Genomic DNA, 57,671 nt, shown 5'->3' on the forward strand with positions numbered 1-57,671 from the left:
GATTTTCGGTGATAATTTAACGGTTCTTACACCGTATTCATCGTCCTCCGAAAGGCGTAAGCGGACTCCATGCAGTGTTTTCTCCAGTATGACAACATCGCCGGGGTAAATCTTGTGCGGATTCTTTACCTGCGCGCGATTGAGTCCCCAGATTTCCGGCCAGCGCCAAGGATCTTTCAAAAACCGGGAAGCAATTCCCCATAGCGTATCGCCCGGCACGACCACATGATGATCGGGCGTGTCACTACGCAATTCGATCTCTTGAGCCTTTATTGACGTGACGGAAAGCAGGCCCAGAAATAAAATCATAGTTATAATAAGCTTTCGCATGGATGATCTCACAGGCAGTGATAACGCATACAGAATGATTGGTTAATGATACGGTCTAAATGCGAAATTGGGTTTGTTAAACTACACATTTTTTTCATGGCTATTCTAAAAATACTACAATATCCGGATGAAAGGCTACATACTGTAGCGATTCCCGTAGCACAAGTCACGGATGAAATCCGTTCGCTGATAAAAGATATGACTGAAACGATGTACGCTGCGCCCGGTATCGGGTTGGCCGCTACTCAAGTGGATGTGCACGAGCGCATTATTGTGATCGATACATCGGAAACTCGCGATGAATTGCTCGTATTGATCAATCCGGAAATTATCGCCAGTAACGGCCTATCGGACTATGAGGAAGGTTGCTTGTCAGTACCCGGCATCTATGGGAAAGTGCGGCGCGCCGAATCTGTGACTGTGAAAGCGCTGAATGCGCAAGGCGAATCCTTTGTTCTGGATGCCGATGGATTATTGGCAGTATGTATTCAACACGAGATGGATCACTTGGCGGGAAAAGTGTTTGTGGAATACTGGTCAAAGCTCAAGCAAACGCGCACGTTGGCTAAATTAAAGAAAAAACAGCGCAGCACCATGTAGCGGGTGCATGTTGGCATAAAATAAAGCTGTGCGCTGCATCCGGATCTTCTGAGTCACTAATCCGATTCATTGGTACGATTGAATCCCGTCACCCCAATTAACAAGTAATCGATGCGCTAGCATGAAAATCATATTTGCTGGAACCCCTGTCTTTGCCGCGACGGCGCTGGATGCGCTGATTCACGCAGGGTATGAGATTGTCATGGTGTTGACCCAGCCGGACCGCCCTGCGGGCAGAGGAATGAAAGCTGCCGCCAGCGCCGTTAAATTGCTGGCCGAACAACATCATCTGGCATTATTGCAACCCTTGACCCTGAAAACTGATGGCATACAACAGCAATTGCAGGCACTGCACGCGGATGTGATGGTTGTGGCGGCGTATGGATTGATTTTGCCGCAGGCGGTACTCGATATTCCCCGTCTGGGATGCTTGAATATTCATGCTTCGCTATTGCCGCGCTGGCGGGGTGCCGCGCCGATTCAACGCGCCATTCTGGCGGGTGATCGCGAGACCGGTATCACCATCATGCAGATGGATGCCGGATTGGATACGGGTGATATTTTGTTAATGCACAATGTGGAGATTACGCCGGACGATACTACGCAATCGCTGCACGATAAATTAAGTGTGTGCGGCGCGCGAAGCATCGTTGAGGCGCTGACGCTGCTGCCTCAGGAAAAACTGGCTCCCGTGCTGCAAGACGAGACGCAAGCCTGCTACGCCGCCAAGATAACCAAAGCCGAAGCGGAAATTGATTGGCGGCACAGCGCGCAGCAGCTAGACCGGATGGTGCGGACATTTAATCCCAATCCCGGCGCCTATGCGCATTTCCGGGATATGGCGCTGAAGATCTGGCAAGCTGAAGCGCTAGACGGAAATGCAGGAAAGCCGGGAGAAATTGTTGCGGTGGATCGTTCCGGTATCACGGTTGCCTGCGGTTCGGGTTTGTTACGGATAGCCATGGTGCAGAAACCTGGCGGCAAGAAAATGAGCGCGGCGGATTTTCTGGCTGGCAACCCGATAGAACCTGGCGAGTGTTTTATGACTGCGCATCATCCTGCTGCTGCATCGCATGATTAAGGCGCAGCTGGCGGCAGCTTCCGCAATCGGTAAAGTGTTGACGGGATCAAGCCTGACCGGCGTGCTGCAGGATGTCTGGCGCGCCGATCCCATGTTATCGAAACAACAAAAGGGCGCCATTCAGGATTTAAGTTATGGCGTCCTGCGTTTTTACGGCCAATTACAGGCGATTCTCGCGTTGTTACTGAAAAAACCGTTACGCGATAAAAGTTTGCAGCAGTTGCTGCTCGTGAGCTTGTATCAATTGCAGTACAGTAAAGCATCTCCGCACACAGTGGTGGATCAAGCCGTATCTGCATCGCGCGCCTTGGCGCATGGTCAAGGAATGCAAGGGTTGGTGAATGCCGTTTTGCGCAATTTTATCCGGCAACGTGAGCGCTTGTTGCAGCAAGCGGCCGCCCATGAGGACGGACTTTACTCGTATCCGCAGTGGTGGATTGACAAGTTGCGGCAGCAATATCCGGAAAAATTTCACACAATACTGCAAGCCGGCAACAAACGTCCTCCAATGACGTTACGGGTGAATCAACGCAAAATTAGCGTGGCCGCTTATCGTGATTTATTGACGGAAAAAGCGATGCAAACGGAATTACTCTGGTCCGGCGCGTTGCAACTGAGTCAGCCGGTCGCGGTGGAGCATCTGCCTGGTTTTAGCGCCGGGCTGGTGACTGTGCAAGATGCCGGAGCGCAGCTTGCCGCGCCATTCCTGGATGTGCATGATGGCATGCGGGTATTGGATGCGTGCGCGGCCCCGGGAGGGAAAAGCACGCATGTGCTGGAATTGGCCGATGTAGCATTGACGATACTGGATAATGAAGCGGCAAGATTGGCCCAGGTGCAGCAGAATTTGCAGCGCTTGGATATGACGGCAGAAAAGGTGGTGTGCGGCGATGCGTCGGATCCCGCTGCCTGGTGGGATGGCCGTTGCTATGACCGTATTCTGGCGGATGTGCCTTGTTCGGCATCCGGAGTGGTTTGCCGGCATCCGGATATCAAATGGTTGCGGCGTGAAAGCGATCTGATCAAATTTGCAGAAATTCAACAAGCAATTTTGCATGCCTTGTGGAAAATTTTGAGCAAGGGTGGTAAGTTGCTGTATGTGACTTGCTCAGTTTTTGCCGAAGAAAATACCATGCAGATTGAAAAATTCCTTAACCATCACCCCGATGCAAGCTTACTACCGCTTTCCGCAGCGGCAATGGCGGATGGACAACTGTTACCTGATATTCGACATGATGGCTTCTTCTATAACTTACTGCAAAAAGCCTGATCCGCAAGTGCGCCGAATAAAGCTACCCTTCCTTAATCTTTTATTTTTGCTACTGATTTTGTTATCGGTAATGTCCGTTGTGAAGGCGGAAGGTATCCAGATAAAATCCGTCAGTCTGGCGGCGACCGAGCAAGGCTATACCATCAGCATGGATTCCGAGATTACGCTGAACGAGACGTTGGAACAGACGCTTGAGAAAGGTATCGTGCTGTATTTCGTCACCAAATTCGGCTTGCTGGATACGCGCTGGTATAAGCTCAATGAAGAGGTGGCGCGCAGTAAGTTCGTGGTCGGTCTGCGCTATTATGCGCTAACACGGCAATATCACCTCAACCATCCGGTGTTTTCACAAAGTTATTCTTCATTAAAGGAAGCATTGCAGGCATTGGGGCGGATACACGATCTTCCGTTGACGGTTAAAACTGAATTAAAGCCAGACGCCGATTATGTGGCGTCGCTGCGAATCTGGCTCGATCTGACACGGATGCCAAAACCGTTCCAAGTTGAAGCATTGGGTTCTAGCCAATGGAATTTGAGTTCGGATAAGATGGAATGGCATATGAAGCTGCCAACACCCGGGGAACCGGTACAGATTAAAGGTCATTGATGAAATACGTGCTCATCGTGGGTGCCGGTGTGGGGGCTGTGATGCTCTTTCTGCTGGCTACCGCGGGCGCCAATACCGAGTTTTTTGAACGGAAGTACCGCTTATTGCTTGGCATCAATATCGCCTTTGTGATCTTTCTCATGGCGATCCTGGGATTTCTGCTGTGGCGGTTCAGACGCCGCCTCAAATCGGGTGTTTTCGGATCCCGGCTGGCGTTACGGTTGATGCTGGTTTTTTCCATGATGGCGACACTTCCCGGTGCTTTGGTGTATGCCGTGTCCGTTCAGTTTCTTGAGAAGAGTATCGAATCCTGGTTTGACGTTAAAGTGGATCGCGCCCTGGAAGGCGGCTTGAACCTGGGACATACCATGCTGGATAATCTGCTGGAAGAATTGCAGCGTAAAGCGCAGGCGACGGCGTTAATATTGTCCGATCCTGCAAATCCGCCTTTATTAGTGCTGAATGAATTACTGCTGCAATCGCAAGTGGAAGAAGCGACCTTGTTTAACCAGGATGGCAAAGTCATCGCTTTTTCCAGCGAGAGTAATCTGGCGTTATTTCCTGGGATGCCGAATGCCGTCGTGATGCGCTATATCCGGATGCAGAAAGCGTATGGCGCGATTGAGTCGATTACCGATAAGGGCTTGTATCTGCGCGTAGTCGCTCCGGTTAATGTGCTGAGTTTGAAAGAGGATATCCGGATGCTGCAATTGCTGCAGCCGGTTCCGCTGCAATTGGCAAAAGACGCCGAACGGGTCCAGGCTGGTTATCAGGATTACCAGGAGCTTTCTTTGTCGCGCCACGGATTGACCCGGCTGTATAGCGTTACCTTGACGCTGGCTTTGTTGTTATCGTTATTTTCAGCATTGGCGACGGCTTCTTTGCTCAGTGAGAAACTGAGCGCTCCGCTCGGCATGCTGGCGGAAGGCACGCGAGCGATTGCGCAGGGTGACTACAGCCGCAGGCACCTGGTGCAAAGTCGTGACGAATTGGGTGTGTTGACGGAGTCCTTCAATTTGATGACGCAACAATTGGAGGAAGCGCGCGCAGCGGCGCTGCATAATCAGCAGGCGGTCGAGAGCGCGCGTGCGCACTTGGAAAGTATCCTGGCGAATTTGTCATCGGGCGTGCTGGTATTCGACGATCAATTGGTATTATCCAAGGCCAATCGCAGTGCCGAGCAGATCCTGCAAATACCGCTGATCAGCTTGGACGGTTCGATTATCGAAGGCTGCGTGAGCAATGAACCGCAACTGGATACCTTGATTGCCGAGATCAGGGCGGGATTTAATTCCGCGGAAACCGGCGTTTGGCAGCGCCAATTGACGCGTTCGGAAGATGGCCGTAATCAGGTTTTATTGCTCAGAGGAACGCGCTTGCCCAAGATATCGGGCGGTGGTGGCGTGGTGGTTTTTGATGACATCACCAATCTATTGCAAGTGCAGCGCGCGGTTGCCTGGGGCGAAGTTGCACGCCGGCTGGCGCATGAAATTAAAAATCCGCTGACACCGATTCAACTATCCGCCGAGCGCGTGCAGCACAAATTAATCAATAAGCTCAATGAAGAAGACGCCAAGATACTGCGGCGTTCAACTGAAACCATTGTCAATCAGGTGGAAGCCCTGAAGCGGATGGTGAATGAATTTAATCAGTATGCGCGCGTACCGGAGATGCAATTGCACCAACTGGATTTTAACCGGCTGGTGCGCGAGGTATTGTCGCTTTACGAAACCGCGAATATGGCGGCTGAGAATAGTAAGCATGTGCTAATCCAGCAGCTATTGGCGGATGATTTGCCGCTGATCAAGGGCGATTCGGCGCAATTGCGCCAGGTGCTGCATAATTTGCTGCAAAATGCGCAAGACGCGCTGATTGATACGCCGCAACCCGTGATCGAGGTGAAAACCGAAAAAGTGCATGGCGGGGTGCAACTCAGTGTGCGTGATAACGGTTGCGGTTTTTCGGATGAGATCAGAGCCCGGGTTTTTGAGCCTTATGTCACCACCAAGGCCAAGGGAACCGGATTGGGATTGCCGATTGTGAAGAAAATTGTTGAAGAGCATGAAGGGATTATCCATATCGAAAATATTAAACCGCAGGGCGCGCAAATTTCAATTATCCTGCCAGCGGTGGAGAAAAGCGCATCCGCCAACGATAACCGGCTGGCAGTGCATTAGGGACAACCGGTGATAACAGCAAAGAGGAATGAAATCTTTCCTGGCAAGATATCCGTCAATCAAAAAACTTGGAATTCATAGATGACCGTGAAATTTGACAGTTGTGGTTAAGCTGATTAGATTTCAGTAGTGGAGAAACACTCAATGATAACGAACAATACAATACTGGTTGTTGATGACGAAATTGGCATCCGCGAGCTGCTGTCTGAAATTTTGCGGGATGAAGGATATCGCGTGGCGTTGGCCGAGAATGCCGAGCAAGCGAGGATCTGGCGCGCGCAGACGCGCCCCGATCTGGTGCTGCTGGATATCTGGATGCCCGATACGGATGGTATTACGCTCTTGAAAGAGTGGGCCAGCAATGGCTTGCTGACGATGCCGGTGATCATGATGTCCGGGCATGGCACGATTGATACGGCGGTGGAGGCAACCCGCATTGGCGCATTCGGTTATCTGGAAAAGCCGATACCGTTGCAGAAGTTGTTGAGCACGGTCAGCAAGGCTTTGCGCGGGGCGCAAAACAAGCAGCAATCAGCGCTGTCACTGGCCAGTCTGGGTAAAGGCGCTTTGATTCTTGATCTGAGAAAAAGGCTGGAACAAGTGGTGAACTTGAAAACACCCGTGTTGCTGATGGGTGAACCGGGCGCGGGTGCGGAAATTTGCGCGCGTTTTATGCATCGTCCGGGCACGCCATGGGTGGAACCCGAGACGTTGACGGGATTGGCTGAATCACCGTTGGATTTGCTGGAGCTTGCGCGTGACGGGCTGTTGTTTCTCAAGGATGTCGGCGAAATCAGTAAACTGGCGCAAAAAGGCTTGCTGTTATTGCTGAGTAAGCTGGAGAAGTATAACGTCCGGCTGGTTTGCGCCACATCGCAACCGTTGGCGGAGTTGACCGCGCAGGGCACTTACCATCCCAAGCTGTACGAAATATTGAGCAGTCTCAGTATCGGCATTCCGGCATTGCGGGCGCACCGGGAGGACATTCCCGAGCTGGCCGGTCAAATCTTGTCGCGTTTCGTTGAATCGGGAGAAGCTTCGTCCACGTTACAGTTCAGTACCGCAGCGTTAAATTGCCTGCGCAATTACGATTGGCCCGGCAACTTGACGCAGTTAACCGGTGTCGTGCATTCGCTGGCACTGACTTGCACGTCCGATGAGATTTCGGTCGAAGCTGTGCAGCAGGCGATGGTTTTCCCGGAATCGGCCTCGTCATCAGTTTCGCCGGAGATTCCACTCGATCTTTCCCTGCGCGAAGCGCGCGATTTGTTTGAAAAAACTTACTTCGAAAGATTAATCGACCAAGAAAATGGCAACATGACGCGAGTCGCGGAACGCGCTGGATTGGAGCGCACACACCTGTACCGCAAAATAAAATTATTGGGAATTAAATTGCGGGGGAACTGATTTTTTAAAGAAATTCCGCTGCTACCGGATTGGTTTTAGGCGCAAAAAATGAAGGTCTCTAGTTGTCCTATCCTCTATCTTAGGGGATAATATCGCATTAATTTATTTACCGATACGATGTGTTCCTATTCAATTAGCGCACAGTTCGATCTTTTTTATTCGTTTAAAATATTAGGGAGTTAGTGTTAATGGGGACATTCAAGGATTTTGACGCGCCGGTGTTTAAGGATTTAACCAGCGCAATACGTGCATTGGCGATGGATGCAGTGCAAAAAGCCAATTCCGGTCACCCCGGTATGCCGATGGGAATGGCGGAAATCGCTGAAGTGCTGTGGATTCATCATCTGCGTCATAATCCTGGTAATCCGGGGTGGGTTGATCGTGACCGGTTTATTCTTTCCAACGGGCATGGATCGATGCTGATTTATGCTTTATTGCATCTGACGGGTTACGATCTGCCGATGGAAGAGATTAAGAAATTCCGGCAATTTCATTCCAAGACACCCGGTCATCCGGAATATGGTTACACACCGGGTGTGGAAACCACAACCGGCCCATTAGGCCAGGGCATTACCAACGCTGTGGGCATGGCGCTGGCGGAAAAAATACTCGCCGCAGAATTTAACCGCCCCGGTTACAACATTGTCGATCACCATACCTACGTTTTCCTGGGGGATGGCTGTCTGATGGAAGGTATTTCGCATGAAGCTTGTTCTTTGGCGGGTACTTTAGGTTTAGGAAAACTGATTTGTTTCTACGATGATAACGGTATTTCCATCGATGGTCATGTGGAAGGCTGGTTTACCGATGACACGCCGAAACGGTTTGAGTCCTATGGCTGGCACGTAGTGCCTAACGTCAACGGGCACGACCCGGTGGCCATAGAGGCCGCGATTGAAGCTGCGAAAAAGGTCAATGATAAACCAACCATGATTTGCTGCAAAACGGTTATCGGGCTGGGATCACCCAATATGGCCAATACCCACTCGGTACACGGTGCCGCATTGGGTGATGCTGAAATCGCGGCTGCTCGTCCGCACATTGGCTGGCATCATCCGCCTTTTGAAATCCCTCAGGAAGTTTATAGCGCCTGGGACGCAAGAGCGAAAGGACAGGCGCTGGAAACCGAATGGAACCAGAAATTTGCTGAATACGCGGAAAAGTATCCGGCTGAAGCAGCCGAATTCAATCGCCGCACCGCTGGTGAGTTGCCTGCGAACTGGCGCAGTCATGTCGACGGCGTTATCAATCAAGTTAACGCAAAAGCGGAAACCATTGCTAGCCGTAAAGCTTCGCAAAATGCAATCGAAGGTTTGGCACCAGTTCTGCCCGAATTACTCGGCGGTTCTGCCGACTTGGCTGGCTCCAATCTGACCTTGTGGTCAGGCTCAAAAGGGATCAGCAAACAAAACGGCGGTAACTACGTGTACTACGGTGTGCGCGAATTTGGCATGAGCGCCATGATGAATGGCTTGTCGTTGCATGGCGGCTTGATTCCTTACGGTGCTACTTTCCTGATGTTCTCAGAATATGCGCGTAATGCATTGCGCATGGCCGCACTGATGAAGATTCGCAATATTTTCGTCTTTACGCATGATTCCATCGGTCTGGGTGAAGATGGTCCGACGCACCAGCCGGTAGAACAAACCGCAACCTTGCGTTTAATCCCTAACATGGATGTATGGCGTCCTTGCGATACGGTAGAGTCGACCGTGTCATGGGCGCGCGCCATCGAACGCAAAAACGGTCCGTCGACATTAATATTCAGCCGTCAGAATCTGCCATTCCAGAAACGCGATGCCGCTACCATTCAGCTGATCGATAAAGGCGGTTATATATTATCCGAGGCCGGTAATGGCAAGCCACAAGCGATTTTGATTGCGACAGGCTCCGAAGTGGGGTTGGCCATGAGTGCGCAAAAAGCGCTGGCCGAAGAAGGCGTTCATGTGCGTGTAGTTTCCATGCCGTGCACGAATGTATTCGATCGCCAGGAACCATCCTATAAGGACAGTGTCTTGCTGAAGGGTGTTAAGCGCGTAGCGGTGGAAGCTGGCGTAACTGATTTCTGGCGTAAGTATGTTGGACTGGACGGCGCGGTAGTCGGCATGGACACTTTTGGTGAATCAGCGCCTGCGGATGTGTTATTCAAGCATTTTGGCTTTACCGTCGAGAACGTTGTTAAAACAGTCAAAGGCATTCTCTGATCCAATTTATGATTAAAGCAGCCGGATGATAAATTGCATTCATCCGGAAGCAACAAGTTTCTTATTCAAGGAGTTTTAGTATGACAATTAAGGTTGGTATTAATGGGTTTGGTCGTATCGGGCGTATGGTTTTCCGCTCAGCTGTGCAGAATTTTTCGGATATCGAAATCGTTGCCATCAACGATTTGCTAGAGCCGGATTATCTGGCTTATATGTTAAAGCATGACTCAGTGCATGGCCGCTTCCATGGTGATGTTTCCATCGAGGGCAATACCCTGGTGGTAAATGGCAAAAAAATCCGCTTAACTGCGGTTAAAGATCCGGCCGAGCTGAAATGGAATGAAGTGGGCGCCGAAGTCGTCATCGAGTCAACAGGTCTCTTTCTGACGAAAGAAACCTGTGAAAAACATTTAGCGGCTGGCGCCAAGAAAGTCATCATGTCTGCACCTTCCAAAGACGATACACCGATGTTTGTGTATGGCGTGAATGACAAATCCTACAAAGGCGAAAGCATCATTTCCAATGCTTCTTGCACCACCAACTGTCTGGCTCCGATCGCCAAAGTATTGAACGACAAATGGGGGATCAAGCGTGGTCTGATGACTACCGTGCATGCCGCAACCGCAACGCAAAAAACCGTGGATGGTCCATCCAATAAAGATTGGCGTGGTGGCCGCGGTATTCTCGAAAATATTATTCCTTCTTCAACTGGTGCTGCCAAAGCAGTGGGCGTTGTGATTCCGCAACTGAACAAAAAACTGACCGGCATGGCTTTCCGTGTTCCGACATCGGACGTATCGGTAGTTGATTTGACCTGCGAGCTGGAAAAAGAAGCGACCTACGACGAAATTTGCAAAGCGATGAAAGAAGCTTCCGAAGGTTCCATGAAAGGCGTGCTCGGATATACCGATCAAAAAGTGGTATCCACCGACTTCCGTGGTGAAAGCTGCACCTCTATTTTCGACGCCGAAGCAGGTATGGCGTTGGATAAGAGCTTTGTCAAAGTGGTTGCGTGGTACGACAATGAATGGGGTTATTCCACCAAAGTACTGGAGATGGTGCGTACTGTCGCCAAGTAGTTTTGTATGCTCAGATAGGCAATCAAAATAGGATGTCTTGATTGCTATCTGATTTAAATAGTTAATTTATTAAGACATAAAGGGTAGCGCTGCTATCCTTTATATTTTGTTAAAGACATTTCTGGAGCTTACTGTGTCCGTTATTAAACTAGTTGACCTTGACCTTAAAGGTAAACGTGTATTTATTCGCGCTGATCTGAATGTCCCTGTAAAAGATGGAAAAGTGACCTCGGATGCACGCATTACCGCCTCGATGGCGACCATTAATCACTGCATCAAACAAGGCGCGAAAGTGATGGTGACTTCTCACTTGGGCCGCCCTGAAGAAGGCGTGTGGACTGAAGAGAATTCTCTGAAACCGGTGGCTGATAATATTGCCAGCCGTTTGGGAAAACCGGTGCGTTTAATCAAGGACTGGGTTGATGGCGGATTTGATGTTGCGGCTGGAGAATTAGTCGTACTGGAGAACTGCCGCATCAATAAAGGCGAAAAGAAAAACGTCGAGGAGACCGCACAAAAATACGCAAAACTATGCGATGTCTTTGTCATGGACGCATTCGGCACCGCGCACCGCGCGGAAGCCTCTACCCACGGCATCGCTAAATATGCCCCCGTGGCTTGCGCCGGTATTCTGCTGACAGAAGAATTGGATGCGCTGACCAAAGCGCTGTTGAGTCCAGCGCGTCCGATGGTGGCGATTGTCGGCGGCTCGAAGGTTTCCACCAAGCTGACCGTGCTCGAATCGCTGTCCGAGAAAGTAGATCAACTGGTGGTCGGCGGTGGTATTGCCAATACCTTCTTGAAAGCAACCGGCAAAAATGTCGGCAAATCACTGTGCGAAGATGATCTGGTTCCAACAGCCAAGGCCTTGATGGATAAAATGGCGAAACGCAATGCCTCGATCCCGATTGCGGTCGACGTGGTGACCGGTAAAAAATTTGATGCCAATGAGCCTGCGGTATTGAAAGATGCCGGTGCTGTAGCTGACGATGACATGATTTTTGATATCGGCCCTAAAAGCGCGCAAGAATTGGTGGATATCATTATGAAAGCCGGTACGGTGGTGTGGAACGGCCCGGTCGGTGTGTTTGAGTTTGATCAATTTGGCGCCGGAACCGAAAAAATCGCGCGTGCGATTGCGGAAACGAAAGCTTTCACGTTAGCAGGCGGCGGTGATACCATTGCAGCTATTCAAAAGTATGATATCTACGACAAAGTTTCCTATATTTCAACCGCAGGCGGGGCATTCCTGGAGTTTCTGGAAGGTAAAAAACTCCCGGCAGTAGAAATATTGGAGATGCGTGCCAAATAATCAACCAGAAAAATCATGATTCGAAGAACAAAAATTGTAGCGACCCTGGGTCCCGCCTGTAACAATCCAAAAATCTTGGATCGTTTAATCCGGGCCGGTGTTGATGTTGTTCGGATCAATTTTTCGCACGGTACGCGCGAACAGCATATCGAATTCGCCGAGATGACACGGTCGCTGGCGCGGGCTGCTGGTCTTACGGTCGGCGTACTGGCCGATCTGCAAGGGCCGAAAATACGCGTCGGTAGATTCGAGCACGGTAAGATCAGGCTCGAAGTCGGCGATCAATTCATTCTGGATGCTAATTGTGAATTAGGCAATCAGGAAAGAGTCGGTCTGGATTATAAGGAATTGCCGAACGATCTGGAAACCGGCGCTACGCTGATGCTGGACGATGGCCGGATTGTACTCGGTGTATCGCATGTGAAAGGTCATCAGGTATTCTGCGTGGTCGAGCAGGGCGGAATACTGTCCAATAATAAAGGTATTAACCGTAAAGGTGGCGGACTTGGTGCGCCAGCGCTGACCAGCAAGGATCTGGAAGACATCAAAACAGCAGCCGAACTGGGCGCGGATTACTTAGCCGTATCGTTTGTCCGCTCAGGCGACGATATCCGCCAAGCGCGCGCATTGTTTCAAGAGGCAGGCGGCAGAGGCATGATCATGGCCAAGATCGAACGCTCCGAGGCTATTCTTGCTTTGGACGATATTCTCGAAGCCTCGGATGCCATTATGGTGGCGCGCGGTGATCTGGCGGTTGAAGTCGGCGATGCCGCCGTTCCGGCGCTGCAAAAAAGAATGATCCGCTCCGCGCGCGCCAACAATAAAACCGTGGTAACCGCCACGCAAATGATGGAATCGATGATTACCAATCCGATTCCAACACGGGCGGAAGTATCGGATGTGGCCAACGCAGTGCTGGATGGCACCGATGCAGTCATGCTGTCGGCGGAATCCGCCGCCGGAGAATATCCGGTGGAAGCGGTCGAAGCGATGGCCAGAGTTTGCTTGGAAGCGGAAAAGGAATACTTGGTCAACACCGACCGGCGGATGCAGAATATCAATCCGGCGACTATCGAAGAAGCCATTGCCCGAGCCACCATGTACACTGCCAGCGGCTTACAGATTCGCGCCATCGCCGCACTGACACAAAGCGGTGTGACCGCGTTGTTGATGTCGCGCAGAAGCTCCAAAGTACCTATTTTTGCGTTGAGCCCCAACGAGGAAACGCGCAGAAGGGTGACGTTGTTCAGAGGTGTATATCCGGTGGAATTCGGCGCAGGATTGAACGATCCGGAAGAAATTCTGAATCTGGCCGAACAGGAATTACTCAATCGCGGTGTGGTACGCAGCGGTGATATCATGGTGATGACGATCGGCGAACCGGTGGGTAAAACCGGTGGCACCAATACGATGAAGATCATCAGAGTCGGCGAATGGAAAACAAGACAAGGTATTGATGCGAAATAAGCTGTCTGCGGATGCGAATCCGGCATTGGCGCAGCGCGAACGGCAGTGGAAAGAATCAAAAGGTATTCATTAAGAATATGCTTATACTGGTATACAATTTTATTAAGATAATCAATAAGGAGATCTAGATGGCACTCGTATCATTAAGACAACTACTCGATCACGCGGCGGAAAACGGTTACGGCCTGCCCGCTTTCAACGTCAACAACCTGGAACAGATCCAGGCGATCATGCAAGCAGCGGATGAATGCAACAGCCCGGTCATCATGCAAGGTTCCGCCGGTGCGAGAAAATATGCCGGTGAAGCATTTTTACGTCATTTGATTGAAGCAGCTGTTGAATCCTATCCGCATATCCCGATTGTGATGCACCAGGATCACGGTGCTTCTCCTTCTGTTTGTGTCAATGCGATTCGTAGCGGTTTCTCAAGCGTCATGATGGACGGTTCATTGCAAGCAGATGCCAAAACACCGTCTTCGTACGAATACAACGTTAATGTTACGGCCGATGTCGTTAACATCGCACACTCTGTTGGCGTATCGGTAGAAGGCGAACTGGGTTGCCTGGGATCTCTGGAATCCGGTATGGGTGAAGCCGAAGACGGTCACGGCGCGGAAGGCGTGTTATCGCACGATCAACTGTTGACCGATCCGGAAGAAGCCGCCGATTTTGTCCGTAAAACCGGTGTGGATGCACTGGCAATCGCTATCGGAACCTCGCATGGCGCGTACAAATTCACTCGCAAACCCACCGGCGATATCCTGGCGATCCAACGCATCAAGGAAATCCATGCACGTATCCCCAACACGCATTTGGTCATGCACGGCTCCAGCTCGGTACCGCAAGAATGGCTGGAAATCATCCGCCAATTCGGCGGCGACATCAAAGAAACCTACGGTGTTCCGGTCGAAGAAATTCAACAAGGGATCAAGTATGGCGTGCGTAAAGTCAACATCGACACGGATATCCGCTTAGCGATGACCGGCGCGATCCGCCGCAGCCTGGAAAAAGACAAAAGCAATTTCGATCCGCGCAAATTCCTGAAAGAAGCGACTGCCGCTGCTAAAGATATTTGTAAAGCACGCTTCGAAGCCTTCGGCTGCGCCGGACAAGCCGGAAAAATCAAACCGATTTCTCTGGAAAGCATGGCGAACCGCTATGCTAAAGGCGAATTGAACGCGGTTATTAAGTAAGTCAAATTACATTGGTATCTAATAAACCTATGATTGATGGTGCCTTTGCAGTATCAGTCATAGGAAGTTCTCAATCTGAGAGTTTCGATAGTGCTCCAACATTTATTCGAGTTAGTGAAAAATTAGATTGTGATGTGCTTAGCAGATATAACTCAAACTGAGATCAACACGGTTACGATGATTGTAGGGATTGTAACTGCGATAGTCGCGATTCTGCAGTATGGTCATACGAAGCGTAGTGAATTCCGAAAGCGTTTCTGGGAAGAGCAGCTGGAAATCTATAAGCGAACATGTGTGGCAGCAGCAGGTATTGCTACAGCAAGCAGTATTGCGTTAGTCAAGAAAGAATGTGAGGAATTCTGGCGACTGTATTGGGGTGAGCCTTCAATCTTAGAAAGTAAAGGTGTGAAAGATGCAATGGTAGATTTTGGTAAACAGTTGTACTTAGTCGAAGCTGAACAGGCTCATCCAAAATCTCTTGAAGACTTATCGTATCAACTTGCTCGTGCATGTAGAATTTCATTAGAAAGAACATGGGCTCCTGTTGATATTGACGATCTTCCCTTGAAAAAATAGGCCGTCATCTCATTATAGAGAAGTCAGCGTCCTCAGATTTCGACTTCAACTAGAAAACTGATGAGCGAAATACTGCAATTTTGATTGTGTTTCCAAAATCAAAATTAGTTTTTGGGAGGTACATACCCCGCTGCCTGTTCCGCCCCTTCCCCAAAAAAATGCGCTTCCATTTGTTCCGCCAGATATTTCCGTGCTTTGGCGTCTGATAGATTCAAACGGTTTTCGTTGACCAGCGTGGTTTGGTGTTTGATCCACTGGCTCCAGGCTTCCTTGGAAACATTCTCAAAAATTCTTTTGCCCAGTTCGCCGGGGTAAGTTTGAAAATCCAGGCCTTCGGCTTCGCGGCCTAGTTTGATGCATTTCACCATTCTTGCCATGTCGTATCCTTGCTCCAAGTCAGTAAAAGAGTATTGGAAATTCTCTGAACCACATATCGCGGCTGGTGCTGAGCTTGCCGGAGGACATGATCTGAATTTCCCGTTGAGGAAAGACCGGCATTATGAAACGTTCGTTTCACTGAGTAAACAGCCGAAGTGTATTTTCTATGGAAAAATTATAAGTGTTTGATTAACACTTTCGAGCGGCGCTGGTAGTTATATAAATTCTGTTTAGTTTTCGGTAATTCGGCTGGGGTAGCCTGGCTGAAGCCGTGTTCGATGAACCAATGCGTGGCATGCGTGGTGAGTACGAACAGTTTGTGGATGCCTTGCGCGATGGTTTTGTTTTCGATGTGCTTGAGCAAGCGTTCGCCGTGTCCCTGATCGCGGTAATCCGGGTGAATCGCCAGACAGGCGAGTTCGCACGCGTGTTCTTCGGGGAAGGGATACAGCGCGGCGCAGCCAAGGATGATGCCGTCGTGCTCGAATACGGTAAACCGGTCGATTTCGATTTCCAGCAATTCACGCCCGCGTCTGACCAGAATGCCTTCGGCTTCGAGCGGTTCGATCAGTTGCAAGATGCCACCGACATCGTCGATGCGCGCTTTGCGCAGCGCTTGCAGTGTTTCTTGCGAAATCATGCAGCCGATGCCATCGTGCGTAAACAGTTCCTGGACGATGGCGCCGTCGATATGCCGGCTGACCAGATGCGCACGCGTCACGCCCAATTCACAGGCTTTGGTCGCGTATTGCAGCGATGATCGGATCGCATCCGGTATCGGCGCTGCGGTTGCCGGTGTTTTGTTTTCCAGCAGCAATTTGCTTTCCGGCAAGGTGAGTTCACGCGGCAATACTGAGGTATCCGCGCTATCCAACAGAAGAATCAGTTTCTCGGCGTGAAGTGCGATGGCGGTTTCGGTCGCCACATTTTCCATCGTCAAGTTAAAAATCTCGCCGGTGGGCGAGTATCCCAGCGGCGAAATCAGCACTACATCGCCTTGCTCCAGACGCGAATGAATCGCCGGAGCATTGATTTTTCGTACTTTCCCGGTATGCATCAGGTCGATGCCCTGAATGACGCCATAAGGGCAGGCGGTGACAAAGTTCCCGCTGGTCACGCGGATGGCGGCATTGGCCATCGGCGAATTGGGCAAGCCCATCGACAACAATGCGGCGATCTCGTGGTGCACGCGCCCGACCGATTCCTTGACGCACTGTAACGCGGCGGGGTCGGTGACGCGCATGCCCATCACGGTTTGTGTTTCCAGTTGCGACTCATCCAGGCGCAGTTGAATTTGCGGACGCGCGCCATGCACCAGTACCAGCCGGACACCGAGGCTGGCGAGCAGATTGACGTCGTGAATAAAATCGACAAAGGCGGCGTTCGTGACCATTTCGCCGCTAAAACCGATGACGAAGGTTTTTCCCCTGAACGCGTTGATATAGGGAGCAACCGAGCGGAACCAGGCGACAAATTCAGCAGGTGTGTTCATGGTCTGTGAAGATAGCGGATTTTTGTTCATGCGATCGGTTAAAAATCACCCCACAAGGTTTGTAATGCGGCAATAGCCGTCAAAGCCGCGCTTTCGGTGCGCAAGATGCGTTTTCCCAAACGCAGCGGGACGAAGCCGGTGTGTAAAACAGCTGCTTCTTCTTCCGGCGTAAACCCGCCTTCCGGTCCGATCACGAGCGCCAGATTGGCATCGGCAGGTGGTTTGGCAATCTCTTTCAAACTTTGCGTGGCTGTCGTGGATAACATAAAGCAACCATCACGAGGCGATCGGTCAGTTTTCTTCCGGCTCAGCCATTCCGGCAGCGAGATCAACGGCAATACTTGCGGTACGTAATTTCTGCCGCATTGCTCGCACGCGGAAATGACGATTTTTTGCCAGTGTTGCTGGCGTTTGCCGGCGCGCTCGCCGGACAAGTGCACGATACTGCGTGCCGTGGTCACGGGTTGAATGCGCGTCACACCCAGTTCCACCGCTTTTTGTATGATCCAATCCATCTTTTCATTGACGCAGACGGCTTGGGCCAGCTCAATCGACAGCGGAGATTCGCGCTCCATCGCGTGATAGGCGTCGATCCGGACGGCCGTGCTGGATTTGGTGATGCTGGTGATGTGTGCGGAGAATTCACCGCCCTGTCCATTGAACAACGTGACTGCATCGCTCTCTTTCAGCCGCAATACCCGCGCGGCATGGTGTTTGTTCCCGGCCGATAATTCGATAACCGTTCCGGCAATGATTTCTTCGGGATGGTAGAAGCGCGCATGCATGATGGGGGCTGACCGGGGTAAGTAGCAATTCGATAAATGGACTCATGATAATATAGCACGTTATTTATCCGGCATTCATTGTCTGACCGCTGTTTCAATGGGTGAGCGCGGCAGGCTGGAGAAGCGGTTTTCAAGATTATTATCGATAGTAGGAGAAAAGAATATGGCAAGTTTGGAAACACCGGTTTGTGATTTTGGCTGGAAAGCGGTTGATTTTGATTTGCTGGGCGTCGACGGCAAACGCTATAACCTGGCTTCCGCAAAAGGGGAAAACGGCCTGCTGGTGATGTTTATCTGCAATCATTGCCCGTATGTGAAAGCAGTGCAGGATCGCATCATTCGCGATGTGAATGAATTGAAATCGCACGGCATCAATGCCATTGCGATCATGTCCAATGACCCGGCCGATTACCCGGAAGATTCATTTGAAAACATGGCGCTGGTGGCGAAACAATTAAATTATCCTTTCCCGTATGTGTGGGATGAAACACAGGAAATAGCCAAACGCTATGGCGCGGTGTGCACACCGGATTTCTTCGGTTTCAACAGCAAACTGGAATTGCAGTATCGCGGCCGCTTGGACGCATCGCGCAAAGAAGCCGCGCCCGCCGATGTGCGCCGGGATTTGTTCGAGGGTATGTTGCAAGTCGCCAAAACCGGCCGCGGCCCGGTGGAACAAATCCCCAGCATCGGTTGTTCGATCAAGTGGCGGTCGGAGTAAACGTGCTAGAAGAAGTGATCACGGCGGTAAAAGAAGTCGCGCAGCAAGTCATCATGCCGCGCTACCTGCAAGTCGACCGTCAGATTAAAGCGGACGGCAGTTTTTTTACCGAAGCGGATGTCGCGGCACAGAATGCGCTGTTGGAAAAGCTGCAAAAAATTCATCCAGCCGCCGCGATGGGCGAGGAAATGACAAAACAGGAGCAGGAAGCGCAGTGGATCAAGGGGCAATCCGGGTTGTGGAGCATCGACCCGATCGATGGCACGTCTAACTTTCTCAATGGGTTACCGTACTTCGCCATTTCAGTGGCGTTCATGGAGCAAGGCAAGAGTGTGCTGGGCGTGATCTACAATCCGGTAACGGATGAGATGTTTTATGCCACCAAAGGCGGCGGTGCTTTTTTGAATGGTATTGCGTTGCCGCTGAAGACGTATACGCCGGCATTATCGGGTGCCATGGCCAATGTCGATTTAAAACGGCTGGATCGGAAATTCGCGGCCAGAGTGGCTGCTTATCCACCGTTTGCCTCGCAGCGCAACTTCGGTGCGTGCGCGCTGGAATGGTGCTATACCGCCGCCGGTTATTTTGATTTATATCTGCACGGCGGACAGAAGCCGTGGGATTACGGCGCGGGTTCATTGATTCTCGCAGAAGCGGGCGGACATATGTGCGGCTTCGAACAGGATGACTACTGGGCGGGATCGCCGTGGACGCGATCCGTGATAGCGGCACTGGATCCCGGGCTATTTGCGCAATGGCGTGACTGGGTGCGCGAGAACCGGAAAGAGTAGGTTGTTCAAGTGAAAATTATCATTCTGGGCGCGGGTCAAGTCGGTTCGTCGGTCGCTGAGAGCTTGGTCAGTGAAGCCAACGACATTACCATGGTCGATATCGATTCCAAGCGTTTGGCGTTATTGCAGGATCGCTTGGATTTGCGTACGGTTGTTGGCAACGCGTCGCATCCATCGGTGTTGGTGAATGCCGGGGCGCATGATGCAGATATGGTGCTGGCCGTAACAGAGCACGATGAGACCAATCTAGTGGCGTGTAAGCTTGCCGCCACACTGTTTAACACACCGACTAAAATTGCCCGGATCCGCTCCACGGAGTATTTGACGCATCCGGAAATTTTTTCAACGGAAAACTTCTGCGTCGATTTTGCCATTTCACCCGAACAGATTCTGACTGAATATATTGAGAAACTCGTTGAGTTTCCCGAAGCCTTGCAGGTGCTCGATTTCGCATCGGGAAAAGTAAGCTTGGTGGCGGTGCGCGCGTTAAAAGGCGGTTCGCTGGTCGGACAGGAATTACAGCAATTGCGCAAGCATGTGCCCAATGTGGATACGCGCGTGGCGGCTATTTTCCGTCAAGACCGGCCGATCATTCCGGAAGGCGACACCATCATCGAAGCGGAAGATGAGGTATTTTTCATTGCCGCAACCGAAGACATTCGCACCATCATGCGGGAATTGCGCAAAATGGACAGGCCGGTCAAACATGTGATGATCGCTGGTGGCGGAAAAATCGGCAGGCGTCTGGCCATGACGCTGGAAAAAGATTATCAGGTCAGGATCATAGAACGCAATTACCAAGCTTGTGAGCGTTTGGCGGGTGAATTGAGCAATGCGCTGGTGCTGCACGGCGATGCAACGGATGAAACCTTGCTGGAGAGTGAGAGCATTGCCGAGATGGATTTGTTTTGCGCGCTGACGAATGACGAAGAGAACAACATTATGGCGGCGCTGCTGGCGAAACGGATGGGGGCGCATAAAGTGATTGCGCTGATCAATCGCCGCGCTTACGTGGATCTGGTGCAAGGCAGTCGTATTGATATCGCGATCTCGCCAGCGCAAGTGACGATCGGCTCATTGCTGGCTTATGTCCGGCACGGCGATGTTGCTGCTGTGCACAGCTTGAGGCGCGGTGCGGCGGAGGCACTGGAGCTGGTCGCGCATGGCGATGCCAGATCGTCCAATGTGGTCGGACGCAAGATTGATGAAATCAAGCTGCCAAAAGGCGCGACCATTGGCGCAATAGTGCGTGGTTTGCCGAGAACCGAAGGGTTATTCGGCGAGAGTTTGAGTTCCGCAGAGCTGGAAAAGAATTTAGCTGAGTCCAGTCACTCAATACGCGTCATCATTGCGCATCACGATACGGTCATCGAATCGGAAGATCATGTGATTCTATTTGTGGTCAACCGGAAAATGATTCGCGAAGTGGAAAAACTGTTTCAGGTTAACGTTGGTTTTCTGTAGCACATCATTCCATGAATCGGTTGCTTACGGTTGTTAATGTGCTGGGTAAGATGGTGCTGGTATTCGGGCTGACCATGCTGATTCCATTCGGTTTGGCGCTATGGATCGATGACGGTGCGCGTTTTGTTTTTGGCGAGTCTATTCTGATTACCCTCGGTAGCGGTTTAGTCATGTGGCTCGCGACACGCCGCTATCAACGTGAATTGCAGACGCGCGATGGCTTTTTGCTGGTGGTCATGGTGTGGTCCGGGTTACCGGCTTTTGCCATGCTGCCATTACTGCTGTATTTGCCCGAACTCAATCTCAGCATGGCTTATTTTGAAGCTGTTTCGGGCTTAACCGCTACCGGTGGTACGGTATTGTCGGGGTTGGATGCGTTGCCGCCGTCCATCAACCTATGGCGTGGCGAAATTGTGTGGCTTGGCGGTATGGGTCTGATTGTGCTCGCGGTAGCGATCTTACCATTGCTGGGCGTCGGCGGACGGCAATTGCTGAATGCTGAAATACCGGGGCCCATGAAAGAAAACAAACTGACGCCGCGTATCGCTGAAACAGCTAAAGGGTTGTGGTCGATCTACGCGAGTCTGACCTTGGCGTGTGTTTTTGCTTACAAGTGGGCAGGCATGGATTGGTTTGATGCGGTCATGCACGCTTTCACAACTTTGGGATTAGGCGGTTTTTCATCGCATGACGCAAGTTATGCTTACTGGGATTCTCCGCTCATTGAATCGGTTGCAATTGTCTTTATGCTGATTGCCGGAATAAATTTTGCGACCCATTTTCTGGCTTGGCGGGCAAAAAGCTTAACGCCTTATCGCTATGATTCCGAAGTGAGCTGGTATGTCATGATCCTTTTTCTCAGTTGCGCCGGATTGGCATTGTATCTTTGGTTAACCGGCGTTTACTCCGAGCCGCTGATAGCCTTGCGTTATGCCGCTTTCAATATCGTATCCGTTGCCACGACGACCGGCTACAGTAATACCGATTATAACCTGTGGCCGATATTCGTTCCTCTCTGGATGTTATTTTTATCCGGATTTTGCACTTCTTCAGGCTCCACTGGCGGTGGCATTAAGATGATACGGGCCCGTATTCTGTATCAGCAGGTTTATCGTGAAATTATTACGATTATGCATCCCAATGCGGTAATGCCCGCGAAACTTGGGAGAAGTGTGCTGGCAAGCCGGGTCATTCTTGCAGTCTTGGTATTTCTGTTTGTTTATACGGCGAGTATCGTGCTGATGATGCTGATGCTCACATTGAGCGGATTGGATGTCATTACAGCTTTTTCGGCCGCGGTGGCTTGCATCAATAATCTAGGGCCGGGGCTTGGGGAAATTGGACCGGCAACCACTTATGCATCGCTAACGGATTTTCAGACATGGATATGTAGCTTTGCCATGTTGCTGGGTAGATTGGAATTTTTTACCGTGCTCGCTATATTTACGCCTGCATTCTGGAGGAAATAAAATCCAGAATGGTACAAGCTTAGTTTATGCCAAATTTTCGTAAGGAGTATGGGTGGATAATGCCGGTGTATTGAAGGGTATTAAAGTCATGGTGATCGATGACAGTAACACGATTCGGAAAAGTGCCGAAATTTTTCTAAGACCATTTGGTTGTGAAGTCATATTGGCAGAAGATGGTTTCGATGCGATGTCTAAGATTGTTGAGAATCAGCCTGATATTATTTTTGTGGATATCACAATGCCGCGCCTGGATGGTTATCAAGCGTGTAAGTTAATAAAAAATAATCCAATTTATCAGTCTACGCCAGTGATTATGTTATCCAGCAAGGATGGATTATTTGATAAAGCGCGGGGCAGAATGGCAGGATCGAACGATTATCTGACTAAACCATTTACCGCAGAGGGTTTATTGAGCATAATACGCAGCTATACTTTGCAGCAAAATTAAGTAACCTAATTTGGCGAATGAGAATGCCATTCTAATCTTCCATTGAGTTTAGTAAGGAGAGTGGGATTTATTTTTAATATGCTTGAGGAGTGTTTTCTTAGTATTTGTATACGAAGTAGAATCGGGTAAGTTTTGAGTAAAAATCCCTAAATTAGAGTAGGGGATTTTATGACAAATGACTTGACTTTGAGGGGTAAGGTCGACTAGCCTGAGAGGTGTGGTTAAATTAAGGGTAGAAAATAGGTTAATTTAACTGCCGAGATAAAAGCAGTACTAATTAATTAGTATTAGAAGTAGAAGAGTAAAAGAACGAGAAGTAGTTTTGATTAACAGTTAGGAGGTAGAAACATGGCAACAACTTACGGCACGTCAAGTGCATCAAGCGCAAGCTATGACATGTCACTGTGGTACGACTCGAAGTACTACAAACTGGGCATGTTAACAATGCTGTTGGTAGCGATATTCTGGATCTGGTACCAAAGAACGTTTGCATACTCACACGGTATGGACTCGATGGAACCGGAATTTGACAAAGTATGGATGGGCCTGTGGCGCGTACACATGACCCTGATGCCTTTGTTTGCGTTAGTAACCTGGGGTTGGATCCTGAAAACCCGTGACACCAAAGAACAACTGGACAACTTAGACACCAAGCTGGAAATCAAACGTTATTTCTACTGGATGATGTGGCTGGGCGTGTATCTGTTTGGTGTTTACTGGGGCGGCAGCTTCTTCACCGAACAAGACGCATCCTGGCACCAAGTGATTATTCGTGACACCAGTTTCACCCCAAGTCACGTAGTCGTGTTCTACGGTTCATTCCCAATGTACATCGTGTGTGGCGTAGCATCATACCTGTACGCGATGACCCGTCTGCCACTGTACAGCCGCGGCACATCGTTCCCATTGGTCATGGCAATTGCTGGCCCATTGATGATTCTGCCAAACGTAGGTTTGAACGAATGGGGTCACGCATTCTGGTTCATGGAAGAACTGTTCAGCGCGCCACTGCACTGGGGCTTTGTGATTCTGGGCTGGGCAGGTTTATTCTCGGGTGGTATTGCAGCACAAATCATCACCCGTTACTCGAACCTGACTGATGTAACCTGGAACGGCTCAAGCAGAGACATTCTGAACAACCGTATCGTTCCTTAATTCTGAATGCAGCACATCCTTCCCGCCTGTGATACGGGCGGAAGGATAAGAAGACTTAAGTTACTATGCAGTAATGAAAACGAGCAATAAGCAGACGACAAAAAGAAGCAAGGGAATCGTCAAGTTTTCATAATTTAATATCACACGAAATGAAGAAGGGAGGGTCTAGTGAGTAGAACAGACGAAATTTTAGCAGCGGCCAAGATGGTGCCGGAAGCGGTCAAGATGTCCAGATACATAGATGCGGTATATTTTCCGATTCTGTGTATATTGCTGGTAGGAACCTATCACATGCACTTCATGCTGTTAGCAGGAGACTGGGATTTCTGGTTGGATTGGAAAGACCGTCAATGGTGGCCTGTAGTAACACCGATTGTAGGTATCATGTACTGTGCAGCACTGATGTATTACCTGTGGGTAAACTATCGCCTGCCATTTGGCGCGACACTCTGTATCGTATGCCTGTTAGTAGGTGAATGGCTGACCCGTTACTGGGGCTTCTACTGGTGGTCACACTATCCGATCAACTTTGTACTGCCATCGACCATGATTCCAGGTGCATTGATGATGGATACAATCATGTTGCTGACCGGTAATTGGCTGATCACAGCACTGTTAGGCGGCGGCTTCTTTGGATTATTCTTCTACCCAGGCAACTGGCCGATATTTGGCCCAACCCACTTACCAGTGGTTGTAGAAGGCGTACTGTTATCAGTAGCTGACTACACAGGTTTCCTGTACGTACGTACCGGTACACCTGAATATGTTCGCCTGATTGAGCAAGGCTCACTGCGCACCTTTGGTGGACACACCACAGTGATTGCAGCGTTCTTCGCAGCGTTCGTATCCATGCTGATGTTCTGCGTATGGTGGTACTTTGGCAAACTGTACTGCACCGCTTTCTACTATGTTAAAGGAGAAAGAGGACGCATCTCAATGAAGAACGACGTAACCGCGTTTGGTGAAAAAGGCTTTGCACAGGGGATTAGATAATGAATATAAGAAGCATATTTAAACTGGGCGTATTAGGCCTGTATGGAGCAGCGATTGGAGCGGCATCGCTGGCGATGACGCTGACGTTAGATGTTAAGACAGCAGCGGCACACGGTGAACGCTCACAAGAACCGTTCCTGCGTATGCGTAGTATTCAATGGTACGACTTGAAATGGCAACCGAAAGTCACCAAAGTCAACGACATTGCGACGATGACTGGTAACTTTCACTTAGCTGAAGACTGGCCACGTGCGGTAGGTAAACCAACCCGCGCCTTCTTTAACGTAGGTAGCCCAAGCCCGGTGTTTGTACGTTTAAGCACCAAACTGAACGGCGAACCAACGTTTATTTCAGGTCCTCTGGAAATTGGCCGTGACTATGCATTTGAAGTCAGACTGAAAGCCCGTATTCCAGGACGTCACCACATGCACGCGATGGTAAACATCAAAGATGCAGGTCCTATTGCAGGTCCAGCCTCATGGATGAACATCTCCGGCAGCTGGGATGACTTTACCAACCCAGTAACCACACTGACTGGTAAAACCATCGACCTGGAAACATTCAACTTCAGCAACGGTATATTCTGGCACATCGTATGGTTAGGCTTAGGCTGCTTCTGGATTGGCTACTTTGTAGCGAAACCGATGTTCCTGCCACGTAGCCGCGTATTGCTGGCGTATGGTGACGAACTGTTAACCTCCCCAACGGACAGAAAAGTAGGTCTGGCAGTTGCAATACTGACCTGCGCGATTGTTTGGGGCGGCTATCGTTACACCGAAAGCGTACACCCATACACAGTACCGATCCAAGCTGGCGAATCGAAAGTAGCACCGTTACCGATTGCACCGAACCCAGTTGCAATCAAAGTAACACATGCTAACTACGACGTACCTGGCCGTGCACTGCGTGTAACGATGGAAATCACCAACAACGGTGACACAGCGGTTAACATTGGTGAATTCACGACAGCGGGCGTACGCTTTGTGAACGAACTGGGCCGCAAACACCTGGATCCTGACTATCCAAGAGAACTGGTAGCAACCGGCTTATCGATGGATGATGACAGAGGCGTTCAACCTGGAGAAACCCGTGAAGTTAAGATGGAAGCCAAAGATGCGTTGTGGGAAGTGCAACGTTTGATGGCTCTGTTGGGTGACCCTGAAAGCCGTTTTGGCGGATTGTTGATGACCTGGGATGAAGCAGGCAATCGTTATATCAACAGTATTGCTGGCGCGGTAATTCCAGTCTTTACCAAACTGTAAGAGAAGTTAAGTATCAACACCGGTACACCACTGTCGAAAGACAGCCGGTGTACCGGTTTTTTTTATCGGTAGAGAAAAGAGTAAAAATTTAGGGTATTAAAAGAATGCGGACAAAAGAATTGGCAAAATTAGAGGCGCTCATCCAAGAGGAGGATTTGTCGTGGTCAGGCAAATAGCACAAACGGGGACAGCAGTCTTTACACTTGTTATGGCACTGTATGCCGGCACAGCTGGTGCACATGGTAAAGTAGCGATGGAAGAAGACAACTGCATGCGCCGGATCGGCGAGAACATGATTCACCTCAGTACTTATCAGCCACAAGTAAACGAAGAAGGACATTACTGCACGGAAATACCCAAAGCGGGCAATGCCATACTCGTGATAGATTTAGTAGACCCTGCACTGCGTGAGATGCCGATAGGCGTAAAGGTTATGAAAGGCAGCAAAGCTGGCGAAGGGGACACGGTCACCAACCTGCACGCGGCGATGTATCAGGACGGCGTGATCAGCACGCAAAGCCCCCTCGAACAAGGGAAATATCTGGTATTGATTACTGCCGAAGGCGTACCGCCACTAAACTATGAATATCATTTACGGGTGGAAATGATCAACTATGCCGAAGTATTCAGAGCCACCATAGGACCGGCAGTCGGCCTATTGCTGACCACAATACTTGGGTATAAACTCATCCGGTCAAGACGTTTCAGAGACTGGCTGGCAACGCGCCGGGCCAACAAGAACTGAACAATCTGATAGCAAACAGAGCATATTAGAGACTAACCATTTATAGACACAGGAAATCCAAACGATGTCAGCAAGACTCATAGAAATGAAACAAGCATTATTCGCGGTTATACTTGCAACAGGTATGATATTTACCTCACAAGCACAAGCGCACGGTGGTTTGGCACTGGCTGAAGACATGTGCGTATTGACGGTAGGACCGTACCGGATGCACTTTACCGGCTATCAACCCTTATCGCAGGAAGAAGAATTCTGTGAAGACATACCGGAAACAGGCAAGACCGTGATCGCACTGGACTATATCCAGGAAGAGTTACGGCCGCTGAAGACAGAAGTGCGGATTATTCGTGACACGGGATCGGAAGCGAATCTGGACGAGATCACAGTATTCCACTTACCACCGAAGGTATACCCATCGGCATCGATTACGGTAGATCACACCTTTCCGGAGAAAGGCAAGTTTGTAGGGCTGGTGACGGTGACGGGTGGAGCGCAGGACTATGTATCACGCTTTCCGTTCTCGGTAGGTGAAGGCCGTCCGACCCCGAAAGCAGCGATTATTGCACCGGTTGTGCTGGTCCTCGCTGTTGCCGCTTTCTTCTTCTTGCGCAAGCGTAAACCGCAAGCTGCTTGATAAGACACAGCAAGTCAAAAAACAAAAAAAGCACAACAGGAAATTTCCTATTGTGCTTTTTTTTTATTTGGAAATTAGAAATGCACGCTTTCTGATCAACGGGTAATACTAGTTGACTCATCCATGCGATTGTAAAACCTTATACAACCGCGCCATCATTTTCTAAAGGTTTCTTCTCAATCTTAACCAGATCTTCGCGTTTGACGCCTAGAAGCATGATGATTGAGCTGCCGACCATAATCGACGAATAAATTCCGAACCAAATACCGATGGTTAATGCCAGCGCAAAGTAGTGAAGCACTTCACCGCCGAATAAAAGCATCGCGATGACGACCATCTGTGTGCTTCCATGGGTAATGACTGTGCGTGACATCGTTTGTGTAATGGCGCTATCGATGACTTCGGTAATGGATGCTTTGCGATATTTACGGAAATTCTCGCGAATTCGATCGAAAATAACGACCGACTCATTAACGGAGTAACCCAATATGGCCAAAATGGCGGCGAGTACCGTGAGCGAAAATTCCCATTGGAAAAAAGCAAAGCAGCCAACGATGATAACAACGTCATGCAAGTTGGCAATAATACCCGATACGCCAAATTTCCACTCGAACCGCACTGCCAAGTAAGCAACGATACCCAGCGAAACAAATAGCAAGGCGAGCGCACCGTTTTCCAGCAATTCTGCTCCAACTTGCGGACCAACGAATTCCATCCGCTTCATTTCGACCGAAGAATCCGACTGTTTCAATGCATCCATAACGGTTTCCGACAATTGCGCACTGGAAACATCAGGTTTAATTGGTAAGCGAATCAGAACCTCACGAGAGGTGCCGAAATTTTGCACACTGGCGTCAGACATACCGAGATCGGTGAGTACGCTTCTGACTTTTTCGAGATCAGCAGCTTGATTGTAACTGACTTCCAGTACTGTTCCGCCTGTGAAATCTACACCGAGATTGAGTCCTTTTGTGGCAATAAAGAAAATAGATAGAGCAAATGTCACAATTGAAATGACAGCCCCGACCCGTCTCCATCGCATAAAGGGAATGTTACGATTAAATCTAAAAAATTCCATGGCTTACTTCCTTATAAATCCGATAAATCAGCTTTTGGGTTGCTTGGTATCAGATGATTTTCGCTTGTTTTTAGCCTTACCCGGCTTTCTTTCGCTCGATTCAGCTTGAACATCAAGATCAGCTTCTTGGATAACTTCAGCTTTAGCCTCAGGCTGTTCTGTAATTCTTTTCTGAGTATCGATCGATTCTTCGCCTGCTTTGTCACGAACTAATGCAGTTCTATGAGTGGCCTGATTTTGCTCCGGTATCCAGATTTTCCCAATCGGAACATGATCAAGTCTGCGACGGCTTCCATAGATCAGATTGACTATGCCTCTTGTCACAAAAGTGGCGGTAAATACGGAAGTCATAATGCCTAAGCAAAGTACTACCGCAAATCCTTTCACCGGACCTGAACCGAAAGCAAACAACGCAATACCGGCAATGAGGGTGGTAACATTGGAGTCCACAATTGTACCGAAGGCTCGCTCGAATCCTGCATGAATAGCCATTTGCGGAGAACTGCCGGCGCGCAATTCATCCCTAATCCGTTCATTGATCAGCACGTTGGCATCAATCGCCATACCGACCGTCAGGGCCAGTGCGGCCATCCCCGGCAGTGTCAATGTAGCCTGCATGATGGATAATAAACCGACCAGCAGCAATAGATTCATGGCCAGTGCAATGACCGAAATCATGCCGAACGCCGTGTAGTAGATGGCAACGAAAATAGCGACGCCCAAGAAGCCATATAAGGTCGAGTTGTAGCCGCGGGCAATATTCTCCGCGCCCAAGCTCGGTCCTACTGTGCGCTCTTCAATGATATCCATCGGTGCTGCCAAAGCGCCAGCGCGCAGTAATAACGCAACATCGCGCGCTTCCCTGCTGGTCATGCGCCCGCTGATCTGCACGCGCCCGCCGCCGATTTCTTCCCGAATGACCGGCGCGGTTATGACTTCCGCCTTATTTTTCTCAATCAGCAGAATGGCCATTCTTTTGCCAACATTATCCCGTGTCAATTGTTTGAAAATGCGCGATCCGCCATTGTCTAAATTGAGGTGTACTGCGGGCTGATTGTCTTTATCAAAGCCAGGTTGCGCATCGGTGATATGTTCACCCGTCAACAATACTTGTTTTTTAACGAGTAATGGACTTCCCCCCCGTTCTTCATACAGCTCGGTACCCGCTGGTACTTTACCCCGCAATGCGGCATCGAGATCGTGCTCATCATCTACCATGCGAACTTCCAAGGTGGCTGTCCGTCCCAGAATATCTTTTGCTTTGGCGGTATCTTGCACCCCCGGCAATTGCACAATGACACGATCTGTTCCGGCTTTCTGGATGATGGGTTCAGCAACGCCCAGCTCGTTAACGCGATTACGCAGGGTTGTGATGTTCTGCAACACCGCCGACTCTTGCATGCGTGCGAGCGCCTCGGGTTTAATCGTAGCGACGAGATGATAGCGGTTATCGGCATTCTCTTCCTTGAAACCAAGGTCGGGGTAATTCGACTTTAACTCAGCTTCCGCTTTGGTGCGTGATTCAGCATCGCGAAATTTCAAAGTCAGTTTCTTGGCTTGTTTTTCCAGACCGGCATAGGAAATTTTTTGTTCGCGTAATTTGCCGCGAATATCAGCGCTGTAACGATCCAGTGATTTTTCAAGCGCGCCTTCCATATCGACGGCCAGCATGAAATGCACGCCGCCGCGCAGATCCAGTCCCAAATACATCGGCAATGCGCCGAGATCGGTCAGCCACCGGGGAGAATTGGGCAGTAAGTTCAGCGCAGTGATATAGTCATTACCCAAAGCCGATTCCAGCAAATCTTTTGCTTTGATTTGGGTCTCGGTATCGGCGAAACGTACTTTAATGCTTCCTTCTTCAAGGAGCACTCCATCCGTTCCAAGGTTGGCTTGTTTTAATGCGTCTTCAACGCGTTGTAACAAGGCGGTATCAGTGCTTGCGGACGTCCGTAAAGGGGAGATCTGTACTGCGGGCGATTCGCCGTAAAAATTCGGCAATGTGTACAGCAAGCCGAGTAGCAGTGAAACCGCAATAATCAAGTATTGCCAAAGTGCGTAGCGGTTCATGGGTGTCAGTTAAGTATTAATTAATGATAAAAGGTAAGAAAGACATGTGACGGCAAGCAATTCAATAACGATTCGTTCCGCCACGGCACGCGTGGTTATTTCTTTTCAACATTTGCAGCATCAGTAGCGTTGCTCTCCGTGGTTTCGGCGGCACTGTTTTCCGAAGCGGTTGTTGTTTTGGTTGTTTTGGATTTTTGAGCTTTTCCTTTCGGCTCGATACTCTTCAGTGTTCCTTTGGGCAATAGGGTTTGCACCGAAGATTTAAGCGCGGTGACTTCGATAGCCGGTGCTATTTCGATAATCACATAAGCTTCGCTGACATTCAGCACCTGACCGAGAATACCGCCGTTGGTAATGACTTCATCGCCTCTCTGCAATCCTTCCACCATCTGTTTTTGCTCTTTGGCGCGTTTAGCTTGCGGGCGGATCAGCAGAAAATAAAACAGCACCAGTATCCCAAACATCGGTAACAGGCTTAACAAGTCCGAGTTGTCTTGCGTTGACGCAGCAGCTTGTGCAAATGCATCATTAATCAGCATAAAATTCTCCCTTTCTGAAAAAAGGTACATATTAGCATGATGACCGCTTATGCCAGAAATTCTTGTGCATATTCTTCAAATTGTTGGTTTTCGATTGCACTGCGGATTTCTTGCATCAGTTGCTGGTAATAATACAAGTTGTGCACGGTATTCAGATGCGCCCCCAGCATTTCGTTGATGCGTTGCAAATGATGGAGATAAGCGCGGCTGAAATGCTGGCAGGTGTAGCAACCGCAGTGCTCGTCCGGAGGCGATGTATCCAGCCGGTAGCGGCTGTTACGCAATTTAATAATGCCGTGACGCGTATACAGCCAGCCATTGCGGGCATTTCGCGTTGGCAGTACGCAATCGAACATATCAATACCGTGCGCCACGGCATGCACTATATCCGCCGGTGTGCCGACACCCATCAAATAACGCGGTTGATCAGCGGGTAGGAGCGGTGCGGTATGTTTGAGGATGCGCTGCATGTCAGCTTTGGGCTCGCCGACGGATAATCCGCCGATCGCATAACCGTCAAAACCGATGCGATATAAACCAGCAAACGATTGATCGCGCAGATGTTCGTACATGCCACCTTGCACGATGCCGAACAATGCATTCGGATTGCCATGATGCGCCTGTTTGGAGCGTTCCGCCCAGCGCAGACTGAGTTCCATCGAGAGTTGAGTGGTCGATTCATCGGCTGGATACGGAGTGCACTCATCAAAGATCATCACAATATCGGAATTGAGCGTGCGTTGAATCCGCATCGATTCCTCCGGTGACAGAAAACAGTTGTCACCGTTGACCGGCGATTTGAAATGCACGCCTTGCTCGGTGATTTTACGCAAATCGCCCAGGCTATATACTTGGAACCCGCCGGAATCGGTGAGTATCGGGCCGCGCCAGCCCATGAAATCATGCAATCCGCCATGCGCTTCGATTACTTCCAATCCGGGGCGCAGCCATAAATGAAACGTGTTGCCCAGAATGATTTGCGCGTTTGTCGCTTGCAGTGCGGCGGGTGGCATGCTTTTGACCGCGCCATAAGTACCTACCGGCATGAAAACCGGTGTTTCGACCGTGCCGTGCGCCAAGGTCAAGGTGCCGCGGCGGGCTGCCTTGTCGGTGGAATGTAACTGAAATTTCATGATTTTCTCTCAATCAGCATGGCATCTCCATAGCTAAAAAAACGGTAGCGCTCAGTTACGGCATGCCGATAAGCAAGCCGGATGTTTTCTATGCCGGCGAAAGCCGAGACCAGCATCAGCAGTGTTGAGCAGGGCAAATGAAAGTTGGTCAATAATCGCTCGACTACTTGAAAGCGATAGCCCGGCGTAATAAAAATCCGCGTATCGCCATACCCTGCGATCAATTGGCCATTCTGAGACGATGCACAGGATTCCAGCGCTCGTAGCGATGTCGTGCCGACGGCAAGAATGCGCCTTCCCGATAGCCGGGCTTGCCGGATCGCATCCACGGTGGCCTGCGGGATATGATAGGTTTCGTTGTGCATGGTGTGATCGGCAATATTTTCAACCCGCACCGGCTGAAATGTTCCGGCACCGACATGCAAAGTGACGTAGGCAATGGTGATGCCCATCGCCCGTAATCGATCTATCATACCGGCGTCGAAATGCAGTCCTGCGGTCGGTGCTGCAACAGCTCCTGCATTTCTTGCGTAAACTGTCTGATAACGTGCTTCGTCCGCGGCGGTCGCCGGGCGGGCGATATAGGGAGGCAACGGCAATTGGCCGTAGCATTCCAGCAATTCCGCTGTCGTTTTTTCATGCTCAAAGCGCAAGGTATAAAATTCCTGCTCACGCGCGATCACGGTTGCCGGTATCGCATCCGCCAGCAATAAGGTTGAATCCGGTTTGGGTGCATGGCTGGCGCGGATGGCTGCCAGAACATGGCGATCATCGAGTATTCGCTCCACCATGACTTCTACCTTGCCACCACTATTTTTTTTTCCGTACAAGCGCGCTTTAATCACTTGGGTATCATTAAACACCATGACATCTCCGGCGCGCAGGAAACTGGGTAAATTCGAAAATAACGCGTCCTGCCACTGATTATTATTGCTATCCAAATAGAGCAAACGGCTGCCGGTGCGCTGCTCGGCGGGAAACTGTGCGATCAATTCGGCGGGCAGATAAAAGTCAAAATCTTGCGTCTTCATGCCGCCTATTATACCGGCGCAGCATGTTTTCCGCCCATGCGGCTTGCTGTACTCCGGCTTTTCAGTAATAATTGCGCCTGCTGTTTATTCAAAACAAGCAAATTGTTTGGCCGAGATGGCGGAATTGGTAGACGCACGGGACTCAAAATCCCGCGATGGTGACATCATGGGGGTTCGATTCCCCCTCTCGGCACCAATAGCAGCATTCAGGTAGTTTCAGATCGTATCAAATCCCTTGTAATCACTAAGAATTTAAGAAATTGATCGTATCAAGAGATAGCATGACATCTTTTGACATACCGACAATTTAACGGTATTTTTGACGGTACTTTTGATACCGTCAAGTGAGATACCGTCAAATGCTTACCGATATTTCAATACGTCAAGCAAAGGCTAAAGATAAGCCCTTCAAAATGGGTGATAGCGGTGGATTGTATTTATTAGTCAAATCGATAGGTAAATACTGGCGCATGGATTACCGCTATGCCGGGAAACGTAAAACATTGGCGATAGGCGTATATCCTACTGTGTCGCTCGTTGATGCCAGAAAGAAACGGGATGAAGCGAAAGATCAACTTGCCAAAGATATTGATCCGGCAATAACAAAAGCCATCAATAAACAGATTGTGCGCACCGCAGCAGAAAATACTTTCAAAGCTGTAGCGCTGGAATGGCACGCGAAAACCAGCAAAACATGGGCGGAATCGACGGCCAACAATATCAAGCGGTATCTGGAAAAAGATATTTTTCCGTGGCTGGGGAATCGTGCAATTAAAGATATTGGCGCACCTGATTTACTGGCAGTATTACGTAAGATAGAAAGCCGTGGCGCGCATGAGAAAGCGCAGCGTTGCCGTGAATATGCCGGGCGGGTATTTCGTTATGCGGTAGCCACCGGGCGCGCTGAACGCGATCCCAGCGGCGATTTACGGGGCGCATTGACACCCGTTAAAGTCAAACATCATGCCAGCATTACCGACCCCAAAGCCATCGGCGCATTACTGCGTTCAATCCGGGGATTTAGCGGCTCATACATCACCAAATGTGCATTGCAGCTTGCGCCATTGGTTTTTGTGCGACCCGGTGAACTTCGTCATGCAGAATGGCAAGAAATCGACTTTGATAAACAAGAATGGCGCATACCCGGCCATAAAATGAAAATGGGGGAAGTGCATATTATCCCGCTGTCACCGCAAGCACTCGAAATTCTGCAATCAATCCACCCGTTAACCGGCGATGGTCAATATATCTTCCCGAGCATACGCAGCAGTGCCCGGCCAATGTCAGAGAATACCGTTAACGGCGCATTGCGGCGCATGGGTTATGAAAAGGATGAAATGACCGGGCACGGTTTCCGCAGCATGGCCAGTACATTGTTACATGAACACGGCTGGCCGCATGAAGCGATTGAACGGCAGCTTGCTCATGCAGAACGCAACAAAGTAGTGGCAGCCTATAACTATGCCGAACACCTGCCCAAACGCAAAGAAATGATGAAGTGGTGGGCGGATTATTTGGATGAATTATCGGCGGGTGCCAAGGTAGTTAATTTTCAAAAACTTGATTAAGTTTAACTACGCCTAGCCCGACGGGGCGAACACCGGGAACCCTTACCCGGCTGGCGTGGTTTCTAGTTTAAGGGTAAGTGCATAAGGGGCACAATTTGAGTAAGTTATTTAAACTGAGAAAATGGTTAACTGTAAAAGAAACAGCAAGTCACCTGACAATTTTATTAGGAGAAGATATTAGAGAAGCTGATGTATTCAGATTGGCGCTTGATAACAAATTAATGCTATCTCTTTTTTTGCCTACAACCACACAGGCAAAATTTGCAGAAGAAATTCCTCTTCCAGAAGAGCTTGATTACCTGCGACATAACTATGGCTGTGGAGACACAATTATGACAGTTAGCTTAGATCAAATCACTGTGTTGGAAGGCATTTGTAATTTTCCAATGATTGGAACAGAACGATTGTTAGTTGAGGCAGATTATTATCGTTTAACAACTGGGAATACCTTTGAAATTAATGGAGGTTTTGAGATTTATGTTGAGCAAGATAATAAATTATACGTATTGCAACAATTTTTGTCTGACTTAGAGATGATTGTAGATGGTGAAAAAGATCAAATGTTAAGAGATCATGCAATAAAAAATTATGTTAATGCGCATCATTTGCCCAGTGATGGAATATTAGTTGTACAACTAGATGCATTGAGGGAGCTAGAAAATGAAATCGCTTACTCAAGTGAAAGTGGAAATAATGGCAAAGAATCAACCCGAAAAACTGAAAATCTACTTCGTGCGCTGACAACATTAGCTATTGATGCCTACGGCTATGATCCAAGCTCAGAAAGATCAAATGCTCCTCAAGATATAGTTAATGCGATGACTACTCATGGTATAAATTTTGATGCTAAAACGGTTCGTAGTTGGCTTAAAGAGGGTACAGCATTACTGCCATCAAAACGCGATAAGAATTAGTTCTAACGGAAATTGCCGTTTGCGATTAGGATATTTCCGTACAGTCTAAAAGGCTTTTTCTATGATCCTTCCTGTGATTAACAAACACAGAAAGGAATCGTATGAAAACTATTAATGCTTCAATCCCTGAAGCACTCAAAAATTTCGATCAACTCCCTAACACCGCCAATGTAAGGCAGCCAGTCGTTCAAGCCTTATATGCTTGTTCCCCTGCCAGTGTGTGGCGCGGTGTCAATGCCGGGCGCATTCCTAAACCGCGTAAATTATCGCCGCGTACCACTTGCTGGAATGTCGGTGAATTGCGCGCAGCTTTGGCAATCACCGGAAATCAAGGGGCATAACATGGACAAAAAAATACCGCCCCATAAAGAAGCGGCTTTTAAAGAAATCAACCGGCAGTTTACCGGCGATGACGCGAAACAACAATGCGCCCGGTTATTGCGAGCATTGCGTTTATTCAGTATCAACACTTTTGAAGCAAGCCGTGGATTGGGGATTTACCACCCGCCCGCACGAATATTGCAGCTTCGCAAAAATGGCTTTTGCATTGACACAATTTGGCAAGTCATTGAAGCGGAGAATGGCGATAAACACCGCGTTGGTTGTTACTTGTTACGCAGTGGTGATAGCCATGAATCGTGATACTTGGCTGGAACACCTTGAAATGCTGCTAATACGCTTTTCTCATCTTGGCATAGGGGCTGATATCGCTTCACTGAGTTTGATCGAATTACAGGCGGTTTACCGGTATCTGTTACGGCTGGCGGATTGCTAAACGATGGCCGGTAGCCATCTATTCCGCATGGGTACGGTGAAAGGTAAGAATGGCGTTCTGAATGCTTTAAAACACAATAAGCGCACGCTACAAGCAGAACGTGGTGCGGGTGCGAATATTGATCCATCCAGAACGCCATTGAATTACTCACTGACTGAACAGGATAGTGCTGAAGCGATTGATCGTCACGCAAAAGTATTGATGGTGCAATCAGGCATAGATCAGCCGCGTGTTAATCAAGTGATGGCAGTGGAAGCCCTTTTCAGCCTGCCCATTGATCGACACCAGCAAGACACCCGGCCATTTTTTGCGCATTGCTTTGAATGGGTGAAGCAGCATATTCCGGGTATGTTGTTATCGTTTGATGTGCATTTGGATGAAAGCGCGCCCCATGCTCACGCCTTAATTTTGCCATTAGTGGATAACAAAATGCAGGGTAATAAGATCATGGGCGGCAAAGGTAATCTAGTGCGTTTGATTAATCTGTTTCATGCAGAAGTTGCCCGGCATTACGGCCTAAGCAGAAATGAAACTAAACGACTTACCAACAAGGCCAAGGAATCACTTGAAAGACAAGTTTTGGCTAGATTGGCAGTTGATCCGGCGATGAAATCCATGATCTGGCCGTGTGTGCGTGATGCCATTCGCAGCAATCCGCTACCCTATGCGCAATTATTGGGAATTGAACAAAAACCCGCCAGATATACCGGAAGATCATTCGTGCAAATCATGACTTCCAAAGGCAAAGGAATAGAAATAAACACTATATAGCGTTTCAGCCTCCAAAAACATCAAACACTATCCTGTGTATAGCGTTTCAGTTTAGACATGCTTAACCGTGATTCAGTACATTAATGGCAAGCAGAAAGTAGATTCTTTTTTTGTTTCATGACAATGTGCGGTTTTTTGCGAAAAATCACACATAGAAAAGAAATAATCTCACTGATAACAGAAGAAAAAACAATTACTGCATTTAGAAAAAGATGGGTTCAATTATTTCTTGAAAATTAGCTATCAGTTAATTCATATCGATATCACCTTATTTAATCTATAGTTTTTTCTATTATCCACAAAAACTGTGGATAACTTTGTGGACAATCATCTTGCTTGAGTCACTAACTCGTAAATTTCTAAGGAGTTTTCTTAGATTGCTTAATTATTTAACATATTAATTATGTTTAAATTATCATTTACTTACGGGATATTTTTCAGTTCAATGTCAAGATGCTAATGGGATATTTGTAACTTTTTCAATCTGTGGATTACTTGGAATGTCAAGAGGAAATTGAGAGCTGTTTTTTAATAAAAAAGATTTTCAATGGTAAAGTTTTTACTCTATTTGAATGCTAGTTGACGAACAGAAAAGCAGGTAATCAAAAGAATGGCAAGTATCATGCCAATCAAATGATTACCTGTGCTGTAGGAAATGATTGATGAAATTATGACCAGTTTGTATCGGGTTCTTTTAATGCTCTGGCTTAGTCATCGCTATCTTCTGGATGTTTATTGGGTTTGTAGGATTCAAATTCAAAGTTCATTGAGCTACCACGTTGTCCCAGCACAACAGAAATGATATCGTCGCCATATTTGAGACACGGTATGGTCAACTTGCCGTCATTAACACTAGCGTAACATTTGCTCAGATCAATCGCGACAGGGGTCAAACAGCTGGTTACATCGACTAACTTAACGTCAGTGGCATGAGTGGTATTATTATCAGTTGTGATAACTGCGATGCCATTCTTAATCACGATATCAGTGGCTATTGTATCTACAAGACCTAAGGTTGGATTAGCAAGACAAGCATTTGGAGCACCATCAGGGATGGTTTTTACAACTATTTGCGATCCGGCTACGTTGTTATCAAGAATGAAAATGGTATTACCTTCTACAGCTACACTTTCAGCCATTGCTGATTGCATTCCCGGTATAAGCAAAGCTGCTACACATGATATTGATAATAAATTTTTTTTCATGAAACAAAACTCCTCAAAATAAAAACTAAACAATTGTTAAAACAAAGTCCCCATTTCTACAGCTCTATTGATTACGTCAAAAACCTAATGAGACTTTAGAGTTATTCGTAGCTCAAATATTGAGCAACTATACGATTAAAGTAAAATGTAGATCATTAAACTTGTGACTCCCTGTAGTCTTGCCATGGGGTGGTTTATTGAGAGATAAAAATCTTAAATGTAATGCCACGAATACCCTGGAAGTTTTAGTTTCTGATTCACCGTACTACGTTTAAACTAAATTTTTGCTCAAGTAGTTATATGAAGCGAAAGATTTTCTTGTTTTCGCTGTGTGATGCAGTTAATGGTTTATTCAGCTGAAAACAGACTGAATAAGTAAGCTGCTGCTTTATAAGGTTTCAAGGTACTTCTAGCGATAATATGGCCGGGGGTGATTCAAACCCCATAAAAATTCTAGTTTAACAAAAAATTATAGTCGTAAACTTTTTTCATTGCATATATTAGCTCAACAGTAAGAAAACGTTGACTAAACAGCTAAACAACTAAACTTCAGAAAGTTAACCGGTCGGTTAACACTTTGGCTGAATTAGTGACTATTATTTAGATGGCATCGGGTACGTCCCTCAATTCTCTACGATCTTGTGAAATCAGTAACGCAGCTTTTAGTTTAGTTCATAGCTATAACCATAACCAAAAAATATCGGATAATCATTTGAAGAAAAAAGTTTTCTTAGCTTTGCTTATTTCATTTCTGGCAACGCTCTCAGGTTGCGCAATAGAAAAGCGAGATATACCGCTACAACAGGATTCAGCCGCTAATTACGCCGATCATCCTTTACCAGCTACTTCCTACAATAGAAAAGATTGGCCGCACTGGATAGATGCCGATGGTGATTGCCAAAATACCAGACAAGAATTATTAATAGCCACCAGTAGAAAGCCTGTTCAATTCAAAGACTCGAGGCATTGCACTGTTATTTCTGGGGAATGGTATGGAGTTTATACCGGCAAGACGTTCACCAAAGCTTCAGACGTGGATATTGATCACATAGTACCGCTGGCACATGCTCATAGACATGGTGCGGACAAATGGACAAAGGCGCAACGCAGAACATTTGCAAATGACTTTGAAAATCTTTTGGTAGTGAGTGATTCAATCAATAAATCCAAATCAGATCAAGCGCCGCATGAATGGTTACCACCGTTAAAATCTTATTGGTGCGAATACGGCAAACGATGGGAATACATCAAGAACAAATACCAATTATGGTATGACCGGCAAGAACGTATTACCCTGAACAAACTGGCTGAAACTTGTTTGGAGTAGTCAGCCAAGGCAATTCGCTAACCTTGGCTGACTGTTTTTGATAAAGGGTTTTTGAAGCTTCTACTGATACGCACTAATGACACTAATGCGCACTTTGTTAATCGGTATTTTCAGAAATAACTTTAGAAAAAAATAAATATTTATCTCTAGTGAGAAAATTTGACGGTATTTATGACGGTACTTTGTGAATGAATAAATTCACAGGGCTTATGAATATTGGCTTGTAGCATGATATGCGGTTTCCCCTCTCGCACCAATAGTAATTTCCAGAATACTCTGCGTATATTTCTATCGCAGCAATCAAGCAAGACTCAAAGGCCGCATACGATCATCGTCCACGGGGATGATAAACCGCTGTGAATGGTCGAATTGAAGCTGTTCATCCGGACAAAATCTATTGGGGTGTATTTCATTAGATCTGGAAATCAGTAGGCTGAGTTCAGCGTTTCCGTTTACATCGATTTCTTAGTTAATTCTAATTCTTCTTATTTTTGTGACTTTTGCCGGTAAGAATCGTCTTTATGACGCTAATCTTCAAGATCAGATTGGCTTTGTTGAAAGTGATTGTCCGTCGAAAAAAAACGATGAACCCATTCCTGGTAATGATTATTCATTCTATAGTTTTATTTCATAAAAGGTTTTTTCTGTTGTCCACAATTTCTGTGGATAACTTTGTGGACAATCGAGTTGAATGGATGACTAACTTATAAATTTCTAAGGGTTTTTCTTGGATTGCTTAATAATTTAACATATCGATTATGTTTAAATTATCATTTACTTGCGGGATATTTTTCAGTCTGATATCAAGATTGTCACGGGATATTTATAACTTTCTTAAACTGTGGATTATTTGGAATGTCAAGGAAAAAATAAAAAGTAAATTGTAGAGATTGTGTAAAAAGAAAATGCTTAATGTGCCATGATTGATGTGCGTGATGAAATTCTCATCATGGTTTTTGTGTATGGAAAATTTTTATCAGGGAAACTTTGCCGAATGTTAACTAGGACCTGTTAACACAATCTGATTGCTTCGACGATGAGAGCGAAATGGATAAAGGAGATGAAGACGACATCGAGCTTATCGAACCTGGAGAAGATGCGGCGAAATCCCTTGAGCCTTCTGAACAATCGTTCGATCTCGTTGCGTTTTTTGTACATGGCACGGTTGTATTCCCAGGGTGACAAGCGATTTGCTTTGGGCGGAACAACCGGGATGTAACCCAAATCTAGTGCCAGTTGCCGGGTTTGGTCGCCCTCATAAGCACGATCCATCAGCAGGTAGGTGGGCGTATTGACGGGACCGAGGGAAAGCAAAAGCTGCCTGCCCTCTGGCGCATCGTGGGCGTGACCGGGCGAGAGGGCAAAGCCTATGGTTGTTCTGGAATCTGCGGCAACCAGATGAATTTTGGTGGTCCATCCACCTCGAGATTTTCCGATGGATTGGGGGCCGTTTTTTTTAACGCACCCGTACCGTCGGGATGGACTTTGATGCTGGTGCTGTCCAGCGAAACAGTTTCAATACGGATACGGATGATTTGCTGATGCTGAAGTTGCCCAAATACATGGCTCAAGACACCACTCTTTGCCCAGCGATTCATGCGGGTATAGATGGTATGCCAGTTGCCGAATCGCTTGGGCAGTCCTCGCCACTTGCAGCCATGCTCGGCAACGTAAAGAATGGCATTGAGAACTTGCAGATTGGAATGGCTGACGTTGCCACGCTGACGCGGCAGGCAGTGCTCGATCTGTTGATATTGAGTTTCGGTGATTTCCATCACCAAATTATATCAAATAGCGTTAACAGGCCCTAGATAGTTAACGAATGTATTGATTGAGTCAGCGGTTAATATTGTGATGATAGGGGTACGAGGTATCTCATGTTAGCAGTGCTGAAATCGGATCGATGCGGTGTTAAGCTGCTTTTGAGGTGGCGTCACTAAGAAAAAAACGGGAGCTTGCGCTCCCATTCCGGATCTTATCGGGATTTGCTTAAACGGCTGATTCTTTTCTGCGGTGTGCTATAAATCCCATCAAACCCAAACCGGCCAGAAGCATGGCGTAGGTTCCCGGTTCTGGAACAGGACTCAGGGAGTCGTTTGTGCTGAATGTTGTGAAATCACCAGTCCCTCCAATCCTGAATTGGGCTTGCTGGCCGCCGTCACAGCAACCTTCAAGGCCGTAGAGGTTGAGTGTGTGATAGCCGGCAGCGAGGTTCAATGTATTGATACTCAAATACTGCGATGAATCGCTGTAGCTGCCATTCCACCACATATCGTTTGTTTTGAAATCATATGCTAAACCATCGACAAAAATGGCTCCGCCGTGACCAAAATCAACACCGGCACGAATTTGCCATGCCCCCGCATTGGCTGGGGATACATAAAAATCAACAGTTGATTTAAAGGCTATGTCAGTTGTCGAGCCACCAGCAAACAATCCATGATTGGAAATGTTGTCGTAAATTGCAGGGGTTGCAATTCCGTAACCAATTGTTGGGATTGCAACGGCTGAATCAACTACGGATTGATATGCTGCTGCGTCAATTTGAGGACCCGCGGTTGAGAAACCGGTTTCAATTGTTATTGAACTGGCATTAGCACCGCCAAATAATGCAAGCGATATTGCGGTAACTGATAATGTGAAAGTTATTTTCATAAGACTCCTGTTATGCAGCATTAAGTTGTTAAAGTACTTAGGATATATGGTTCGTCATCTCTAACCAGCACAGAACAAATCAAAGTTAAATTGCTCGATGAATGAATGCAATTGAACAACATCATAGTTTCTATCCATCCTCATGAATGTTAATAGAATCTCAGCCGATCAACTATGCGAAAAATCACAGCTCATCGTTTAATAAGCCCTGCGCGATTGATTTATCGATATATATGGAAACAGCTTTAGAAAGAAGAATATTTTTTAAATTTTGGGGTTACAAATGCTGTGGATAACTTTGTGAGTAATTCATGTATTTGAAAATTTAACTCATCGATTTCTAAAGATTTCTATTGGTTTGTGTACTTGTTTTACACATTGATTATGAGCTAATTATCATCAAGTTATTACTGCTTTTTATGCTGCGTGCTCATTGGGTCAAATGAAATCCATAATTGACTCAGTTTGTGGATTGTTTAAATGATCGAATAAAAATTAAGGTGTATTGAATCGATAGAGAATTTTTTGAGTTGTTTTGAATGGAATTTTTCTTTCAAAACGTCGATATAAAACCGATTTTTTGCTTTATTCGAGCTATCTGTGTAAGAAAATATGAGTATAATGGTAAGAAAATACCCTAGGTGGTGTTTTTAAGATAATGATTATATTGTAATTGGTTCGCAATATCCGTGCGTTATAAATGACATAATTGATTTAAGATTATTTTAAGTTAGCGATGCTTATATTTTTCTCCCAAGAGAAGACTGATTTATTGGATCCGTATCAGGATCTTTTTGAAATTTGCCATTTCAGTGATTTTTCGGACTGGGAGAAAAATAAAATCATTCCTTCCGCGTTTATCATCGTGGGAAATGATAAACACTATATTGCGTCGATTCTTGGCAAGATACGCAGAGATGACGAAGTTTTTGCGTCGCTGTGTTTTGCAGCGAATCCGGTGGCGGCATCTGATAACTTGTTGCTCGATGGTCAATTGCCGCAACCTTCGGTTTTGCTGGAAGCGGTAAATCAAGTTGAGAACTTGCTGAAGTCGCTGAAGGGCAATGAGACCTATATCTCCCACCAAGGACGGTTAATAAAATACTTGTGGTTACGCCCTGATTTCATCCTTCAGCCGCACCATGAGTGGCAAAATCCCCGTTTTTATCGCTATCCATTGTTGGAAGCGTTGAGTCAGGACAGATCCGATTCTTTCGAGTGGCTGCGCAATCTCGCCAATAACAAAATAATTGAACCTTTGACGATGCTCGACCGGCAGCGCGAATGTGCTTATTGCCGCTCGGCGCACTTGAGTTTTATCGATATATGCCCGAACTGCCAGTCGATCGATATCAAACTGCAAGCTTCCTTGCATTGTTTTACCTGCGGTTGTGTCGATGTGCAAGATAAATTCATGCATAGCGGTACGCTGGTTTGTCCCAAATGTCATACGCATTTGCGGCATATTGGCAGCGACTACGACCGGCCTATCGAGAATTATCGCTGTCAGTCTTGCAGCCACTCGTTTATAGAAGGCGATGTGCAAGTCCGCTGCGCGATGTGTGAGAAAGAGATGAAACCGGGTGAGCTCATCTTGAATGAAGTGCACAGCTGGCGCTTAAGCGATAAAGGAAGAACGGTTGCGTTCCGGGGTGAAGTATTCGACTTGTCCTCGGGGTTTGATCAGCTGGATTTTATTTCCCGTGAGTTATTCCTGCACGATCTTGATTGGCAGATGGTTACATCCCGGCGTTATCCCAATGTGCATTTCAGTTTGTTCGGAATCTACTTCGCCAATTTGCCGGATCTGGTCGAACTTTTTAACCACGCGCGCCTGCTGCAAATGCTCGAAGCCTTTGCGCAACGATTGAGAAGCTTGCTCCGGACTCCGGACCTTTCCACGCGGACTTCGGAGAATATGCTGTGGTTGCTTTTGCCGAATACGGATGAGCAAGGGCTGGGCGGTTTTCAAAAACGTATCGAAAGCAGTATGAACGTACTGATGGAAGAAAGTGAGCATAAGCTGGATTTCCGTTTTATCGGTATTTCTTCGCGGAATATACCCGAGAAGGAAAGCGCTCCGCTCCTGCTGGCGCGTCTTGCGGGCGAGTTGCTATAGTTCATGGAAAGTCTGAATCAAGCGTGGAGCTTTTTTCTTATCGCAACGTCGCGCTTCCAGGATATCGAGTACGTCTTCATGCTGATTCCATTCGTACTGTTTTTTGAATTACCGCTGTATTTTGTCAATTGGATGAGCGTTTTCCGCTATCTGTTTAAGAAGTCGGTGGAAGCGCCGGTGTCATTTCCTTACTACCCGCGCGTAACTTGTGCGATTACCTGCTACGCCGAAGGAAAAGCAGTGCAGAGTACAGTGATCTCTTTATTGGAGCAGATCTATCCGGGACATATTGAAATCATTGCGATGGTCGATGGCGTGCAAAAAAATTTGGCTACTTATCAGGCATTGAAAGAACTCGTGCCCGTGGTTGCCAGTTATCCCAAGCGTTCATTGGTCATCATTCCGAAAATTCAACGCGGTGGCAGGGTTTCATCATTGAACGCCGGACTTAGCCGGGCGCAAGGTGAGATTTTTCTCGCTTTGGACGGCGATACATCGTTTGATAATCAAATGGTGAACTCCGCTGTATCGCACTTTCGCAATCCTGATATTGTCGCGGTGACGGGGCCGATGCGTGTGCGTAATGCCAGAAAAGCGATCATTACCCGGCTGCAGAGTCTGGAATATATGTTGACCATGCAGATAGGGAAACTAGGGTTTGCGAAACTGAACGTTATTAATAACGTCCCAGGCGCGTTTGGTATTTTTAGAAAGTCCTTCATCCAGAAAATTGGCGGATGGAATACCGGAACCGCCGAGGATCTTGATTTGACCCTGCGTATCAAGCAATACCATCAACGTTATCCGCATCTGAGGATTGAGTTTGAACCCGGTGCGGTTTCGCATACCGATGCGCCGGAAAGTTTCAAGGATTTTCTGAAGCAGCGCCTGCGCTGGGATGGCGATCTTTGGTATATCTACTCGAATAAACACAAGTACGGCATTTCTGCGGCGACCATGGGGTGGAGTAATTTTATATTTCTACTCTGGTACGGCATTCTGTTTCAGATCGTCATGCCTTTTTCTATCGTGATTTATACGGTCTATATGGCGGTAAAGCTGCCGATGCTCACTTTTTTTCTAAGCATGGTGCTGGTCTATTTATTCTATTTAAGCCTGATTACCCTGCAATACATTTTTTATCTTGCGCTCGTCTCAGACAGAAAATGGGAGGACTGCCAAGCTGCTTTGATCCTGCCAATTTATCCGCTGTTCCAGTTTGTTTCACGCGTCTGGAGCGCTTGTGCAATCTTAAACCAGATACTGAACAAAGGGCACTTGGATTCTGCGATGGCGCCTTTGTGGGTGCTTAAAAAGGGAAAACAATAAAAGTGCGCGTTTTCCCGATACTGATGTTGCTTTTGATGCTGACAGCCAATGCAGCCGCTGAGGTTAAAACGTTGACCGAGTTTTATACGCATCTGGAGCAAGCCGCGACGGTGTTGAAAGCGAAGGCCGATTTGGAGGCGCAACGCTCAAATTTAAATGTGCAGGAAGCGCAGAAAGGCTGGGAAATATTTGGCGGAATATCGGCTGGTTATCAAAAAAGCCCTTTTGCCAGAGAACCTTTCGGGCATTTCTTCGATCCGATGGGGCGGATCGGGGTACGTTATCCCTTGCTAGGCAGTGCGGAGAGGCAGCAACGGGCGATCGATGATGCCGCGATGCAAGTTAAAATAGAAGATGTCCGCCTGGATTGGAGCAAACGGCTGGCGCGGCTCTTTATGGAAGAAAACTACGCGGCGTATTGGAGCGCAAAAAAAATGCTGGCTTTGACCGAAGCCTACTTGCGTTTGCGCGACGACGGTGTGATTTCCATCCTGCATAAACGGCGCGAAGCGGGTTTGTTATTCATGTCGGATTATCTCGAGTTTCTTTCCGCTTTCGATCGCGCGGAACGATCGCAAATCGAATTCGGCAATAATCGCGATCAAGCACTGATCAGACTGGGTTATTTGACGAATTCGGAAATACGGCCGTTCGAGCCCGTAAAACCAGTTTTGTATGCGATCGACAGCAATGCGCCGATCGATATCGAGCAATTGGATCTGAAAATACTGCAAGCGCGCATAGAAAATATTCAAAAGACCAAAGAGACCGAGAATTGGCGTGGCATTGATTCGGATGTCAATGCCACCGCATTTGGCGGTCCGGCCATTCCGCATCCCTCGCCTGAATCCATGCAAATGGGCTATGGCGGCTCAGTCGGTTTTAATTTCCGCATGCCGATTGAGATTATGAGTGTGCGTAAGAATGAAGCATCGCGCTTGAACAGTCTATTGATCAGTCTGCGAGCCGACTACACGCATCGCGATCAGGAACTGCAACACGAATTCCGTGCTTTGCTCAGCAGTTATCAACAGCTTGCGCAGCAAATCAAATTTCAGCATACGCGACTTGAAGCGGCGCGTGAGTTGATCCGTGAAAGACATTTGCGCCTCAAGATGCTGGATGGCGATGTGATCGAGAAATATTTTCAGGCGGTGAATACATATTACCGGGTGGCGATCGAGAACATCGAAACGGAATCGGAACAATGGAAGCTGCATATCCGGTTACGGCAATTCATTACGCTGTTGGAGGGAAAAGGCCGGGATATTCACCCGGAAATCAACCTAAGCCACTTGACCGATCCGCTGCAGCAAGCGGCATCGTTTCTTATCAGCGGAGAAAAAAATAAGGCTGCGCCAAAGCGCACCAGTTTCTCTGCTGCAGGTAATGCGGAAGCTTCGTCCGGGCGCGTTGCCGTGTATGTCTGGAACTTTGACAAATTGAGCACGCAACCCGGTTTATGGGAGAAGAATCAAACGATCGAAATCGATCGTTTCCTGATTTCTTTGAATCAGCAGCAGATTGCAAAATTTGCCGCAAATCCCGCGCCGCTTAAGAGATTTCTCACCGAAGCGCAGCGGAGAGGGAAAAAAGTTGAATTGCTGTTAGGCGATCCCGATTGGATTCTGCCGGAGCAGCGCGAGAAGCTGCTTATGATCGTCAAGAAATTGAGCAACATCAATTTCGATGGCCTGCATTTAGATATCGAGCCGGATCAACTGGAATCGAATATGTCTGGCAAGGCGCGTCTGGAGGAGTTGATCGAAACGGTGCGCCAAGTGTTGGCTGTTTCTCCGTGGCCGGTAGGCGCCAGTATTCATCCGCGCTATCTGACGAAAGCCGCATCATTTGATATTTGCGTGCCCTGTGAACTCAAAGCGAAAGGAATCAAAGAGATTACTGTCATGTATTACGCGATGAATCTGACGAATATCGTGACTGCGCTCAAGTCGGCCATGAACCAATATCCGGATCTGTTATTTAGTCTGGCGCAAAGTCTGGAACCAGAATTGGGTCCGGAAAATAGTTATGTGCATAAGCCGCAGTCCATTTTTATCCATGCAATGAAACAATTGCAGGATCAACTCCGGGCCCCTAATTTTACCGGGCTAGTTATTCAATCATGGCAAGACTTGGTAAGCTATCTTCATGAAAATACGCTTTAATCAACCAGAAAATAAAGCTCCGGATACCGACCGGGGATTACGGGTTCAATATAGCGCCGCCAAACGAGCCGGCAGGCCGTGGCGCTGGTATTTGATCATCGCCATTTCCAGCCTCCCGGTGGTGTATTTGCTCGGGACGATTATTTGGGACACGATCAGCATTGAGGCCAATGGCCGCATCCGGGTACCTAGCTTTACCGTGCGTACCGCTGTGGATGGCTATGTTGAGCAGCTTTTTGTCGAGCCGTTGCAGACAGTTTCCGAAGGGGCGCCGTTAGCTGCGCTGGTGAATACTGCATTGCTGGATAGCCGTGACCGGTTGCAGGTGGAGTTGGACGGGTTGAAACAGGAAAAGCATAAGATGTTGTTGCAAGCCGATGATTCCAGAACGAGCTCGGCTCAGTTGTTGAGATTCGCGCATGAACAGAAGCATTTCGCATCCCAACGCTTAAGTCAGTATGAAACCCTGTACAAACAAGGTGCTGCAACACAAGCTGAAATTGCGCTGGCGCGAAGTCAATTAAACTCGGCGCTGGAAAATCTGGTGGCGCTGGAGAAAGCGCAACGCCAGGAACGTGACCGGATGTATAGCCAGGAACAAGGTCAGTCGCCGGAAATACGCATGCTGTCAAACCGGATCAATCAGCTGCAACTCGAATTTGATAAGACTCAGGATCAAGTCCTGCAGTTAAGCCTTTTTGCGCCATCGGGCAACGGCATGGTGACAGAGATGTTTACGCAACCCGGAGAGTTTCTGGGCCGCGGTCAGGCCTTGCTTGAGATCATATTTCTCGAAAAAGTGCATATCGATGCATTCATTCCGCCAAAATACCAAGACTATGCCGTCGTGGGACAAATGGTCACGGTCAAATTCCCCAACGGGGAAAAAGCCAAGGCAAAAATAATTTCCGTTCCCGGTGTGATGCAGAAATCTACGACAGCTGAAATTAACCCGTTGGAAACAGTTCGTTTTGCAATTCTGGCGCAATTGGAATTTGTTGGAAACGTGAAAAACCGGTTAATCAATGGCATGCCGGTTACGATCTATTTGCATTGACAAACCAACCTGCCAAAATGCGTTGAATCCCGGAAATAGGAAGCCAGCCGGTTTCATGTTCCGCCAGGAATATACTCCGCTCCTAAAGGTATCACCTTCTTTACCCTGAGCAATTTTGATTTATCCACATTTTTTGTGGATAACATTGTGTATAAGATTTATTTTCGCTCATTAACTTAATGGACACTAAAGAGAATTCTCACTCTGCCTAATAACTTAACACTTTAATTATGTATTATGTATCATCCGGTTATAAGCATTTTCTTTTTCCATATATCAGCCGCTATGTTTTGTATGGCGTGTTAACATTGACCGCTGTGTGCTTTGGATAAGCGGATAATTGATACAACTGGCATTCGCAAGTTTGCTTTCCTCTCTTAAGCTGTTCAATCGGGTGTTCTGAAATTTTTACAATGTTATGCTGAATATTCAGTCTTTGACTTATTTGCAAGGCGGGGTTCCGCTGCTGGAAAATTGCCATTTGCAGATTTTTGCCAATCAGCGTGTGGGGTTGGTCGGTAAAAACGGGTGCGGGAAATCCACTTTGTTTCGTTTGATCCGGGCAGTGATCAAGCCGGATAACGGCGAAGTCAGTTTGCAATCGGGCAAAACCGTTGCCTTCGTTGAACAGGAGATTGTCAACTCGGCGCAGTCTGCCATTGAATTTGTATTGGATGGCGATGTGGAATTGCACCGGCTGGACAAAATTTTGGCTCAAGCTGAGCACGATGCCGCCTGGTTTGAAGCGCAGCAGCGCTATGAAGCCATTGACGGTTATACCGCACGCGCCCGAGCGGCGCAGCTATTGAGCGGACTGGGTTTTGCCAATGCCGCGCTGGAGCAGCCGGTTGATCATTTCTCGGGCGGCTGGCGGATGCGCCTGAATCTGGCGCGCGCCTTGATGCACCGTGCCGATTTGTTGTTGCTCGATGAACCGACCAATCATCTGGACCTGGAAGCAATTCTCTGGCTGGAACAGTATCTGGCGCGCTATCCGGGCAGCTTGGTCGTCGTATCGCATGATCGTGAGTTTCTGAATGCGTGCGTCAATCGCATCGCGCATATCAATGACCGGAAAATCGACAGTTATAGCGGTAATTATGATGATTTCGAGCGCGCGCGCGCCGAGCGTCTATTGCAACATAATCAGGCTTTGCAGCAACAACAAAGACAAATTGCGCACATGGAGGATTTTGTGCGGCGCTTCCGCGCCAAGGCCACCAAGGCCAAACAAGCGCAAAGCCGCATCAAAGCGCTGGAACGCTTGACGCGTCTGGCGCCGCTGGCTGTGGAAGATGGTCACTACGAGCTGCAAATTGAAGCGCCGGAACGGAGCCCCGATGTGTTGTTGCGCGTACAAGACATGAGCTTTGGTTACGGCGGTCATCTACTGTTTCAGCATGTCCATCTGATCTTGCAGGCGGGTGCGCGGATTGCATTGCTGGGACCGAATGGTGCGGGAAAGTCGACATTGATCAAACTGCTGACCGGAGAAATTCAACCGGTAACCGGTTCATTGGAATGGGCGCAAAATATCCGTATCGGTTACTTTGCGCAGCACCAGCTGGAGAATCTCGACGGTAAGGCGACGCCTTTGCAGCATATGCAGAAACTGGCGCCGGCGCAAACCGAACTGGATTTGCGGAAATTTCTGGGACGGTTTGGGCTTGGCGGAGAGGGTGAAGACCGCCCGGTCGCCAGTTTTTCCGGAGGCGAAAAGAGCCGTCTGGCGCTGGCTTTATTGGCCTGGCAAAAACCGCATTTGCTGTTATTGGATGAGCCGACCAATCATTTGGACCTGGATATGCGCGATGCGCTCACGTTGGCGCTGGAAGCCTATAGCGGCGCCGTGGTGCTGGTTTCGCACGATCGCAGCCTGGTACGTGCGGTGGCGGATGAATTGTGGCTGGTGGCGGATGGCAAAGCACAGCTGCTCGATGGCGATCTGGAGGATTACAAAACCTGGATAGAAGCGCGCCGCTCCAGTGAAACTGCGGAATCAAAGCCCGCTTTGCAGAAAAACCAGCCTAAAGCAGCAGCGAAACCGAACAAGAAAGCATTGTTGTCCAAACAAGCAAAACTCGAAGCGGCTCTGGAGATTGCGCAGAGGGAATTGGCCGAAGCGAGTCGCCGTTTAGCGGACCCTGCGACGTATATGAACTGTCCGCGCGAGGAAATTGACCGGCTCAGCACTCTTCATGCGGCACTCGGGGAAAAAGTGGCTGAACTCGAAGAAAACTGGTTGGAGCTGGAAATGGCGATGGAGGAATGAATAAATGCGACTGAAGAAGATCAGACCAGGGTCAATCCGTCTTAAACCTGCATGTTCATGATTTCCTGATAAGCGGTTACCAGCTTGTTGCGGACCTGAACCATGGATTGGAAGGATACGTTGGCTTTCTGTAACGAGATCATCACTTCATGCAAATCGACATTCGACTGGTCGCTGACAAATTGTTCGCTCAGTTTGTCTGCACTTTTTTGCGCATGATTGACCTGATCGACAGCCGTTTTTAGTTTCTCGCTGAAATCAACACCAGCAACTTCATCCGCACCCGATAGTTTTTTTACACCGGAAGCCAGCGCCGATGTCGCTTGCAGCTGCTGCAAAATGTTATCAATTCCGGCTTTGTCCATGATTTACTCCAACATAAATTTTTTTAAGTATCGCGTAAAAAATCATAAAATTCAAATGATCTTAGTCAGCTCTATCGGTAGAAGCTGGGGTTTTAATTAGCCGGACATCCGGTATTGCTGCAATTTATACCGTAGTGTCCGCTCGGAAATCCCCAGCTTCTTTACGGCCAGTTTGCGGGAACCATTAACGGCGGCCAAAGTTTCCAGAATATGTTTGCGTTCGAGCGTTTTCATATCTTCAGAATCAGTAGATGATTCCTGATCAATAGCTTCCGCGGCTTGGACTGGATCCGCTTGCGGCAAATGCAGATGCTCGGTATCAATGATGTGATCCGTTGCCAGAATCATGGCGCGTTGCATGACATTTTCCAATTCCCTGACATTGCCCGGCCAGGGATAGTGCGTTAGTGTGCTGATTGCAGCTTGCGTCATGGTGCAGGGCGGCTGCACCGAACCTGTTGCTGCTTCGATAAGCACGCGTTGCGCCAGAGGTTCGATATCCAGCGGCCGTTCCCGCAAGGGAGGTATTTCGATCGGAAACACGTTGAGGCGGTAGTACAAGTCTTCACGGAACCGCCCGCTTTTAACGGTTGCCATCATATCGCGGTTGGAAGTCGCCAGAACACGGATATCCAATTTGATTGCTTTATGCCCGCCGACGCGCTCCACTTCTCTTTCCTGCAAAACGCGCAGCAATTTGGCTTGCAGTTCCAGCGGCATTTCGGAAATTTCATCCAGCAGCAATGTGCCGCCTTGCGCTTGCTCAAACTTTCCGGGCTGAGCCTGTGCCGCGCCGGTGAAAGCGCCTTTTTCATAACCGAATAAAGTCGCTTCCAGCAGATTTTCCGGAATCGCCGCGCAATTGATCGCGACAAAGGGCTTGGCCGCGCGTAGGGAATGCTGATGGATAAAACGCGCGATGACTTCCTTGCCGCAGCCGCTTTCACCCGTTAGCATAACAGTTGCCGGTGATTGCGCCACCCGCTTGGCCAGGGATAGTAATGCCCGTGTACGCGGATCCTTGGCAACGACGTTGTCATCCTGTTCCGGTTCGGATAAGGCGTAGCGCTTGATATGCGCCAGTAAATTGTCCGGATCGAACGGTTTCAGCAAGTAATCGCATGCGCCTGTCTGCATCGCGGCAACGGCTTTTTCCACATCGCCATAGGCCGTCATCAGCAATACCGGTAGTTCCGGGTTAAATGCCTTGATTTTTTTTAATAATGTAAAGCCGTCAACGGGGCGCATTTGCACATCGCTGACGACCATGCCTACCTCGGATTCTTGCAGAATAGCCATGGCAGTATTGCCGTTCGAAGCGGGCAATGCCGGATAACCGGCCAGTTTCATCGTGGTGCAGATCGCTTCCAGCAAATCCTGATCGTCTTCTACCACCAGAATGGGCAGTGCTTTCATAATTTATCTCCTCTATTTCTTGGCAGCCGGATCATAAATTCGCTTCCCTCGCCCGGCGCTGAATGAATTTTCACCTCACCGCCCATGGATTCAATGACACCGCGGACGATGGCTAAGCCCAGCCCCGTGCCTTCCGCGCGCGTGGTGAAGAAGGGTTCGAATAATCGTTCTTGTAATGCCGCTTCGATGCCTGGACCATTGTCATGAACACTCAGGATGATATTTTTTCCTTCCAGGCGGCTGGTCAGAATAATTTTCCCGCCTGTAGCCGATGCTTGCATGGCGTTTTCCAGCAGATTGATCATGGCGCCGCATAAAGCCTGCCGATCTGTTATCAAAGCTTGTGCCATGCTCTGATCCTGCACAATAAATTGCAAATCCTGCTGTGTTATTTGTGGCTCTATGACTTGATGCAACTCCGCTAGCAAATCGCTGATGACGACACGTTCGCGCCGCCTTGCTTCGCCTTTCACAAAACGCAGCATATCTTTTGTTAAATGCTCGAGATGGTGCAGGCGTTCAATGGTTTTTGTTGCGAATTTGCGCCGCTCGACGGGCGTCAAAGCATCGCTTCCCAGGTGATTGGCATAAAGCAATGCGGTCGAAAGCGGGGTGCGTAACTGATGTGCCAGATTGGCCGCCATCTCGCCCATGGAAGTCAAGCGTTGATTACGCCGGATCTGTTCCTGTATGGCATAGGCTTCAGTGATATCGTTCACCAGCAAAATCCGCCTGCCAGCTGCGTCGGTGGCGCTGCTCTCGATGCGAATACGCCGTGGCTGCGCGGTTTGCTGCAGTTTTACCAGCCACTCATTGACGATCGCCGTTGGCGACAAACGTTCTTGCGTTACTTGCCGCCAATCCCCGCCAACCAGGGATTCGCCAAGAATGGCGATAGCAGCCGGATTGACTTGTTCGATGCATTCCTGAGCGTCAAGCGCGATGACGCCGCCCGGTAATGCGTTCAATAATAGGCTTAACTGCTGCGATAGATTTTCCTTAGCGATTAATTGTTTGTGCAATTCACCGTTGGCAAGCGCCAGTTCACGGGTGAGCTGCGCTACCTGGTGCTGTAAATCCTGATAGACGCCGGATAGCTGCTCCGATGCTGCATTAAAAGCCGCGAACGCCAGCTTGAGCTGCTCTTGATCGGCCGGTATCGGTTTAATTTCACTGACGTTTTCGGTTTGCACGCGTTGAGATGACGGTTGTTGGGAATGGTCAGTAGCTTACCACCGCGACCTGTTCCGATCATGTTGCGAATAGGGCAAGCAAACCTATTCTATTTAAGCATTCAGATTTTATAAGTTTATAGATAATCATCGCATCAATAAAAATCCATTTTGTATGAGGATAGTTGATTGATGTTTTTTTACGGCATGGCGCTTGATCAGTTGAACAATGATGCTGTCAACGGCATGCCTGGTAATGCAAACTAAATAACAATAATTAGATTAGTTTTAGAAAAGAAATCTTCGGTTTGTCGTCGATGACAAATCCAATATTGATGAGCGGCCCAGAATTTAAGCAGGAGAAAAACACGTGGCAACAGTACCGAGTGAATCCAATACAACAACACCCGCCTCAGCAATGAGTCTGGGGCAGTTTAGCCAGTTATCCAATCAAAAGAAGCTTGGATTGATTCTCTCGGCGGCGGCTGTTGTCGCTTTGCTGGCGGGTGCCTTGATGTGGAGTCAGACACCGGAGTATCGCGTGCTCTACAACAATGTGCCGGATCAGGATGGCGCTTCCATTATCGGCGCTTTGCAACAAATGAACGTGCCGTACAAGTTTTCCGAAAGCGGCGGCGCCATCATGGTGCCCGAGAAGCAAGTGCATGAAGTGCGGTTGCGCTTGGCGGGACAGGGATTACCGAAAGGCGGTCTGGCAGGATTTGAGTTAATGGAAAATCAAAAATTCGGCGCCAGTCAATTCCTTGAGCAAGTTAACTACCAGCGCGCGCTAGAGGGTGAATTGGCGCGTTCGGTTCAGTCCATCGCCGCGGTGCAAAGCGCCCGCGTGCATTTGGCAATCGCCAAGCCTTCCGTGTTTTCACGGGAAAAGCAGCAACCGAGTGTTTCGGTATTACTCAATTTACATCCGGGCAGGGTGCTGAGTGTTGAGCAAGTCAGCGCGATTGTGCATTTGATGTCCAGCAGTGTGCCCAATTTGCCGGTAAAAAATGTCACGGTCGTGGATCAGCACGGCAATCTGCTCAGCACACAGAACGATAAGCAAGATTCCAGGTTTGACGCGAAGCAATTGGAGTATATCCAGGAGCTTGAGGAAAATTATATCCGCCGCATCGAAGCTATTTTGACGCCGATTACCGGTGCCGCCAATGTGCGTGCCCAAGTGACTGCCGATGTGGATTTCTCCCGCGTTGAACGCGCCGAAGAAATTTACCGGCCGAATAATACCGAATCCGAAGCAGCTGCGATTCGCAGTCAGCAAACGCTTGAAGCGACTTCGACGGGTTCGAAATTGGATGGTGGTATTCCAGGGGCATTATCCAATCGTCCGCCTGAACCTGCATCTGCGCCCATTGAAGCGGGCGGGGAGAACAAGGAAGGCGGCGATAAACCGGCAGTGCCGACTGACAAGAAGAAAGAATCAACGACGAATTACGAAGTCGATAAAACCGTGCAGCATGTACAGCAATCGACCGGCAATATCAAACGCTTATCCGCGGCTGTCGTGGTGAATTACCGCAAGAAAGTGGATGAAAACGGTGAGGTCACGAACGAACCGTTAACAGCCGATGAGATCAAGGAAATCAACAATCTCGTGCGCGAAGCCATGGGTTATAACGAGAAACGCGGGGATTCACTCACGGTAACCAACAATTTATTTACGCACACGGGCGAAATGGTGCTGGATGTTCCACTCTGGAAAGATCCCGATGTGATCATGCTGGCCAAGGATATCGGCAAGCAATTATTGATCGCGGCTGTGGTTTTATTTTTCTTGCTGAAGATACTCAAGCCGTTTCTGAAAAGCTTGACGCCCCCAGCTCCACTCCCGCCGCCAGCGGAGCAAGGGCAATTAACCGATGGCAGCGCAGTAGCAGGTCAATTGCCGGGGCAAGTCGATGAAGCGGCCATTCAAGCGATTCAGAAATCGATCTTCGATGAAAATCTCAAGCGCGCCAAGCAATTGGCTTTGGATGAACCTGCTATTGTTGCCAATGTGGTGAAAGATTGGATGGGTAAAAATGGATGATGATGGAATCAAGAAGAGTGCAATTTTGCTGATGACCTTGGGCGAACAAGAGGCGGCATCCGTGATTAAGCTGCTGGGACCCAAAGAAGTGCAAAAGCTGGGTGAAACCATGTCCACACTGCAAAACATAACACGTTCGGAGATCGAAGGTATCGTAACGGAATTTTGCAATGAGGCCGAGGGCAGAACCACGCTGGGTCAAGGCTCGGCCGATTATATCCGGAAAGTTCTGACCAGCGCGCTGGGCGATGAAAAAGCGGCCAATCTTATCGATCGCATTTTGCAAGGTGGCGATACCAGCGGGATTGAAGGATTAAAGTGGATGGATGCACCGTCGGTGGCGGAGCTGATCAAGAATGAACATCCGCAGATTATCGCCACCATCCTGGTTCATCTGGAACGGGATCAGGCAAGTGAGATTTTGAGTTTGTTCAGCGAACGGCTGCGCAACGATACGTTGTTACGCATTGCGACACTCGACAGTATTCAGCCCGATGCGCTGCGCGAACTCAATGACGTGCTAACAAAATTGTTATCGGGCAGCAATAACATCCGTAAAGCGGCGATGGGCGGAGTCCGGGCCGCCGCGGAAATTCTCAACTTTGTGCCGACCGCGCAGGAAGCCAGTGTCATTGAGAATGTCAAACAATATGACGAAGAGTTGGCGCAAAAAATTATGGATGAAATGTTTGTATTCGATAATCTGATCGAAATTGATGACCATGGCATTCAATTGCTGCTGCGCGAAGTTCAGTCGGAATCCTTGATAGTTGCCCTGAAAGGCGCGCAGGAAGAATTGCGTAAGAAAGTTTTCAAGAATATGTCGCAGCGTGCCGCTGAAGCCCTGCGCGAAGATCTTGAGAGCAAAGGTCCGGTCCGCGTGTCCGAAGTCGAAGCCGAACAAAAAGAAATCCTCAAAATTGTGCGTCAATTGGCTGACGATGGGCAGATTGTATTGGGCGGAAAAGGTGACGATGGTTTCATTTAGCGGATCGTTTTTTCGTCCGATCCATTGGA

Annotated in this window: 51 protein-coding genes and 1 tRNA gene (1 of these 52 only partly in view); 37 read left to right on the forward strand and 15 right to left on the reverse strand. The window is 48.4% G+C overall.

The genetic code is table 11. The features are described from left to right. Positions 1 to 330, reverse strand: partial view of a LysM peptidoglycan-binding domain-containing protein gene (locus R2103_RS01495; RefSeq protein WP_411172371.1) — the beginning only. Its footprint begins 708 nt before the window's first position; 330 of the gene's 1,038 nt are visible here — the first part of the coding sequence; the start codon lies at positions 328 to 330; its stop codon lies beyond the left edge, outside the window. Between the two features lie 96 nt (positions 331 to 426). On the opposite strand from R2103_RS01495, the gene def reads away from it, so the two are divergent. The 12 genes from def (at position 427) to R2103_RS01555 (ending at position 15,303) form a co-directional block, all read left to right on the forward strand. Continuing rightward, positions 427 to 930 (forward strand): peptide deformylase, encoded by a 504-nt coding sequence (gene def, locus R2103_RS01500; protein ID WP_317529805.1) that lies wholly within the window; start codon positions 427 to 429, stop codon positions 928 to 930. 121 nt (positions 931 to 1,051) lie between these two features. Beyond that, a complete protein-coding gene (fmt, locus tag R2103_RS01505; RefSeq protein ID WP_317529806.1) occupies positions 1,052 to 2,011 on the forward strand; it encodes a methionyl-tRNA formyltransferase in 960 nt (319 codons plus the stop codon). Next, positions 2,004 to 3,281, forward strand: a complete 1,278-nt coding sequence (gene rsmB / locus R2103_RS01510) for a 16S rRNA (cytosine(967)-C(5))-methyltransferase RsmB (protein WP_317529807.1) — start codon at positions 2,004 to 2,006, stop codon at positions 3,279 to 3,281. The genes fmt and rsmB overlap by 8 nt, the downstream gene beginning before the upstream one ends. Positions 3,282 to 3,351: 70 nt before the next feature. After that, positions 3,352 to 3,888, forward strand: coding sequence for a DUF4390 domain-containing protein (locus R2103_RS01515; protein ID WP_317529808.1), 537 nt, complete (start codon positions 3,352 to 3,354; stop codon positions 3,886 to 3,888). After that, complete coding sequence (locus tag R2103_RS01520) at positions 3,888 to 6,065, forward strand: ATP-binding protein (protein ID WP_317529809.1); 2,178 nt, start codon at positions 3,888 to 3,890, stop codon at positions 6,063 to 6,065. The genes R2103_RS01515 and R2103_RS01520 overlap by 1 nt, the downstream gene beginning before the upstream one ends. Before the next feature lie 144 nt (positions 6,066 to 6,209). Further along, entirely contained in the window at positions 6,210 to 7,472 is a 1,263-nt protein-coding gene (locus tag R2103_RS01525; protein WP_317529810.1) for a sigma-54 dependent transcriptional regulator, read from the forward strand. Positions 7,473 to 7,660: 188 nt separating this feature from the next. Continuing rightward, the gene (tkt, locus tag R2103_RS01530) at positions 7,661 to 9,676 is read left to right on the forward strand and encodes a transketolase (RefSeq protein WP_317529811.1); all 2,016 of its coding nucleotides are present in this window, start codon (positions 7,661 to 7,663) and stop codon (positions 9,674 to 9,676) included. 80 nt (positions 9,677 to 9,756) lie between these two features. Beyond that, positions 9,757 to 10,755, forward strand: a complete 999-nt coding sequence (gene gap, locus R2103_RS01535) for a type I glyceraldehyde-3-phosphate dehydrogenase (RefSeq protein WP_317529812.1) — start codon at positions 9,757 to 9,759, stop codon at positions 10,753 to 10,755. A gap of 133 nt (positions 10,756 to 10,888) precedes the next feature. Further along, positions 10,889 to 12,067 carry a phosphoglycerate kinase gene (locus R2103_RS01540; RefSeq protein WP_317529813.1) on the forward strand — a complete coding sequence of 393 codons (1,179 nt, stop codon included), beginning with the start codon at positions 10,889 to 10,891 and terminating at the stop codon, positions 12,065 to 12,067. Positions 12,068 to 12,082: 15 nt separating this feature from the next. Continuing rightward, positions 12,083 to 13,534 carry a pyruvate kinase gene (pyk, locus tag R2103_RS01545; RefSeq protein WP_132427299.1) on the forward strand — a complete coding sequence of 484 codons (1,452 nt, stop codon included), beginning with the start codon at positions 12,083 to 12,085 and terminating at the stop codon, positions 13,532 to 13,534. A gap of 128 nt (positions 13,535 to 13,662) precedes the next feature. Continuing rightward, positions 13,663 to 14,727: a class II fructose-bisphosphate aldolase gene (fba, locus tag R2103_RS01550; protein WP_108699500.1), complete on the forward strand. Its 1,065-nt coding sequence runs from the start codon at positions 13,663 to 13,665 to the stop codon at positions 14,725 to 14,727. Between the two features lie 177 nt (positions 14,728 to 14,904). Then, positions 14,905 to 15,303, forward strand: a complete 399-nt coding sequence (locus tag R2103_RS01555) for a hypothetical protein (protein WP_317529814.1) — start codon at positions 14,905 to 14,907, stop codon at positions 15,301 to 15,303. A gap of 104 nt (positions 15,304 to 15,407) precedes the next feature. Here the strand turns inward: R2103_RS01555 and R2103_RS01560 are convergent, their stop codons facing one another. The 3 genes from R2103_RS01560 to R2103_RS01570 all read right to left on the reverse strand — a co-directional run bounded on the left by R2103_RS01560 (position 15,408) and on the right by R2103_RS01570 (position 17,958). Continuing rightward, positions 15,408 to 15,680, reverse strand: a complete 273-nt coding sequence (locus R2103_RS01560) for an oxidative damage protection protein (protein WP_090317520.1) — start codon at positions 15,678 to 15,680, stop codon at positions 15,408 to 15,410. 176 nt (positions 15,681 to 15,856) lie between these two features. Further along, entirely contained in the window at positions 15,857 to 17,173 is a 1,317-nt protein-coding gene (argA, locus tag R2103_RS01565) for an amino-acid N-acetyltransferase (RefSeq protein ID WP_317529815.1), read from the reverse strand. Positions 17,174 to 17,211: 38 nt separating this feature from the next. Next, positions 17,212 to 17,958: a 16S rRNA (uracil(1498)-N(3))-methyltransferase gene (locus R2103_RS01570; RefSeq protein ID WP_317529816.1), complete on the reverse strand. Its 747-nt coding sequence runs from the start codon at positions 17,956 to 17,958 to the stop codon at positions 17,212 to 17,214. Between the two features lie 163 nt (positions 17,959 to 18,121). Between R2103_RS01570 and R2103_RS01575 the strand changes: the two genes are divergently transcribed. The 10 genes from R2103_RS01575 to R2103_RS01620 all read left to right on the forward strand — a co-directional run bounded on the left by R2103_RS01575 (position 18,122) and on the right by R2103_RS01620 (position 27,640). Further along, positions 18,122 to 18,679: a thioredoxin family protein gene (locus R2103_RS01575; RefSeq protein WP_317529817.1), complete on the forward strand. Its 558-nt coding sequence runs from the start codon at positions 18,122 to 18,124 to the stop codon at positions 18,677 to 18,679. Between the two features lie 2 nt (positions 18,680 to 18,681). Continuing rightward, positions 18,682 to 19,470 carry an inositol monophosphatase gene (locus R2103_RS01580; RefSeq protein WP_317529818.1) on the forward strand — a complete coding sequence of 263 codons (789 nt, stop codon included), beginning with the start codon at positions 18,682 to 18,684 and terminating at the stop codon, positions 19,468 to 19,470. A 9-nt stretch (positions 19,471 to 19,479) separates the two neighbouring features. Continuing rightward, positions 19,480 to 20,934: a Trk system potassium transporter TrkA gene (trkA, locus tag R2103_RS01585; protein ID WP_317529819.1), complete on the forward strand. Its 1,455-nt coding sequence runs from the start codon at positions 19,480 to 19,482 to the stop codon at positions 20,932 to 20,934. Between the two features lie 11 nt (positions 20,935 to 20,945). Next, the gene (locus R2103_RS01590; RefSeq protein WP_317529820.1) at positions 20,946 to 22,403 is read left to right on the forward strand and encodes a TrkH family potassium uptake protein; all 1,458 of its coding nucleotides are present in this window, start codon (positions 20,946 to 20,948) and stop codon (positions 22,401 to 22,403) included. Between the two features lie 88 nt (positions 22,404 to 22,491). Then, positions 22,492 to 22,851 (forward strand): response regulator, encoded by a 360-nt coding sequence (locus R2103_RS01595; RefSeq protein WP_176776380.1) that lies wholly within the window; start codon positions 22,492 to 22,494, stop codon positions 22,849 to 22,851. Between the two features lie 348 nt (positions 22,852 to 23,199). After that, positions 23,200 to 24,006, forward strand: coding sequence for a methane monooxygenase/ammonia monooxygenase subunit C (locus R2103_RS01600; protein ID WP_090322878.1), 807 nt, complete (start codon positions 23,200 to 23,202; stop codon positions 24,004 to 24,006). Positions 24,007 to 24,174: 168 nt separating this feature from the next. Next, the gene (locus R2103_RS01605; protein ID WP_090322876.1) at positions 24,175 to 24,999 is read left to right on the forward strand and encodes a methane monooxygenase/ammonia monooxygenase subunit A; all 825 of its coding nucleotides are present in this window, start codon (positions 24,175 to 24,177) and stop codon (positions 24,997 to 24,999) included. Then, complete coding sequence (locus tag R2103_RS01610; RefSeq protein ID WP_317529822.1) at positions 24,999 to 26,261, forward strand: methane monooxygenase/ammonia monooxygenase subunit B; 1,263 nt, start codon at positions 24,999 to 25,001, stop codon at positions 26,259 to 26,261. The genes R2103_RS01605 and R2103_RS01610 overlap by 1 nt, the downstream gene beginning before the upstream one ends. Positions 26,262 to 26,421: 160 nt before the next feature. Then, entirely contained in the window at positions 26,422 to 27,006 is a 585-nt protein-coding gene (locus R2103_RS01615) for a hypothetical protein (RefSeq protein ID WP_317529823.1), read from the forward strand. Positions 27,007 to 27,070: 64 nt separating this feature from the next. Beyond that, on the forward strand, positions 27,071 to 27,640 hold the full coding sequence (locus R2103_RS01620) for a hypothetical protein (protein WP_317529824.1): 570 nt from the start codon (positions 27,071 to 27,073) through the stop codon (positions 27,638 to 27,640). A gap of 139 nt (positions 27,641 to 27,779) precedes the next feature. On the opposite strand, the gene secF is transcribed toward R2103_RS01620, so the two are convergent. The 5 genes from secF to queA form a co-directional block, all read right to left on the reverse strand. Continuing rightward, the gene (secF, locus tag R2103_RS01625) at positions 27,780 to 28,718 is read right to left on the reverse strand and encodes a protein translocase subunit SecF (protein WP_317529825.1); all 939 of its coding nucleotides are present in this window, start codon (positions 28,716 to 28,718) and stop codon (positions 27,780 to 27,782) included. 27 nt (positions 28,719 to 28,745) lie between these two features. Then, the gene (gene secD, locus R2103_RS01630; protein WP_317529826.1) at positions 28,746 to 30,788 is read right to left on the reverse strand and encodes a protein translocase subunit SecD; all 2,043 of its coding nucleotides are present in this window, start codon (positions 30,786 to 30,788) and stop codon (positions 28,746 to 28,748) included. A 95-nt stretch (positions 30,789 to 30,883) separates the two neighbouring features. Continuing rightward, positions 30,884 to 31,327 carry a preprotein translocase subunit YajC gene (yajC, locus tag R2103_RS01635; protein WP_317529827.1) on the reverse strand — a complete coding sequence of 148 codons (444 nt, stop codon included), beginning with the start codon at positions 31,325 to 31,327 and terminating at the stop codon, positions 30,884 to 30,886. A gap of 47 nt (positions 31,328 to 31,374) precedes the next feature. Next, positions 31,375 to 32,460, reverse strand: coding sequence for a tRNA guanosine(34) transglycosylase Tgt (tgt, locus tag R2103_RS01640; RefSeq protein WP_317529828.1), 1,086 nt, complete (start codon positions 32,458 to 32,460; stop codon positions 31,375 to 31,377). Beyond that, entirely contained in the window at positions 32,457 to 33,491 is a 1,035-nt protein-coding gene (gene queA, locus R2103_RS01645) for a tRNA preQ1(34) S-adenosylmethionine ribosyltransferase-isomerase QueA (protein ID WP_317529829.1), read from the reverse strand. The genes tgt and queA overlap by 4 nt, the downstream gene beginning before the upstream one ends. 109 nt (positions 33,492 to 33,600) lie before the next feature. Here queA and R2103_RS01650 point away from each other — a divergent pair. From R2103_RS01650 to R2103_RS01680, 7 genes are all read left to right on the forward strand, one after another. After that, positions 33,601 to 33,687, forward strand: a tRNA-Leu gene (locus R2103_RS01650). Positions 33,688 to 33,850: 163 nt separating this feature from the next. Beyond that, entirely contained in the window at positions 33,851 to 35,059 is a 1,209-nt protein-coding gene (locus R2103_RS01655; protein ID WP_317529830.1) for a tyrosine-type recombinase/integrase, read from the forward strand. Between the two features lie 95 nt (positions 35,060 to 35,154). After that, entirely contained in the window at positions 35,155 to 35,973 is an 819-nt protein-coding gene (locus R2103_RS01660) for a hypothetical protein (protein WP_317529831.1), read from the forward strand. A gap of 101 nt (positions 35,974 to 36,074) precedes the next feature. Further along, positions 36,075 to 36,314: a helix-turn-helix transcriptional regulator gene (locus R2103_RS01665; RefSeq protein ID WP_317529832.1), complete on the forward strand. Its 240-nt coding sequence runs from the start codon at positions 36,075 to 36,077 to the stop codon at positions 36,312 to 36,314. Position 36,315: 1 nt separating this feature from the next. Further along, positions 36,316 to 36,615 carry a helix-turn-helix domain-containing protein gene (locus R2103_RS01670; RefSeq protein WP_317529833.1) on the forward strand — a complete coding sequence of 100 codons (300 nt, stop codon included), beginning with the start codon at positions 36,316 to 36,318 and terminating at the stop codon, positions 36,613 to 36,615. Next, complete coding sequence (locus R2103_RS01675) at positions 36,605 to 36,748, forward strand: hypothetical protein (RefSeq protein ID WP_317529834.1); 144 nt, start codon at positions 36,605 to 36,607, stop codon at positions 36,746 to 36,748. Before R2103_RS01670 ends, R2103_RS01675 begins: the two co-directional genes overlap by 11 nt. A gap of 3 nt (positions 36,749 to 36,751) precedes the next feature. Then, positions 36,752 to 37,519 (forward strand): plasmid recombination protein, encoded by a 768-nt coding sequence (locus tag R2103_RS01680; RefSeq protein WP_317529835.1) that lies wholly within the window; start codon positions 36,752 to 36,754, stop codon positions 37,517 to 37,519. Positions 37,520 to 38,226: 707 nt separating this feature from the next. Here the strand turns inward: R2103_RS01680 and R2103_RS01685 are convergent. Continuing rightward, entirely contained in the window at positions 38,227 to 38,724 is a 498-nt protein-coding gene (locus R2103_RS01685; protein WP_317529836.1) for a hypothetical protein, read from the reverse strand. A 712-nt stretch (positions 38,725 to 39,436) separates the two neighbouring features. Between R2103_RS01685 and R2103_RS01690 the strand changes: the two genes are divergently transcribed. After that, a complete protein-coding gene (locus tag R2103_RS01690; RefSeq protein ID WP_317529837.1) occupies positions 39,437 to 40,051 on the forward strand; it encodes an HNH endonuclease family protein in 615 nt (204 codons plus the stop codon). Between the two features lie 1,011 nt (positions 40,052 to 41,062). Here the strand turns inward: R2103_RS01690 and R2103_RS01695 are convergent. Both R2103_RS01695 and R2103_RS01700 read right to left on the reverse strand, forming a co-directional pair. Next, positions 41,063 to 41,826, reverse strand: a protein-coding gene (locus R2103_RS01695; protein ID WP_317529838.1) for an IS5 family transposase whose coding sequence is annotated in 2 segments (ribosomal slippage) — positions 41,063 to 41,511 and positions 41,511 to 41,826 — 765 coding nt in all. Because the reading frame shifts where the segments join, the coding sequence is not laid out codon by codon here. A 214-nt stretch (positions 41,827 to 42,040) separates the two neighbouring features. Then, positions 42,041 to 42,706 (reverse strand): CCXG family PEP-CTERM protein, encoded by a 666-nt coding sequence (locus R2103_RS01700; protein ID WP_317529839.1) that lies wholly within the window; start codon positions 42,704 to 42,706, stop codon positions 42,041 to 42,043. Between the two features lie 736 nt (positions 42,707 to 43,442). Here R2103_RS01700 and R2103_RS01705 point away from each other — a divergent pair. The 5 genes from R2103_RS01705 (at position 43,443) to R2103_RS01725 (ending at position 51,651) form a co-directional block, all read left to right on the forward strand. Then, a complete protein-coding gene (locus tag R2103_RS01705) occupies positions 43,443 to 44,825 on the forward strand; it encodes a GGDEF domain-containing protein (RefSeq protein WP_317529840.1) in 1,383 nt (460 codons plus the stop codon). A gap of 3 nt (positions 44,826 to 44,828) precedes the next feature. Continuing rightward, entirely contained in the window at positions 44,829 to 46,154 is a 1,326-nt protein-coding gene (locus R2103_RS01710; protein ID WP_317529841.1) for a glycosyltransferase, read from the forward strand. A gap of 2 nt (positions 46,155 to 46,156) precedes the next feature. After that, positions 46,157 to 48,322, forward strand: coding sequence for a TolC family protein (locus tag R2103_RS01715; protein WP_317529842.1), 2,166 nt, complete (start codon positions 46,157 to 46,159; stop codon positions 48,320 to 48,322). Further along, entirely contained in the window at positions 48,306 to 49,379 is a 1,074-nt protein-coding gene (locus R2103_RS01720; RefSeq protein ID WP_317529843.1) for an HlyD family secretion protein, read from the forward strand. Before R2103_RS01715 ends, R2103_RS01720 begins: the two co-directional genes overlap by 17 nt. A 418-nt stretch (positions 49,380 to 49,797) precedes the next feature. Further along, positions 49,798 to 51,651 carry an ABC-F family ATP-binding cassette domain-containing protein gene (locus tag R2103_RS01725; RefSeq protein WP_317529844.1) on the forward strand — a complete coding sequence of 618 codons (1,854 nt, stop codon included), beginning with the start codon at positions 49,798 to 49,800 and terminating at the stop codon, positions 51,649 to 51,651. A gap of 41 nt (positions 51,652 to 51,692) precedes the next feature. On the opposite strand, the gene fliE is transcribed toward R2103_RS01725, so the two are convergent. The 3 genes from fliE to R2103_RS01740 all read right to left on the reverse strand — a co-directional run bounded on the left by fliE (position 51,693) and on the right by R2103_RS01740 (position 54,625). Beyond that, entirely contained in the window at positions 51,693 to 52,016 is a 324-nt protein-coding gene (gene fliE / locus R2103_RS01730) for a flagellar hook-basal body complex protein FliE (protein WP_317529845.1), read from the reverse strand. Between the two features lie 96 nt (positions 52,017 to 52,112). Further along, positions 52,113 to 53,432, reverse strand: coding sequence for a sigma-54 dependent transcriptional regulator (locus tag R2103_RS01735; RefSeq protein ID WP_317529846.1), 1,320 nt, complete (start codon positions 53,430 to 53,432; stop codon positions 52,113 to 52,115). After that, positions 53,429 to 54,625: a sensor histidine kinase gene (locus tag R2103_RS01740; RefSeq protein WP_317529847.1), complete on the reverse strand. Its 1,197-nt coding sequence runs from the start codon at positions 54,623 to 54,625 to the stop codon at positions 53,429 to 53,431. Before R2103_RS01740 ends, R2103_RS01735 begins: the two co-directional genes overlap by 4 nt. A 349-nt stretch (positions 54,626 to 54,974) precedes the next feature. Between R2103_RS01740 and fliF the strand changes: the two genes are divergently transcribed. Further along, positions 54,975 to 56,654: a flagellar basal-body MS-ring/collar protein FliF gene (gene fliF / locus R2103_RS01745; RefSeq protein ID WP_317529848.1), complete on the forward strand. Its 1,680-nt coding sequence runs from the start codon at positions 54,975 to 54,977 to the stop codon at positions 56,652 to 56,654. After that, the gene (gene fliG, locus R2103_RS01750) at positions 56,647 to 57,642 is read left to right on the forward strand and encodes a flagellar motor switch protein FliG (RefSeq protein WP_317529849.1); all 996 of its coding nucleotides are present in this window, start codon (positions 56,647 to 56,649) and stop codon (positions 57,640 to 57,642) included. The genes fliF and fliG overlap by 8 nt, the downstream gene beginning before the upstream one ends. Positions 57,643 to 57,671: the final 29 nt, after the last annotated feature.

Source organism: Nitrosomonas sp. Is24 (assembly GCF_033063335.1).
Classification (GTDB): Bacteria; Pseudomonadota; Gammaproteobacteria; order Burkholderiales; family Nitrosomonadaceae; genus Nitrosomonas.

What these genes read in the sequence shown, in the direction of transcription:
- R2103_RS01515 (WP_317529808.1), top strand. Translation starts at nt 3,352, where the DNA reads ATGTCCGTTGTGAAGGCGGAAGGTATCCAGATAAAATCCGTCAGTCTG.
- tkt (WP_317529811.1), top strand. Translation starts at nt 7,661, where the DNA reads ATGGGGACATTCAAGGATTTTGACGCGCCGGTGTTTAAGGATTTAACC.
- fmt (WP_317529806.1), top strand. Translation starts at nt 1,052, where the DNA reads ATGAAAATCATATTTGCTGGAACCCCTGTCTTTGCCGCGACGGCGCTG.
- R2103_RS01735 (WP_317529846.1), bottom strand. Translation starts at nt 53,432, where the DNA reads ATGAAAGCACTGCCCATTCTGGTGGTAGAAGACGATCAGGATTTGCTG.
- R2103_RS01555 (WP_317529814.1), top strand. Translation starts at nt 14,905, where the DNA reads ATGATTGTAGGGATTGTAACTGCGATAGTCGCGATTCTGCAGTATGGT.
- R2103_RS01600 (WP_090322878.1), top strand. Translation starts at nt 23,200, where the DNA reads ATGGCAACAACTTACGGCACGTCAAGTGCATCAAGCGCAAGCTATGAC.
- R2103_RS01725 (WP_317529844.1), top strand. Translation starts at nt 49,798, where the DNA reads ATGCTGAATATTCAGTCTTTGACTTATTTGCAAGGCGGGGTTCCGCTG.
- R2103_RS01710 (WP_317529841.1), top strand. Translation starts at nt 44,829, where the DNA reads ATGGAAAGTCTGAATCAAGCGTGGAGCTTTTTTCTTATCGCAACGTCG.
- R2103_RS01670 (WP_317529833.1), top strand. Translation starts at nt 36,316, where the DNA reads ATGGACAAAAAAATACCGCCCCATAAAGAAGCGGCTTTTAAAGAAATC.
- R2103_RS01665 (WP_317529832.1), top strand. Translation starts at nt 36,075, where the DNA reads ATGAAAACTATTAATGCTTCAATCCCTGAAGCACTCAAAAATTTCGAT.
- R2103_RS01575 (WP_317529817.1), top strand. Translation starts at nt 18,122, where the DNA reads ATGGCAAGTTTGGAAACACCGGTTTGTGATTTTGGCTGGAAAGCGGTT.
- R2103_RS01700 (WP_317529839.1), bottom strand. Translation starts at nt 42,706, where the DNA reads ATGAAAATAACTTTCACATTATCAGTTACCGCAATATCGCTTGCATTA.
- fliG (WP_317529849.1), top strand. Translation starts at nt 56,647, where the DNA reads ATGGATGATGATGGAATCAAGAAGAGTGCAATTTTGCTGATGACCTTG.
- R2103_RS01720 (WP_317529843.1), top strand. Translation starts at nt 48,306, where the DNA reads ATGAAAATACGCTTTAATCAACCAGAAAATAAAGCTCCGGATACCGAC.
- R2103_RS01675 (WP_317529834.1), top strand. Translation starts at nt 36,605, where the DNA reads ATGAATCGTGATACTTGGCTGGAACACCTTGAAATGCTGCTAATACGC.
- def (WP_317529805.1), top strand. Translation starts at nt 427, where the DNA reads ATGGCTATTCTAAAAATACTACAATATCCGGATGAAAGGCTACATACT.
- R2103_RS01520 (WP_317529809.1), top strand. Translation starts at nt 3,888, where the DNA reads ATGAAATACGTGCTCATCGTGGGTGCCGGTGTGGGGGCTGTGATGCTC.
- argA (WP_317529815.1), bottom strand. Translation starts at nt 17,173, where the DNA reads ATGAACACACCTGCTGAATTTGTCGCCTGGTTCCGCTCGGTTGCTCCC.
- R2103_RS01570 (WP_317529816.1), bottom strand. Translation starts at nt 17,958, where the DNA reads ATGCATGCGCGCTTCTACCATCCCGAAGAAATCATTGCCGGAACGGTT.
- R2103_RS01680 (WP_317529835.1), top strand. Translation starts at nt 36,752, where the DNA reads ATGGCCGGTAGCCATCTATTCCGCATGGGTACGGTGAAAGGTAAGAAT.
- pyk (WP_132427299.1), top strand. Translation starts at nt 12,083, where the DNA reads ATGATTCGAAGAACAAAAATTGTAGCGACCCTGGGTCCCGCCTGTAAC.
- R2103_RS01705 (WP_317529840.1), top strand. Translation starts at nt 43,443, where the DNA reads ATGCTTATATTTTTCTCCCAAGAGAAGACTGATTTATTGGATCCGTAT.
- queA (WP_317529829.1), bottom strand. Translation starts at nt 33,491, where the DNA reads ATGAAGACGCAAGATTTTGACTTTTATCTGCCCGCCGAATTGATCGCA.
- R2103_RS01525 (WP_317529810.1), top strand. Translation starts at nt 6,210, where the DNA reads ATGATAACGAACAATACAATACTGGTTGTTGATGACGAAATTGGCATC.
- R2103_RS01560 (WP_090317520.1), bottom strand. Translation starts at nt 15,680, where the DNA reads ATGGCAAGAATGGTGAAATGCATCAAACTAGGCCGCGAAGCCGAAGGC.
- R2103_RS01595 (WP_176776380.1), top strand. Translation starts at nt 22,492, where the DNA reads ATGGTGATCGATGACAGTAACACGATTCGGAAAAGTGCCGAAATTTTT.
- R2103_RS01610 (WP_317529822.1), top strand. Translation starts at nt 24,999, where the DNA reads ATGAATATAAGAAGCATATTTAAACTGGGCGTATTAGGCCTGTATGGA.
- secD (WP_317529826.1), bottom strand. Translation starts at nt 30,788, where the DNA reads ATGAACCGCTACGCACTTTGGCAATACTTGATTATTGCGGTTTCACTG.
- gap (WP_317529812.1), top strand. Translation starts at nt 9,757, where the DNA reads ATGACAATTAAGGTTGGTATTAATGGGTTTGGTCGTATCGGGCGTATG.
- secF (WP_317529825.1), bottom strand. Translation starts at nt 28,718, where the DNA reads ATGGAATTTTTTAGATTTAATCGTAACATTCCCTTTATGCGATGGAGA.
- R2103_RS01685 (WP_317529836.1), bottom strand. Translation starts at nt 38,724, where the DNA reads ATGAAAAAAAATTTATTATCAATATCATGTGTAGCAGCTTTGCTTATA.
- yajC (WP_317529827.1), bottom strand. Translation starts at nt 31,327, where the DNA reads ATGCTGATTAATGATGCATTTGCACAAGCTGCTGCGTCAACGCAAGAC.
- R2103_RS01620 (WP_317529824.1), top strand. Translation starts at nt 27,071, where the DNA reads ATGTCAGCAAGACTCATAGAAATGAAACAAGCATTATTCGCGGTTATA.
- tgt (WP_317529828.1), bottom strand. Translation starts at nt 32,460, where the DNA reads ATGAAATTTCAGTTACATTCCACCGACAAGGCAGCCCGCCGCGGCACC.
- fliE (WP_317529845.1), bottom strand. Translation starts at nt 52,016, where the DNA reads ATGGACAAAGCCGGAATTGATAACATTTTGCAGCAGCTGCAAGCGACA.
- fba (WP_108699500.1), top strand. Translation starts at nt 13,663, where the DNA reads ATGGCACTCGTATCATTAAGACAACTACTCGATCACGCGGCGGAAAAC.
- R2103_RS01655 (WP_317529830.1), top strand. Translation starts at nt 33,851, where the DNA reads ATGCTTACCGATATTTCAATACGTCAAGCAAAGGCTAAAGATAAGCCC.
- rsmB (WP_317529807.1), top strand. Translation starts at nt 2,004, where the DNA reads ATGATTAAGGCGCAGCTGGCGGCAGCTTCCGCAATCGGTAAAGTGTTG.
- R2103_RS01590 (WP_317529820.1), top strand. Translation starts at nt 20,946, where the DNA reads ATGAATCGGTTGCTTACGGTTGTTAATGTGCTGGGTAAGATGGTGCTG.